We start from the raw sequence: 54438 nt of genomic DNA, 5'->3' as shown, positions 1-54438 counted from the left end.
TGGCGCCGGCTTGCGGCGGCCAACCCGGCCGCCCACGAGCCCGGCCTCGCCAACTCGCTGACCCACCTCGGCAACCACCTGTCGGAGGTGGGGCGGCGGAGCGAGGCCCTGACCGTTACCGAGCAGGCGGTGGAGATCCGGCGCCGGCTTGCGGCGGCCAACCCGGCCGCCCACGAGCCCGACCTCGCCAACTCGCTGACCAACCTCGGCTACTGGCTGTCGGAGGTGGGGCGGCGGAGCGAGGCCCTGACCGTTACCGAGCAGGCGGTGGAGATCCGGCGCCGGCTCGCGGCCGACAACCCGGCCGCCCACGAGCCCGACCTCGCCCGCTCGCTATCCGTTTGGGCATGGTTGCGTTTCGTGGCGGAACAGGACCCAGCCGAGGCGCTGCGGGCGACGGGGGAAGCGGTGGAGATCTACCGCAGGTTCATGGCAGATGCACCCGCGCGGTTCCTTTCACCGCTCTGTGGGGTGCTGAACCTACAGGCGGACATGCTTGCCAGCCTCGGACGTTTGCGCGAAGCGAGAACTATCCGGACCTGGCTCGCAGCCCTCTCTGACGGCCTTGACTGAGAGGATCGGGGTCCCGCCGGTATCCTCCAAGATTGAACGCTAAGGAATCGAGGCTGGTCGGGCACCTTCAGCCATTGAAGCCCTCTGTTCGTCGTGTTCGCGGAGCATGCGCATGACGGTGGCGGGTGAGGGATGCTGTCCTTTCTTCTTGCCGGTGGTGATGACGAGGCGGTTGGCGATGTCGCGCAGGCTCATCTCCTGCTCCCGCAGATGGAGGGCCATGGACAGCATGTCGCCGTCGGTGACGCCCGCCCCGCCGATGGTCTTGCCGCGCTTGCGGGCGGATTCGTGGCCCTCCAGGGTGCGGTCGCGGATGTACTCGCGTTCCATGCCGGACAGGGCTGCCAGCACGGTGAACACGACGCTGGATGGGTCGTGCGAGCCCTGGAGTTCCCCCGTCAGGAGCTCCAGGCCGACGTCGCTCGCCTTCAGTTTCTGTCGCTGGGCGGCACCCTCTACGACCCAGCCGACCCGATGGGCAAGATGTTTTTCAACATCCTGGCCACCTTCGCCGAGTTCGAGGTCGACCTGCTGCGGATGCGCACTCGCGAGGGCATGGCCGTCGCCAGGGCAAAGGGCAAGCAGCCCAAGCTGACGGCCCGCCAGCAGGACCATCTCGTCAAGGAGCACGCCTCCGGCGAGCACATGATCGCCGACCTCGCCGAGCTGTTCAGCGTCAGCCGCGCGACGGTGTACCGAGTCCTCGAACGCGCCCGCGACAACGCTTGAGATCAGCGCAGAGCGTGCTCACCAGGCAGAACACCACCATTTGGGGCTGGTGACACGCTCGTTAATGGCACCCCGGGTTGTCTCCCATCGTCGCCATAGGCCCATTCCAGCGCCTGTCCGCAAGCCTGTTCACCGGACGGACACACGGCAGACGCAGGGGCCGCCGTAGTCATCTAGCGCAGGGTGGCTACGCCGGCGAGGAAGATGTCCACTCCGACGAGGAACTGCTCGCGGTCGTCGTGCTCGCTCAAGTGGGTCGCGGCCGCGTGGACGAACGGGTACCGGCCCGGATCGATCTGCGCCCACTGCTGGGCAGCGTTCTCCAGGAAGGTCTCCCGGTCTGCGGCGCCGCCTGCGAGGAGCCGTGCGTTCGCGGCGTTCTGCGCGGCGACCCCGAGAACGTAGTTCACGAGCGCGCCGGCCGCGTCGAAGCGCGCCTCATGCTGGACGCCGAGGTCGCCCACCAGGCGGCCAACGCTCTCGTAGAAGTCCAGCAGTGCGGGCCGCCACGGTTGGCGGGAGAAGTCCGCACCGACCCAGGGGTGGGCGTCGATCGCGTCGAACAGGCTGAGAGCGAGGGCGCGCAGAGCTGTGCGCGGATCGCTGCTGCCGTCGGCCGTGCTGGCCGTGACGCCGGTGATGACCTGGTCGGCGGCTGCGGCGAGCAGGTCGTCCTTGTCCGCGACATGGTGGTAGATCGCTCCATAACCGGTCCTGAGGCGCACGGTCAGAGCCCGCAGCGTCAGCGCCTTCTCGCCGCCGCTGTCCAGCATGTCGATCGCGGTCCGGATGATCAGCTCCCGCGACAGGCCGTCCGCCCGCCGCGGCGCTCGTGCCGGTCCTTGCCCGGTCCTGTTCGCCATGCCTCCAGCATCCCACGAATGGAGCGACGATCCAACACGTGTTAGCGTGATTGGAGTGACGATCCAATCAGCGTCACGGACCCCGAGGAGGACACATGAAGACACCCGTCACGATCATCGGAGCAGGTCTGGGCGGCCTCACCCTGGCCCGCGTGCTGCACATCCACGGCATCGCATCCACCGTCTACGAAGGGGAGCCAGCCCCGGACGCCCGCCGCCAGGGCGGCCTGCTCGACCTGCACCCCGAGAGCGGACAGGCCGCCCTGGAGACGGCTGGACTGATCGAGCAGTTCCGCAAGCTGATCCTGCCCGGCCGCGAGGCGTACCGGATCATGGACCGGACGGGCAACATGCTCCTCGATCTGCCCGACAACGGGACCGGTGAACGCCCCGAGGCGCCGCGCGGCGCACTGCGGCAGATGCTCCTGGACTCCCTGCCCGCCGGGACCGTCCGCTGGAACCACAAGGTCACCGCCGTCCGCACCCTGGACGACGGCCGCCACCAGGTCGACTTCGCCGACGGCACCACAGCTGTGGCGGACCTGCTCATCGGCGCCGACGGAGCCTGGTCACGCGTACGGCCCCTGCTCTCGACCGCCACTCCGCAGTACTTCGGCGTCAGCGCCGTGGAGACATTCCTCTTCGATGCCCCGACCCGCCATCCCGCCTCCGCCCGGGCCGTGGGCGCCGGATCACTGTTCGCGCTCGCCCCCGCCACCGGACTGCTTGCCCACCGCGAGGGCGACGGGACCCTGCACACCTACGCCCAGCTGAAGAGGCCCCTGGACTGGTTCGACGGCCTGGACTCCACCAACCCCGCCGCCCTCGCCGCCCGGGTTGCACAGGAGTTCTCCGGCTGGGCTCCCGAACTCACCGCACTGATCACCGACAGCGACACCCCGCCGGTCCTGCGCCCCATCTTCACCCTGCCGACCGGACACCGCTGGGACCGCATGGCCGGGGTGACGCTACTCGGCGACGCTGCCCACCTGCGGGCGCCGAACGGCGAAGGCGCCAACCTGGCCATGCTGGACGGAGCCGAACTCGGGCGCACCCTGGCCGCGCACCCCGACGACAGCGAAACCGCGCTCACCGCGCACGAACAGACCATGTTCCGGCGCGCCGCCGCGATCGACGCCATCGATGACGGCTTCTACACCACCATGATCGACGACAACGCCCCCCACAGCCTGCTCACCCTCATGACCGGAGCCGGACCAGACGCGTGACCCGCAGCGCAGCCGCCGGGCCCCACACCGTCACCAACGGGACCTCAACTGTGCACGAGTAGCGTCCCGTCCCACCGCTGTCCTCCCTCTGCACGGCCCCCGCCACCGGACAACGAGCAGGCAGCAGTAGCGCGCTCTCGCCCGGACAGCCGGACGCACGGCCGTCCGGTCAACGGCGCGCGTCGCCGGGCGCGAGAAGGCTGGTCAGCTCCGAGATGGCCTCGTGGGAGGGCTTGAAGTAGCGGCGGACGTTCTCCGGCTTCTTATGCCGGGACTTCGCCATCAGCATCAGCAGCGAGGCGCCTTGCACGCCGAGTTCGGTCAGCCCGGAATGGCGGTACTCGTGCAGGTCCCAGCCGGTCCCCGACCCGCGCACGGCGGTGTGCTCATCGAGGAGGGCGCGGGCCTGGCCGTAGGAGAGGCGGGCCAGGCCGGTGTCCGGGCACACGTCGCGCGGACTGACGACCTTCCCCGGGCCGGGGCGGCGGTGGGTGACGAACACCGGTCCGCGTGTGCGGCCGCTCAGCAGGCGGGGCAGGAGCCGGGCGGTGCCGGCGTCCCAGTAGACCGTCTCCAGCACGAAGTCCTCGCGGGCTTGCCCGCGGCGGCGGACCTTGCTGCGGGCGCCCTTGGCCTTGACCGGACAGCGGCGGGCGGCGAGGTCCAGGTCCTCGATGTTCACGCCGAGGATCTCCTCCGCGCGTGCGGCTGTCTCGTAGAGCATCCGCCACAGCGTCTTCTCCCGCAGATGGACCTCGCGCCGGGCGATCAGCCGGTCCACGGCCATCTTCGAGCGGGCCGGGGTCTCGGAGTCCGGCACCGACAGCCGCTTCGTCCAGGCCGGGACCGCCGGGCCGCCGTAGCCGTACGACTCGCACCAGCCCAGCCACGCCAGCACCGCCGCCCGGCGGGCGTTCCAGGTGTTGACCGCCGCGGTGCCCCACAGCAGTTCCAGGGCCTCGCCGATCTCGTCGTCCGTGACCGATTCCAGCGGGCGAGCCTCCCCGATCCGCTCGGCGGTCTTGCCGACCCCCACCCCGTAGCTGCGGGCCGTGTTCGGGTTGCGCAGCGAGTCGAGGAAGGCGTCCGCAGCCGCGCGGACGGTCAGTGCCTTCCCGCTCGGCAGTTGCACGACGGTGGGCACCGCTTCCCCCTTGCCACGGATAACAGGGCCGCTTCACGTACGGCCCGGAGAACGTCACCGCAGGTGACGAACCAAGATCCCCCAGATAATAGGGCGTTATCTGTGGAAGAACTTCAGACCGGCCCCGCGATCGGTGCACCGTCAGCCGCCCACCAGGGCCGACGAACGCTTAGCGCACGATCTGACACGGATGTTCCTCGACCCCGGAAGCGGGCGAAGCCGTGGTTGACCGGCCCCGGGCAGAGGATGAGTGCGTCCAGGACGTCCCTGCGGTCCTTCTGCAGGAGGTCCCAGCGCTCGGGGTCCTCTGTCCACCAGGCGAGTCCGAGGGTGTCGTCCTTGGGTGTGTAGGCAGCCGTTGCGTCAGGAATGGCGATTTCCCTGATGGCGGGGTGTGCGGGCCTGCGTCTGAGACAAAGCGATGCGGCGCCGGGCGAGATCGACATCGATGATCTTCACGGTAAGTGCGTCGCCAACCTCGACGACGCCTCCGGTCGATTCATCCAACTCGCTGGTGTGTACGAGTCCTTCGAAGCCGTCCTCTCGGCCTTCGATCCGTACGAAGACGCCGAATGGCACGATCTTGGTGACCGGTCCGGTGACCACTTGCCCGATCTGCTGCGCTACCTGCGGCCATGGGTCTTCCTGCACTGCTCGGAGCGACAGCGGCACCCGTTCCCGGACCATGTCGACGTCGAGGACCTGGGCTGTAATCTCCTGGCCGACGCCGACGACGTCGGACGGGTGGTTGATCGGCCGCCAGGACAGCTCCGGAATGTTGATCATCGCGGTGAAGCCGCCGATGTCCACGAAGGTGACGCCGAAGCTGGCGATGGTCGTCACCGTGCCGGTGACGACTTGGCCACGCCGCAGGGTCTTCAGGAACGCCCAGTCCCGGTCACTGGGCGTCGGCTCGGTCTGCCAGCGTGCACGGAGGACACCGTCGCTGTCGGGCAGCACGGCGGTGAACAGCGGCTGCCGCTCATCAGTGGCCAGGGATACGACGCCCACGGCACGCGCACCGCTGATCTGGGTCCTCACTGCCTCGAACTGGGTCTCGTCCGCGACCGTGCTGTTGATCCGCCCGTCCCCGTCCTCCCAGACGACTTCCACCAGTCCCTCCTCGGACAGGGAGGCCATGGCCGCGTCGACGTCGGTGAGCAGCTCCGGCCAGACCGCCAGCTGTGCGCGAGGGGTCAGATGAGAGCGCACCGCCTCGATGTTGTCGCGGGTGAGGCGGTGCCAGCGGGAGGCGTTCGCGGCGTAGGTCTCCTCCAGGAACGTGGCGCGGTAGGCGCTCACCGTCCAGTGCAGGCGGGCCCAGAAATCGGCGTCGGCCGGGCGCTGTATGCGCAGTGGGTCTTCGGGGGCGAACTCGTACGGAGAAGCGTCCAGACGTTCCGGGAACAGTCCGAGCGAGCGGGTGCGGGCGAGCGCCGCTTCGCAGGGCAGGTTGCTGCCGATGTAGAGGTACTGGTCCCAGCCGACGTGCACGCTGAATGCTTCCTCCACCTCCAGGCGGCACCAGGCGCCGTTGTCGCGGAGCATGGCCCGGACGAGTTCCAGGCCGGCGGCGACCGGCACCAGCGCACCGTCGTGGAACCCGGTTAGGCCGGCTGGGAAGAGGTCCGCCAGGCCGTGGTCGGCGACCGGTGGTTCCAGGCCGAAGTGGGCGAAGCCGCCGATCTGCGGCTCGCGGATGGCCAGCTGGTCGACACCGGTCTCTTCGGCGAAGGCTGCGAAGGCCTGTAGGTAGGCGGCTTCGATGGGTTCCTCTAACGGACACGACCAAGCCACCTACACCCTGGGCGGGCGTCAGCCCTTTACCGATCGTGCCCGGAACGCGCTTGTTCAGGCCCTGGCCGACGCCCCGGGAGTAACCGGTCCTGCCGCCGGGGTTGGGCTTGCGGTGGGTGACGAACGCCGGGCCGCAGGTGCGGCCCTCGATCGGGCGGGACAGGAGCCGGTCAGTGCCGACGTCCCCGTGGACCGTCTCCCTTACGAAGTCCTCGCGCGCCCGGCCGCAGCGGCGGGCCTCGGTTCAGGCGCCCGTGGCTTTGACCGGGCAGCGGCGCACGGCGAAGTCCAGGTCCTCGATGTCGACACCAAGGACCTCTTCGGCCCGCCCGGCGGTCTCGTAGAGCATCCGCCACAGGGTCTTCCGGGCGCCGAGTCGTCAGGCGGGCTGGACGGTGACGGTGCAGAGGCGCTTGGTGGCCCGGGTCAGGGCTACGTACACGTCCCTTTCCCCACCGGGGCGGACCGTGGCGATCTCCTCGGGGTTCACGACGACGACCCCGTCGAACTCCAGGCCGCGTGCCTCGGACGCCGGCACGAGGCGTGCGTGACGAGCGATGCCCTGGGCCATCAGCTCGCTCACCCTGGTGTCCGCGCAGATCACTCCCAGAAGCTCACCCGGGTGCGCGGTGCTCTGGGCGCGGAGTTCCCGAACGACGGCGGTGACCAACCCGTTGGGAGACGTGGTCACGGTGCGAGGGCTCTCACCGCTTCGCAGTGACCGTGTGGGCTTCTGGTCCGGAGCGATCCGCGTGAGCAGGTCCCGGACGCTCTCCAGGATCTCCCGCGTGGTGCGGTAGCTGACGGTCAGGTGGTGCAGGGTGAACCGCGGTCCGACGTGAGGGCTCAGTGCTTCCTTCCAGTCGCGTGCCGTCGCGACCGGGCCTGCCTGGGCGAAGTCGCCCACCAGCGTCATCGCCCTTGCCGGGCAGCGTCGGACGATCATCCGCCACTGCATGGCGGTCAGTTCCTGCGCCTCGTCGACGACGACGTGCCCGTACGTCCGCTCGGGGGGTCCGTCGACCAGGCTCGCCGCCTCGTCCAGCAACGGCGCGTCGGCATCGGTCCACGGGGCGTCCGGACCGCGCAGCAGGAGGGACCGCTCCTGCGCGGTCAGACGGGGCAGGTGCGCGGCGAGAGCGCCGGCGTTCGTCAGGAGCGCCTTCACGAGGTCACCGGGTAGCAGCCGCGGCCACAGCGCCTCGACCGCCCGGTCGACGCCGGCGTCATCGAGGAGATCGGCCCGGACGGCGTCCAGGTCCAGCTCGTGGGCCGGAGCCGAGTCGGGCGCGCCTTCGGCACGGCGCCGGGCGGCTCCCGTGAACCGGTCGAGGTCCATGCCCGTCATCCTGACGGCGTCGGCGTCGATCTGCTCCAGGAGGTCGCTCATGTCCCGTTGCATCGCGCCGGTGACGGCGTCGACCAGGAGTTCCTTGAACACCTGGCGCGCGGGGTTGTGCCCCGGTACGGCCGCCACGGCGGCGTCGCGTGCCGTGGCGACCTCCTCGCCGGACAGGTGAACCCGTTCCTGTCCGACCCACACGGTGAAGTCACCGGCGGGGGCTTGGTGGACGCGCAGCAGGCCGGCCAAGGCGTCGGCGAGGTCGGAGCCGCCCTTGAGACGCGCCGTGTCGAACGGGTCCGCCGTGTCCGTGGACACTCCGGCCAGTTCCCGGCAGGTCGCCAGAACGACGTCGTTCTCCCCGAGCGAGGGAAGAACCTGGGAGATGTAGTCGAGGAACCGGGCGTTCGGGCCCACCACCAGGACGCCCTCCTCCGCGGCGCGCGGGAACGCGTACAGGACGTAGGCCGCCCGGTGCAGGGCGACCACCGTCTTGCCGGTGCCGGGTCCGCCCTGCACCACGGTCACCCCGCGGTGGGCGGAGCGGACGATCTCGTCCTGCTCGGCCTGCAGCGTCGCGACGGCCGCGTGCATCCTGCCCGTGCGCCGTGCCGACAGGGCCTCGGTCAACGGGCCGTCCCCCACGACGTCCTTCTCGGTCGGGGCGGTTCCGTCCAGCAGTTCGTCGCTCACCGAGACGACCGTGCGCTCCTCGAGGCGCAGGTGCCGGCGCCGCCGCAGGTCCATCGGGTGGACCGGTGTCGCCTCGTAGAAGGGCCGCGCCGCGTTCGCGCGCCAGTCCACGAGCAGAGGCAGGTCGTCCTCCTCCGTGTGCAGTCCGATCCGCCCGATGCGCAGGGTCGTGCCGTCCGTCCAGTCGACACGCCCGAAGACGAGCCCTTTTTCGGCGCCCTCCAGTCGGCCGATTTCCTTGGCCAGACGCTCGGCGGCGTTTTCCCTCTCGTATGCCTCACCGGCGCTTTCCGCCGGGGCTTTCAGCACACTCGCTCGGCGTACTCGCGCCTCGGAAATCCGCTCGGCGAGCAACTCGTATAAGGAGGACACATATTCCTGCTCCGATGCAACCGCACGCACAGCGGGATCATTCATTTTCGACAACAGGGGGCTCCTTCGATTCGAGCCACACCATACGGTCAAATTTCCCCAAAGGTAAGTCTTGACTTACCTGATGAATCCATGTCCTTACGACTGAATCCATGACGGTCGACCGCATGACGTACCACGCATTCCGCCGTTCGATGTATCGCTCCTTGCGCTTCCTGCGCCTACCCACCCGCTTGCCTGCTTGCCTGCCTTATGGGCGAGACCGCCCTTGGAGCCGGCGTTTTTTGCCGCGTTCGCGAAAAGAGGGGGAAAGACCCGCCGCGACGCTCGGCGGGGGGCCCGTTCAGGCATGGACCGTCCGCCCCGACCCCGCCCCCACCTGGATCCGTCGGTCTTCGGGCTACGCGTCTTCGTTGTCGCCAAAGAAACGTTTGGCGACAGGCCGTCGGCGCGCCCAATGGACCCAGATATTTCGGGACCTCGAAGCGCCGTCTTTCTCATCGGATCCGATGGTGAGGGACAACAGGGTTTGACGACGGATAAGGTCCGACCCTCCATACGGAATGCGAGCGCGGTGATCACCTGGTCCACGGGGTGGGCGACGGGCAGGGCGCGGTCGGCGAGGTGGCCGGGGACGTCCGGGTGCTCCTCGTCGATCCGTATCGGACGGGTGGAGGACCGGTGGTGGGTGACACGCTCTCGGGGAAGCGGATGACGCCGGGAGTGTGGGGCCCGGAGCCGATCTCCGTCATCCGCAGGCGGGCGTCGGCGGGCAGGACGTGCAGCCGGTGCGTCAGGCGGCGTCCCGGCAGCGAGGTGCCGACGGGCACACCGACCGGCTGCCGCGGCAGCGCCTCCCCCAGGGAGCGGACCTCCTCCCCACGTCCGGCCGGTCCGACCCGGATGCCATCGCCCACGAGCTCAATCACCGTCCGCGCAAGGCCCACGGCTATCGCGGCGAACCGGCCGGCACGTCCTCGTTGTCGCCGCCCTCGGGGCCCTCCGGGCTCCGAGGGCGGCCCGCAGCCCCCGGCCGGGGTCGCCGGGGTGTCCTGGTTGCCGTCGAGCGGCCGGCAGCGGACCAGGAGCCCGTGGTGCACGGCGGGGGCGGCGCCGACGCGCAGGGGACAGCCCTGGCCGCGCCGCAGGCGGGCGGCCTCCGGGATCCCGCCCGAAGCAATTACTTGGCTAGCCACACAATCGGTGTTACTTTTATGTGGCTGGCCACGTAAAGTGGTCGGCGCGGCATCCCGCTTGAGGAGACCCAGTCATGAAGGCCATTGTTTTCGACGCGTTCGGCGGCACCGAGGTCCTGCACGAGACGGAGATCGACCTCCCTCGGCCGGGCCCCGGCCAGGTCCGTGTGCGGGTACGGGCCGTCGGCGTCAACCCGGTGGACGGCAAGATCCGCTCCGGTGTCATGGAGGCCGTCTTCCCCACCACGCTGCCCGCCGTGCCCGGAGGGGAGATCGCCGGTGTGGTCGACGCCGTCGGCGAGGACGTCGACCACCTGAAGGCGGGGGACGAGGTCCTGGGCTGGTCCGACACCGGCTCCTACGCCCAGTACGCCCTGGCCTCCGCGGCCGTCCTCGCGCCCAAGCCGGCCGGCCTGGACTGGACGCACGCCGCCGCCCTGCCCGTGGCGAGCGACGGCGCCGAACGCGTGCTGGACCTGCTCGGCGTCACCTCGGGTGAGACCCTGCTGATCCACGGAGCGTCCGGCGCGCTCGGCACCATCGCCGTCCAGCTCGCCGTCGCCCGCGGCGCCCGCGTCATCGGCACCGCCGGACCGGCCAACCAGGAGTACGTCACCTCGCTCGGCGCGACCGCGCTGGTCTACGGGGACGACCTGGTCCAGCGGGTCCGCGAGCTCGCCCCCGACGGGGTGGACGCCGTCTTCGACGCCGCGGGCAAGGGCGCACTGGAGGACTCCATCGTCCTGCGCGGCGGCACCGACCGGATCGTCACCACCGCCGACTTCCGCGCCCGTGAACTCGGCGTCGTCTTCGCCGAGGGCCCGCAGCGCCGCTCCGCCGCCCGGCTGGCCGAACTGGCCCAGCAGGCCGCCGACGGCACACTGGTGACCACCATCAGCGCCGCCTACCCGCTGGTGGAGGCCGCCAAGGCGCAGCAGGCCAGCGACGCCGGCCACAACCGAGGCAAGATCGTCCTCACCGTCGACTGACCGATCACCCCACTCTTGTGACGAGGGAGCAGCAATGTCCGACACCACCTCACCGGAGCCACCGGACGCGGCGCGCGACGGGCGACTGAGCTACGCCATCTTCCAGCTCGCCCGCGCCCACCGCGCTCACGCCGCCGCCATGCTGCGTGCCCTGAACCTGCACCCGGGACAGGAGCTGCTGCTGATGCAGCTCTTCGACCGCGACGGTCAGACGCAGGCGGAACTGCTGGAGCGGGTCGGCCTCGACCACTCCACCGTCTCCAAGTCACTGCGCCGCATGCAGGAGGCCGGACTGCTCACCCGGGAGCCCGCCGCCCACGACCGGCGGGTCATGGTGGTCAGCCTCACCGATGCCGGCCGCGCCCTGCGGGAGCCCATCGCCGACATGTGGCGCACCCTGGAGCAGATCTCCGTACGTGATCTGACCCCTGACCAGGTCGAGATGTTCACCGCGTGTGCGCGCACCATCGAGAAGTCGGTCAGGGACCACAGCCGGCAGGCGCCTGCCGAGTGATCGGGCCCGGGCAGGCGGCCCACTCGCCAGGAAAGCCGCCCCCACCACCACCCCGCGCGGAGCGAGGGCGCCCCTCGCCGCCCGGGGCGACAAGAACCCTCCGCACTTCCGTCCCGACACGCCCGGCGGGGCCGAGGACGTGGTGCGGTTGCGGGCGGGCACCGCCGTGATCGTCCCCCGCGGTCGCCGGCACCGCCTGGAACTGGACGCCCCCAGTGACCTGATGTCGATCACCCTTCGCCACGGCACCCGCCTCGAGAAGCGCACCGACACCCACTGACCGACAGGCGGCCCGACACGAGGACTGCCCGCCCCAGTCGTCGCGGACGCCCTTGGCCACCACGACAAGACCACCAGTCGTCCCCTCAGAGAGACCGGTGGGACCTGGAGCCGACACGCCGCTGGCGATCACACTCGGTCCCGTGCCGGCCGGTGCGGAGCGTCGTGGTCGGCGCCGTCCGGCCGCTTCACCCGTCCGTCCACGCGACCACCGCGGTGATCCGCATGAGCGTCGGCAGCGGCCTGTCCGTGCGGGCGCCGGCCGGGCTCGTGTCCGCCGTGGGAGCTGCTGCGGGCAGTGCCGCCCCGCGTCGTCCCGTCTCCTCGAGCTGAGAGGTGCCGCCCCTCCGCTCCCGCGGACGGGCGCCTACTGGTCGGGGTGGACGGCCTGGACGCCGGTCCCCGCGTATGCCTTGGGCGTCAGGGTGAGCAGGAAGCGCCCGGTGGGGTGGGCGGGGGAGGGCCGGGCGGCGTGGATGGCGTGGACGGCGGCCCAGGAGTGCCCGAAGCGCAGCAGCTCGGTGGCGGTGACCGCGGCGTCGGTGTCGAAGGCCTCGATGCGGATGAACCGCAGTCCCTTGACGTAGCCGAGGAGCCCGGGCCGCTCGGCGTCGCCGGCCGTCAGCGACAGCACCGGCGCGTACAGCGTTCCCAGCCCGCCCGAGGCCTGTACGTAGAACGCGGCGACCGCCTCGTTGAACGGGTCCTTCGGGTCGTACAGCGCCGTGGCGGTCGTGTGGTCCAGGACGACCGGGATCGCCCCCACTACGCGGCTGCCTGCGGGGCGTGCCGCGTCCCGCCCAGGCGCTCCAGCAGCACCCGTGCCTTCGCCTCGGCCTCGGGACTCGGCGCGGCGCCGAGAGCGGAGGCGAGCTCGGCACGGGCCAGCTCGGCACGCTCGGCGTACTCGGCCTGGGTCGGGGTGCCCTGCGCGAGATCCTCGACCAGGGCGCGGATGGTCGTGCCGCGCTCGGCCGCCAGCCGGGCCAGCCGGTCACGCGCCGCCACACTCACCTTGATGCTCGTCTCGTCCGCTGCCATACCCATGACTGTACCGCGACCCTCTACTACGAGTAGAGGCGCGAGCCGGCCGCGGGGCGACGCTCGTGCAATGAGCCCGCGGCTTGACGCCGGGAGAGTCCTCGCCCCGGGCAGGAGGGCGAGTTGTCCGTTGACTGCGAGCTCACCGGTGGCCGCACCACACGGGACGGAGCCGTTCGTGGAGACCTCGTCGGCCAACGGCTCCCTTCGGGTAGTGGCGGCGCAGGTTGGCGGCGAGGACGCGGTCGAGCGTGCGGTCGGACAGCATCGGGCCCAGGCGCATGATCAGGGCGGCATCCCGGCCGGCGGTGTAGCGGGTGCGTGGTCTGCGCGTCGTCACGGCCCTCGCGATGACCCGGGCGGCGGCGTCGGCGGTCAGGCCCGAAGCAGTGCCCGAGGTCATCAACTTGTTGTTCGCCTGGACCAGGCTGCCGTAACGCTCGCCCTGCTCCGGCGTCATCCGGGCAGCCAGGTGGTTCGCCGTCTCGACCCCGCGGGCAGCCATCTCCGTGCGGACGCCGCCGGGCTCGACCACGACCACCTGTACGCCCAGCGGAGCGACCTCCCGGCGGAGCGAGTCGCTGACCGCCTCCAGGGCGAACTTCGCGCCGGCGTACGCGCCGTATGTGGCCATGGCGAACTTGCCGCCGACCGAGCTGATGTTGATCACACGACCCTTGCTGCGCAGCAGCGCGGGCAGGAGCGCTTGAGTGACGGCGATGTGGCCGAAGAGGTTGACTTCGAACACCCGCCGCCACTCCGTCATCGGCAGGGCTTCGACCGGGGCGTTCACCTGGACGCCGGCGTTGTTGACGAGCGCGTGCAGCGCGCGCGGGTCGTCGGCGACCCGCGCGGCGAGTGCCTCCACCTGCTCGGACTTGGTGATGTCGAGGATGACCGGCTCGATGCCGGTCGATCGGATGGCGTCGGCGTCACGGTCGCGTCGCACGCCGGCCAGGACGTGAAATCCCCGGCGAGCCAGTTCGCGGGCGGCTGACGCGCCCATGCCCGTGGAGGCTCCGGTTACGACGATCAACTTCTGGGTTTCAGATGACGTTGTCACCTTGACTACGGTACCGGTTCAGATGACGCTGTCAACTGTATGATGGAGGTCATGACCACCCGTGCCGAGTCCGCCGCCGCCACCCGCCGCGCTCTGCTCGACGCGGCCGCCGAGCTCCTCGACCTCGGCGGCCCCGAAGCGGTCACCTTGCGCGAGGTGGGCGCGCGGGCAGGCGTGACCCGGGGAGCGCCGTACCGGCACTTCACGGGCAAGGACAGCCTGCTGACCGCCGTCGCGGCCGAAAGCTGGGAACGGATCGGCGACCAGGTGCACGCCCTTCGAACCGACCCGTCCCTGTCTGCCTCCGAGAAGCTGCGCGGCGCTCTCCGCGCCCTCATCGATGTCGGCCGGAACCAGCCACACCTGTACCAGGTGTTGTTCAGGCGGCGTGCGAACCTTCCTGGGCAACTCGGTGACGGGATGGATCGCATCCGGCGTCAGCTATGCGGGCCGGAAGGCGACCCGGCCGTGGCCGACCGCGCGGCCGAACGCTTTCAGGACGAGTTCCTGGACATCGTCGCCGCCCTCGCGGGAGAGCGGAACGCACGGCATTACGGCGCCCTGCTGCTGACCAGCGCCCACGGCATCGCGGGCATGGAGCTCAGCGGCCACCTCGACACGGACAAGTGGCACACCACCGCCGACGAACTCGTCGACACCCTCGTCCGCATGGTCACGGACGTCGGCGAAACGACATAGCAACGCCCACGTCCCCTCGTCGGCAGACGCCCCTGCGAGGACGGCGGTCCTGTCAGAGCCGCCGTCTATCGTCTGCCCATGACAGCAACGAACGTCATCCTGTTCGATCAGGCATGGACCCGGTTCGAGTCGTGGCTGGCCGCCCATTCGCCGGCGGATCACGCCGCACTTCGACCACCGGCAACCGCTGCCGAGATCTCCGAGCTGGAGATGCAACTGGGCTTCGCCCTTCACCCCGAGCTCAGGAGGCTGCTGGAGCGGCGCAACGGTGTCGTCGAGCCGGAGTCGAGCAGCGGACCCGGGCCGGGAGTCTTCCCGGCCGGCAGCATCCTGCCGCTGGGCCATCGGCTCAGCACGACCTCTGAGATCGCGTCGATGCACGAAATCCTTGTGGAAGTCGGTGAGGACAACACCGAGGCCGAGCTGTGGGACGAGGAGGACCTCGCCGGTCATCTGCATCTCTGTGTGCCGTTCGCGCTGCCCAACGACGGAGGTGTCGCGTTCGTCGATCACCGGCCCGGCCCCACGTACGGGCACGTGTACGAGATGGGCATCGGCTCCGGCGATCTGGACGGCACCCTGTGGGGCTCGAGCCTGACCGAGTTCGTCCGCGCCGTGACGGACGCTCTGGAATCGGGCAACCCGTTCATGTACTACTGGCCGGCCACCTTCGAGCATGCTTCGGGCAGGACGTGCGTCGCATGGGAGATCCATTCGTAGATCACACCGCCGACGCGGTCGAGCAGGTCCGGTGGCGACGGGCACGAGGACCGCGTTGCGCAGGCGATGCCCCGCCGGACACCGGGCACGTCACCATGATCCTTCCTCGACCGATCGTCATGTGATGCTCAGAATGATGGCTGGTCAAGTAGCTTTCTGTACGCGTGACTTGACCCGGACGGCATGCAGCGGGTTGTCCGTCTTGCCCCGGGCCGGCTCGATGTAGTGCTTGCGGACCGTGGGGGAACCGGGCTTCCACCGGCCCTGTGCGGTCGGGTCCCCTCCCGCTTCGGAGATCTCCTGCGCCGGGCCCCGGCGCAGGCCGTGCGCGGTCACCGCGCGACCGCCGGGAGCCTTGACCCCGGCGAGCCGGGCGCGGGTCTTGACTATGTTCCCGACCGCGTCGGGGCTGAGGAAGTCGCCGCGCGGCCCGGAGCGAGGGCGGATGGTGCCGCCGCGGGTGATGTGCCGGAACAGGGGGCCGGAGGTGATGCCGTGGCGGCGCAGCTCCTCCAGCCACGCGCGCACGCGGACGACGGGGCAGAGGGACGGGTCGTCCGGGTCGGCCGGTACGAACGTGTCCTCGCCGTGGGCGGCCTGGTCGGTCTTGGAGAACGCCACGCGCACGGTCACGCCGTCGTCCTCCACGACCAGGTGCTCGATCAGGAGGTTCGCCAGCTCGCTGCGGCGGGACAGCATCCCCCACCCGAGGGTGAGCAGCGCGGCGTCCCGCAGGGCCTTCGGCCGTGCGCGGTCGTCGGTCGCGGTGCAGGTGGCCACCATGGCGGACAGGGCCGCGGTACGGATCGGCGGCGCCTTCCTGGGCGCGCGGCGCCGGGCCCAGTCCCGGGCGTGCTTGCGGAGGATCTGCCGGGCCTCCTTCGTGCCGGGCTGCTGTCCGTCGGGGTGGGCGGAGCGGATCGCCGACATGTGGACCTGGACGGACGGGGGTGCCAGGTCGCGTTGCACCAGGTGCCCGACGTACTCCACGAAGGTCGCCGTGGTGCACGGCATCGGCACCCGTCCGTTCTGCGCGCACCAGGTCGTGAACTGTCCGAGGGCCGAGCCGTACGTGCGGGAGGTGTTGGCGGGCGGCGCCCCGTCGATCAGGCCGGCCGTCTCCTGCGAGATCCGGAAGTCGGCTTCGGTGTAGACCGGTTGGTCGGCCGTCGTCGGGATCGGGGCGTTCGGCCGGAGCAGGGTGTGCCGGTCGACGAGCGGCCGGGGCGCCGGCGCCTCCGCCGGGACGGGGAGCGCCCGCGCCTCGTCCCGGTCGACCAGTTCGGCGTCGACCACTTCCACGGCGCTGGAGTCGGCCACGTGCCCCTCCGTCAGGATAGCCTTGTATAACGGAAATTATACGGGGCTACTTGAGGTAACCATCCGAGGCGCTCCTGGAGGCCTGACGACGCCCCAGACGCACGGCGGCCCCACCGCGCGCGGTCGCCACCCGCACGAAACTGCTACCGTCCTCGTCACATCCACGTCTATTGGTACGGAGAGATCTTGCGCATCACCGTCACGATCGACGATCCCACCGACGACTTCCGGGACCAGCTCCTCGCACTCCTCGAGAAGCACGCCGCCCACGTCGACGTCGACGCCACGTGGACCGTCGAACGCGCCCTGCAGTACTACCGGACCCTGCCCGCACGAGCACGCCACATCGTCCGCATGGCCGCCGACCACGACGGTTTCGTCGACGACGACGACCTCCGCACCGACGGCGGCAGCCTCCGCGGCCACAGCGGCGCCCTCAAGCGCGTCCTGGAACGCGGAGTCCGCGAGGGCTGGTGGCCGGCCGGGATGCAGCCCCCGATCCAGGCACAGGGCCCCGGCTTCGGAAAGGTCAAGGGGTACTCCATGCCCGACGAACTGGTGGATGTCTTCCTCACCGCCGTCAAGCGGTACGACGAGCGGAAGTGACTCCGTGCGGGAGAACGGACAGCACTTCGACACCAACCTGATGCCCATGGCGATATGCAAGAAGTGCGGTGCGGACAAGCGCCGTTGACCCCGTTCCTGTTCCCGGTCCCGTTCCCGGTCGGACCGGGGAGAGGCGGCCGCGGACGCTGCCGAGCTGGCCGTGGAGACAGGATTACTGGGAGGGACTCATGACATGACGACACTGCCGCACCGCTTCCTGCACGCCCTCGACCGGTTCAACGCCGCCCACCCCTGGGACCACAACGCCCACTACCACCGGTGGATCATGCGGCAGCTCCCCGGAGGCTTCCGCACGGCCCTGGACGTCGGCTCCGGAACCGGCGACCTGGCCAGGCTCCTGGCCACGCGCGCCACGGCGGTGGACGCGGTCGACTCCGATCCGGCGATCGTCGCCCGGGCGCGGGAACTGACCTCTCCGGACGCTCCGGTGACCTTCATCGCCGCGGACGCGCTCACCGGGGTCCCCGCTGCTTCCTACGACGTCATCACCTGCGTCGCCGTCCTTCACCACCTGCCGTTCACCGACGCCCTCGCCCACTTCCGCCGGCGCCTGACGCCCGGCGGGACGTTGGTGGTCGTCGGTCTCTGGCGTGCGCGGACCCCCGGCGACCACCTGCTCGGTGCCGCCGCCCTTCCGCTGAACGCCGCCACGGGCTGGATCAGGAACAAGGGCCGCACGGCGCCCCCACCGGCCTCGACGACGGCGCCGGTCCGTCCGGCGACCATGAGCTTTTCCGAGATCGTCCGGGAGACCCGACGCGTCCTGCCCGGTGCACGACTGCGCCGCCGACTGTTCTGGCGCTACACGCTGGTGTGGCGCCGGGACTGAGCCCCGGGGCCACGCGAGCGGCCCGTCGAGCCTGTTCCGGGCTGCTGGAACCCGTGCGTGTGTGGATCACCGGCCAGTCGTCGCACGCCCTCCGAAGCGCTGCTCACTTCCGCGGACAGAGCCGTCCTCCCGGACGGACGCCGTGGCTCTCACACAGCCGTGTCCGGGGTGCCGTCCGCTTCCTCGGGCGCAAGGCGCAGCGTTCGTCGGCCTGACTGCCGTCCCCCCTCCGGCGCCTGTTGCCCACTCTCGGATGCCGCCCTGGCTCCCTGCGAGCCGAGCAACCGCTCCACGGGCAGCAGCCTCTCCCCCGTCGTCCCCGCGGCCGACTCGTTCGTGGTCGGCCCCATGCCCAGCGCTCTACGTGTCATGGGACGATCTTGCCTCCTCCCCCGCAGCGGCGGACCGGCGGCCCGGGATCGTATGAGGACATCCCCGTACGTCCCTCTGCCCGACACCGACGACTCTGCGGTCCACCCGGGAACCGGGCGTACTCGGCCGCGAGGAGGCGGAGACCGGTGGTGAGCCGTCCGGCGGGCAAGCCGCGCACCACCTCGCGCCCTTCGGTTCGTGTGGCGGGGGGCCGGTCGCGGTTCGGAATCCGGGCGAGGCGGTGGCGGTTCCACTCGAACCCGGGGGGGATTCCCGTTCGCGCCGTCGGCGGGCGGCGCGAACGGGACGCGGCTCAGCTCAGCGGGCCGAAGATCTCGGTGCGGTCGAAGTCGGCGTCCAGGCCGTCCAGCACCGCTCCCAGTTGCTTCTCCTCGTACGTGAAGTGCGTCTCCATGACCGCCTCGATCCCGTCCAGGTGACGGTGTGCCACCTCCGGGTCGGTCGAGTCGGCCACCGCCTTCCGCAATCCGCCGATGAGGTGCTCGATCATGTTGTGGTCCTGAGTCAGCTTCGCGACCACCGGCGCCAGGTCAGGTCGTGCCCGTACCAGTTCGGGGAACAGCGAACCGTCCTCGGCGCGATGGTGGCCGGACAGGGCAGCGCAGAACCCGTGGCAGAACAACAGCAGGTCGGTGGCGGCGTCGGAGGGGTCGCCGCCGTCCAGTCCCGCCCGCGCCAGCGCCAGCGCATCGCGCAGCTTGCCGTGCACCCGCCGCAGTTCCACGCCCCAGGCGGTGACGCGGTCAGTCGGCAAGAACGCCCTCCCGTCGCAGCCAGGCCGCGCACGCGGTCGTCCAGGACGCGGTGTGCGGCTCGCGCGCGATGAACTTGTGCGACTCGCCGCCGTATTCCACGCCGTCGGCCAGGCCGATACCGTGGCTGCCGCCCGGGTAGACGTGCAGCTCCACCGGTACCGCGGCCGCCGCCAGCGCCCGGGTCCATTCCAGGGCGTTGGGCAGGCCCGGCGGGTCCTGAGCGGTGGCCCATACGAAGGTCGGGCACACCGACGCGTCCACGTGCCTGGCCGGGGACAGCTCGTCCTTGATGGGCAGCAGGTCACCGAGCAGGTTCTCGACCACCGGCGGCGGCAGCAGGTCGAGGTCGGCCAGCGCGTAGGCCAGGATCGCGAAGTCCGGTCGGGGCGGGTCGGTGACGCCCTCCTCGATGGACAGGACCCGGCCGGTCATGAGCAGGCCGGCGAGTTGGCCGCCCGCGCTTGATCCGATGACGCCGACCCGGCCGACGTCGAGGCCGTGGTCGCCGTTGCGGATGTGGTCCAACGCGGCCCGGGCGTCTTCGAGCGGGGCCGGGAACCGGTCCGGCAGCAGCCGGTAGGACAGGACGAAGGCGTGGATGCCGAGGCCGGACAGCCACCGCGCGTAGCCTTCGCCCTCGTGCGGTGGAAGTTCCCGGAAGCCGCCGCCGGGCAGGACGAGGGCGGCGGGTCGGGGGCCGGAGAACCGGTTCTCGGCGGGGTAAAGCGTGATCTTCTGTGAAATCGGGGTGGGAATGGCCGTAGCCACCTTTCGATACGACGCCTCCATGCCTGACGATTCGTCCGCCACCGGCACGCGACGCTGCCTGGAACTATAACCGCGAAGGCCGGAAGGGCAGTTGTGTCGCGCCGCCGCAACGGCGTCAGGGTGAGCACGCGGTCTCCGAGGACCACGAGCCGGCGTCATCGCCTCACACCGCGTTCCCGGCGACGTTCCGAGCGGCTCCGGGCCTCGATGCCCGACGCGCCGGGCCGCCCGTCTCAACACCCGCCGACCCCACTGACCGGCCATCGCCCGCCCCCCTTCCCTGATCACGACGAGTGACGGCTGGACGACCGGTTGTCAGTGGCCCCTGTCATCATGAGCGGTCGTACGGGGAGTCGTGCCGAGGGGGAGGTTCGCATGCCGTGGATTCGTTCGTACGCGCGCTCCGGCGGGACACCGGTGCGTGGGCGTACGCGGTGGGCTCCGGGGGCGCGACGGGAGGTGACGATCCTCGGTGGGGTGGCGTCGGCCGGCGTCGCGCCGGGCGACGGGGATGCCTCCGGGGCGGGCGAGGGGGTCCCGCGGCCGCGGCCCACGGTGTCGTGCCCGATCCGGTGGGAGCGGTGACCCGGCGGCGCCCGCCGGTACGGCGGCGTGGGCGGCGGCCCGGCGGGAAACAGGACGGGGACGCGCGGCTGATCGCCTTCGCCGTGACGGCGACCGCTGTCGTCGTCCTGGCGGTGACGGTGGTCAAGTGGCTGGCGGCGCACTGGTGGGTGCTCGTCGTGCTCCTGGTGGTCGCCGTGCTGGTGGGGGCCGGCCGGTTCCACCACCGGCGGCAGCAGGCGCGGTGGGAGGCCGTACGGGCGCGGGGTCTGCGGTACGGGCTGCCCCAGCTGGACGCGCTGCACCACACCCGGTTCGAGGACGCGGTGCGCGACCTGATGCGCCGGGACGGCTGTCAGGACGCCCGGCGGGTCGGCGGGCGAGGTGATCTGGGCGCGGACGTGAAGGCCACGGACCCGTTCGGACGGCGCTGGGTGATCCAGTGCAAGCACCGCCGTGCCGGGGCCGGAGGGGCGGCGGTGGGCACGCCGGATCTGCAGGTGCTCAACGGAACGGCCCGGCAGGTGCACGGGGCGGACGTCGCGGTGATCGTGACGAACGGCCGGGTGACCGGTCCGGCCGTGACCTTCGCCGAGGAGCAGCGGCTCCACGTCGTGGACCGGCGGACCCTGGCCGTGTGGGCGGCGGGCTCGCGTCCGCTGTGGGAGCTGCTGCGGGCGGTGCCGCCCCCGCGCCGCCCCACGTCCCTGAGCTGAGGAGCGCGGCCCGAGGGTGAGGGGGATCTGGCACATGTGCCGGGTCCCCTTGAGGATGGGGCGCCGAGGGGTCGTGCCGGGGCCCGCCTCGGTGGTGGCGGGGCCCGGCTTACCGGTGCGGCTTCACGAGTGTCGGACCAGGCGCGTGCACGCTTCCCGCACCGCGCACAGCAGACGGCCCGCGATGCCGCGCGAGGCTGCTCCCCTGCGTGCTTCGGCGAAGTGGTCCGCGCTGCTCAGTTGCCCGTTGACCCACCGGTTGGCGGTGTCCGCGTCCTTGTGGGTCACGGTGAGTGTGTGCTTGCTGTGACTCATGCCCCCGGCAGCCGGGTTCGGCCGACCGTCCGCGACCGGAACCGTGCGCGCCCGTGCCGGCGTCCCCGTAGCGGGAACCGGTGATCTTGCCGGGCACGACTCCGGAGTGGGGACGCATGACGGGCACGGTCACCGACACCCCGCACGACTCGGACCGGCGGCGGACACCCGGCCGACGCGGACGGGCGTGGGGGCTGCTGGGCTGTGGCGTCGTGCTCGCCGTACCCGCCGCTCTGCTCGTCGTCCGGCTGACGGGACTCGACGCGGGGACGCCGCTCGCGATGCCCATGGTGCTCTTTCCCTATGCGACCGTCCTCGGTGTGCTGGTGCTGGGCGTGACCGCCGCCGTCCCCGCCCTGCGGTCCCGGTGGGCCGTGGCCGTCGCCGCGGTCGTGGTGGTCGCCCACGTGACGCTGCTGGCCCCGCGGTTCGTCCCCGAGGGACGGCACGTGCCCGCGGAATCGGTCGAGTTGCGTGTCGCCACCGTCAATGTGAACGCCGGCGGCGCCGATCCCCGCGCGCTGGTGGAGCTGGTCCGCGCCGAGCGGATCGACGTGCTGGCCGTGGAGCAGATGCCCCCGTCAGGGGTCGACGCACTCGACGCGGCGGGCCTGGGCGAGCTGATGCCGTACCGGGAGCTCCACCCCGAGGACGACTCCTCGCTCTACTCACGGCATCCGCTGTCCCACGGCGGCACGACGCGCATCGACACCGCCTGGCCCCAGACCACCGCCGAGGTCGCGGTCGGCGGGCACCGGGTGCGGTTCGTGGCCGTTCACACCTACTACCCGCTCGGCGACCCGGAGCGTTGGACACGGGACATGACCGCCCTCGCCTCCCTGGCCCGGCGCAGCGGCCCGGACACCGTGTTCCTGGGCGACTTCAACGCTTCCCTCGACCACGCCCCGATGCGGGAGCTGCTCGCGGCCGGCCTCACGGACACCCATGCCGAACTCGGCCACGGATGGGCCCGCACCTGGCCCGTCGGCCACGCTCTCGTCCCGCCGCTGATCCCGCTGGACCACGTCCTGCACGGCTCCGGCCTGGTGGGGGTCTCCGTCGGCGAGCACACCGTGCCGGGCACGGACCACCGGGCGGTCGTCGCGGTACTGGCGCTGCCGCCGGAGACGGACTGACCTCCGCGAAGTGAGAGGTCCCCTCGTCCCCCGCCCCTCCCCCGCCCCTCAAGTCCCGCGAACACGTGTGCCATACTCGAGCGCCGATCATGGCAGGAAACGACCGGGGGGCCGTGTGTACGCCGTTTCTCTGGACGCCCCCTATCTGGACACGGACGCGGATCAGCTCTGCTTCTCGCTGGACCTGACGGAGCGTCCGGCGCTGGCAGAACGTGTGGTGTCGCTCGACGGGCTGGAGGTGCGGTTGCGGCTGCTCGGGGCCTCGCACCAGGTGTTCGCCGGCCCCGTGCGGGAGACGGTGGCCTGTCTGCAGGGTGCGGTGAGGGGGCTGCCCGAGACCTGCACCCGACACCTGCCGGGCTGGGTCTACGACTTCGGCGCCACCACCCGCCGGCTGCCCTCCGAGGAGTTCAGCGCCGAGGTGGCACAGGTCCTCGACCGGGCCACCGACGCCGAGCACAGCCTGTGCGGGGTCTTCCCCGGCTCGCCGGAGGCGGTCACCGCCGTGGTCGTCGAGCCGGTCGGGGGACCGTACGGCACCGGGCTCCTCTGGCGCACCTGGCACACGTATCCGCAGAACGGCCAGATCGTATCGACGCACAGCCGGCTGGAGGCCCGATGAACAGCGCCCGACTCGTCCGCGCAGCGGTGGCGGCCATGCTGGCCGCGCCCCTGCTCGCCGCCTGCTCCAGCGACGGGGACAGCAACGCGGCCCCACGCGAGTGGATCAAGAAGACGTACACCGCCACCGGGGCGGACTGGCTCGACCCGGACAGCACCCCGAGCGAGGTCGCCCAGGCGATCCGCACCGAGCGGCCGGAACTGGACCGTGCCTCCGGCGGCACCATGGAGTTCCTGCGCTACGGCGACGACATGGTCACCGTCTCGCCGTACCGGAGCGGCAGCCTGATCGAGATCGAGGACTACCGCAACGGCTACCACCGCCACCAGCAGCACCTCACCTACTGGCCGAACCCGAACAGCTCGAGCTTCCGCGGCGGCGGCCCCGGTGAGGGCAAGTAACGCCCGGTGACCGGCCGGCCCACCCGCCGACGCATCCCACGTTCCTCCCGCACACCACCGGATCACGCCCCGACCCCGCCCTCAAGAAAGGCAACGCAGTGACCGAGATCTTCGAGTCGACCGGCCAGGCCCTGCTCTACGGAGTCGTGGGCCTCGTCGTGATGGCCGTCGGCTTCATAGCGCTCGACCTCGTCACGCCGGGCAAGCTGTACCACGTGGTATGGACCGACCGGAACCGCGGCGCGGCCGTCCTGCTGGGCAGCCAGTCCGTCGCCGTGGGTCTGGTCATCATGAAGGCCATCGAGGCGAGCGAGTCCGAGCAGGGCCTCGGCCACGGCCTGCTCAGCACGCTGCTGTACGGCCTGGCCGGGGTGCTGGTGATGACCGTCGTCGGCATCGTGATCGGCGTGTTCACGCCGGGCCGGATGGGCGCGGTCGTCCTCGACGACCAGGACGGCCGTCCGCACCCCGCCGCCTGGGTCCAGGCCGGCATGTACCTGGGCACCGGGTTCATGGTCGGCGCGGCGATCTCGTAACGGCGCCCCCCCGATGAGCGCCACCGCCGTGCAGGGCGGCGACACCACCGCGACACCCTCCCGCCCCCCGGCCGTCCGGCCCGCCCGGGGGGCTCGTTTCCTGCTGCTGTTCGCCGTCTTCCTCTGCGCGGCCTGCGGCCTCGTGTACGAGCTGGCCCTGACCGCGCTGGGCAGCTACCTCATCGGCAACTCGGTGCTCCAGACCTCCGTGGTGATCTCCGTGATGGTGTTCGCCATGGGGCTCGGCTCCCTCGCCGCCAAACCCCTGCGCCGCCGCGCGGTGGGCGCGTTCGCGCTCGTGGAGGGCGTGCTGGCGCTGGTCGGCGGGCTGTCGGTGCTGGTGCTGTACTCGGCGTTCGCCTGGCTCCAGCTGTACACCCCAGCGATGATCGTGGTCGCGATGGCCGTCGGCCTGCTGATCGGCGCCGAGATCCCGCTGCTGATGACCATGCTCCAGCGGATCCGGCGGCAGGAGGCGGGCAGCGCGGTCGCCGACATGTTCGCCGTCGACTACATCGGGGCGCTGGTCGGCGGCCTGTGCTTCCCGCTGTGGCTCCTGCCGACGTTCGGCCAGCTCAAGGGCGCGCTGGTGGTCGGCGGGGTGAACGCGGTGGCCGGCGTCCTCGTGGTGGTGTTCATCTTCCGCCGGCAGATGCGGCGCTGGGTGCGAGGCGCCCTGCTGGCCGGGGTCACGGTGGTGCTGGCCGTGCTCGGCACGGCGTACGCGCTCGCGGACGACCTGGAGGTGACCGCGCGCCAGCAGATGTACCGGGACCCGATCGTCCACGCGGAGACGACGCCGTACCAGGAGATCGTCGTCACCCGCTCCACGGCCTTCACCGGCGAACCGGACATCCGGCTCTTCCTCAACGGCGATCTCCAGTTCAGCTCCGTCGACGAGTACCGCTACCACGAGTCCCTCGTCCACCCCGCGCTCGCGGGCTCCCGCGCCAACGTGCTGATCATGGGCGGCGGCGACGGGCTCGCCCTGCGCGAGGTGCTGCGCTACGACGACGTCCAGCACGTCACCCTCGTGGAACTGGACCCGGCGATGACCCGGCTCGCACGCGACTACGAGCCCCTGCGCGACCTCAACGACGAGGCGCTCGACGACCCGAGGGTCAAGGTCGTCAACGCCGACGCCTTCACCTGGCTGCGCGACGCCCGCCAACCGTACGACGCGGTCGTCATCGACTTCCCCGACCCGGACACGGCGGCGCTGGCCAAGCTGTACTCGGTGGAGTTCTACCACCTGCTCGAGCAGGTCCTGACGCCGCGGAGCAGGGTGATGGTGCAGAGCGGCTCGCCGTTCTTCGCACCGAAGACGTACTGGTCGATCGCGAAGACGATCGAGACGGCGGGCTACTCGACCACCCCGTTCCAGGTCGACGTGCCGAGCTTCGGCAACTGGGGCTTCGTCCTGGCCACCCCGGGCGACGGTACTCCCCCGCCGCTGCGGCTGGCATCGGACGCCCCGCCACTGCGCTACCTGGACGAGGCGGTCCTGAAGGCCGCCGCGGTGTTCCCCGTGGACCGCCGCCGCCAGGACGTACGGCCGAGCACGCTGATGGAACCGGCCGTACTGGATTACGTGCTGGACGAGTGGGAGAACTACTGACCGCCCGCGCTCGGGATCATCCGCGTGGTGGGCGGGGACGGGTTCGCGGCAGCGGCTCCTCCGTCCCCCGGGTCCGTCCGGTGCTCGCTCCTGGCGCGTCCGGCGAAGGGCTACCGGACTCACGCGGTCCGCATGGGCGGGAGTCCGGACGATCCGGATGCCGGACACGGGGGCCGGGCCGGTGGAGCCGCAGGCGGCAGGGCCACCACGACAAGCGGAGAGAGCGGCCGGTCAGGGCGTCGGGGCGGCACGAGGGACGGTCACCGGGCCGCCCGTACGGCCTTCGAGGACGACGGCGAGAGGACGGCCGGGTCAGCGTGGGAGCGGCAGTTCGGCCAGCATGACGGCGTACACCGGGGAGTCCGGGAAGGGCCGACGCTCCCCGACCTTCCTGAAGCCCCAGGACTCGTACAGTGCCTGGACCCGAGGGTGCGTGACGTCGACCAGGAGGACGGCGAGATCCTCCGGCCGGTCCTCCAGAAGCGCCCGGGAAAGCGCGTGGGCCACACCCCGCTTCCGCCACTTCGTACGAACGGCCAGCTCCGAGAAGGAGAACGTCCGGTCCTTCTCCGGGGCGGGCTCGAGGTGCTCACGCCACCACTCGCGGTTCGGGTTCGCGGGAGCCCCATAGGCGAAGGCCACCGGTTCCTCCCCGTCGAAGGCGATCACACAGGCGAACTCGGGATGACCTCCCCAGTGGTCCACGAACCAGGGGAAACGTTGGTTGAACTCGTCATCCATCGCATCGGCGTGGGCGTCGGCGTGCACGTCGATCAAAGCCTGGCGGATCCGTGGGAGATCCTTGTGCGCGAAGCGGCGAACGACCAGATCGGCAGCGCTCAAGCTCGACTCCATTCGGCTCGGCAGCGATCCCCCCACTCTCGTGCGACTGCCGCGTCCGGCGCAAGAGTGATCAAGTCGCGGTAGTAGTCCCCGAGGAGGGAGCGCATCCTTCCAGGCAGCGGCGAGCCCTCCATCAGCTCGAAGACACCAGAGGCCGTGGCACACGCCTCATCGACGTCCTGCTGGTGAAGCTGGGCCAGGGCGAGCCGTGCGGTGGCCAGGGCCCTGTTCCTGCGGAACTGCTCGGGGATCGACCTCAGAGCCATGTGGGAGGCGGCTTCGGCTCCGGAGTGGTCCCCGATCCGGTCCCGGACGATGGCCGTCATGGCAGTCAGTTCAGCCAGTCCGTAGAAGGCCGTCCAGCTCGGCCTGGGCCGGTCCTGCTCAGCCTTGCCCAGCGCCTCCTGGGCGTGCCCGAGGGAGCGGATGGCAGCCTGGCGGTCCCCGAGGTTCGAGTGGCCGATGGCCGTACGGGCATGGGCCAGGGAAGCGAAGAAGGGATCCCGCCTGGTGATCACCATCGTCTGCGCGGCCTGGGCGGAGTCGACGGCCTCCGTGTGTTCCCCTCGCTGGTGGGCCAGCATGGCGTACGAGTTCCAGACCCTCAGCTCCGCCACGGAGTCCTGGGCCATCCCGGCCAGGTACAGGGCCTTCCCCAGCAGGGCGTACGCACGGTCCGGCCGACGGGCGTCGATCGCGCTCCAGGCGGCCGTGGCGGTGTAGTCGGCGGCGACGGAGAAAAGCCGGAGGCGGATGCGCTGTGTGGCCCCGAGCTTCTGCTTCTCCAGAGCCTCGGCGGCCCCGGCCAACGCGGCCCGCTCCAGTTCCTCATGGCCTCCTCTGGTGTCGTCCAGGGCCGTCAGGGCGTCCAGCCCGCTGCGGAGCCGGAGGACGTCGGAGGTCCCCACCTTGGGCGGGGCCCCGACGAAGGGGAACGCCACTGCGGCTGTCGTGCCGCCGGCGACTGTGAGGAAGTTCCGGCGCCTCACGGGGTCCTCCACAGAGTTCGAGGTGTGCCGTCTTCGCGCCGGCGGACTGAAGCCCAGCTCTCCGGCGGTACAGCCGAATACTGCCTCTAACGCCTCGCGTTGCCGAGAGTGAGGCCACCTTGTCTTTCCGGTCAGCCAGTTGCGGACGGTGCGGTCGCTGACCGTCCCCTCGTGCCCGGCACAGACCAGGTGAGTGTTCACCTTGTCGGCCAGCTCGGTCTGGGTGAGGCCGCTCTCCTGCATGGCGTTGTTGAGGCTCTCGTTCCCCTCCACGTAACCACGGTAGTGACTGATCCCCCATCAGAAGGGGAGTGAACAGGAAATTTCCGGTCGGGGTCGATGCACGCGGTGCGGGCTTTTCCTGCCCCTGGGAGGCCGTGAGCCGTTCACTCGGTAAGGCCATACCGCAACCGCACCCCAGAGGTCCTGATGACTGTATTGGCAACGCCGCACCCCACAGGGCACCCCGGATACTCCGAGACCCTCCCCAGAGAGCCGGAGAGCGCGGCCGTCGCACGCCGGCTCGTCCGGACCGCTCTGGCTGCCTGGGGCCTGGAGGAGCACATCGACGACGCCATGGTGGTCATCACGGAGCTGGTCTCGAATGCCGTGGAGTACGGCCGTCTCGCCTCGATCCGGGTGGTCGTCACGCGGCCCGCCAAGCACCGGGTCCGCCTCGGGGTGGTCGACCGCTCCAGGACCGTCCCCATGATGCGGACCGACTCCAACGGAGACCGGATCCGTGGCCGTGGCCTCGTCCTGGTCGACTCCTTGACCGAGCGCTGGGGCACGGACCTCCACCAGTGGGGCAAGCAGGTGTGGGGCGAGCTGAAGTGCGAGCCGCCCCGGTGACCGAGACACAGGTGGGAGACCAAGTGCGGGACGAGAAAGCGGATGAGGAGGGCATCGCCTCCCCCATGAGAGGAGACGGGTCATACCTCCTGCGAAAGATCTACGCATGGGCCCTCGCCTGGACGGCCACGAACGCCGGCGAGTCAACCGTCACTGTGCCGCGCGAAGAGCGGATCAAGAGGGAACGAAAGGCGTAATCCCGTGCACGGCAGCGCATTCCTGCGGCTGAGCGACCTCACGGACGAGCAGACGTACGGGTTCTTGAACCAGGTGATCCGGGCGGCACGGGACACCGACACCGGCACGCTCCTCCCCGAGGGCCCTGTGGTCGCTTCGCACCAGCCCTTCAGCACGGAGAGGACGGCCGCGTGAGGCGGTCCACCGCTGCGCCGCGAGTCGTTCCGTACATCACCTCACGAGAGGGTGAGTACGGCGCGCTGGAGGCGGAACTCACTTTGAGGAGAGACACCTTCGGCGCCGTGCGCCTGGCCTACCACGACGAGACCCCTGACGACCGTGGTCCGCGCGGCGAGCTGTGGGCGCGGTGCTCCCAGCCACTCAACGTGTCCGGATGGCCGACAGGCAGGCCGCAGTGGCGTCTGGTCAACCCTGCCCGGCAGCGAGAGGCGATGGAGCAGCTTCGGTGTCAGGTCGGCTTCTGCTCGGCCGAGACAGCCAAGGGCCACTCTTCTTGGCCGGGGCTACGGAGGACCTCTCTCGGCGCTCGAACGAGCCGGTGAGGACGGCTCAGCCGCCGGTGTGCCTGAAGCACGTGCGCCCCGCACTCGAGCTCTGTCCGCACCTGCGGAAAGGACACGTCGCCTTCCTCGCTGGTACGACCTCGATCTGGGGCGTCATCGGTTCCCGGTACCGACTCACCGCCACCGGCCTTGAACCACTTCCCGTCGAGGAGGGCGACGTACCGGTCCCGTACGGGCATCCCCAATTGGGCTGGTTCCTCGCGAGTCAACTCGTGCGCGAACTGCGCGACTATGAAGTCGTCAATGTGGACGATCTTGAGCCCATCGCCCGGACGGTCGACTGACGATCCTGGGCGATGTAGCCCGGGCCATCGGTCGGCTTCCCAGCGGCGCCAGAACCCCTACGTGCCGCCCACCGCAGAACCGCCCATTGGCGATAACGAGAGCGGAGAGAGTTCACCGACAGCCTCCCGAACCACCGACACGCCGCGCCAACCTGCACCCGAACACGTACGACCGAAGGAATTTCATGGCCCCAACGAGCCGAGCACGGTCGCGACGGCTCGGGGACCATCCCCGCGGGTGCGGGGAGCAGGCCCGCAGCCGGTCCGCCGACGCCTCGGTGGCGGGACCATCCCCGCGGGTGCGGGGAGCAGGTTGACCCCCACAACCGGCTCTGACCTGCGAAGGGACCATCCCCGCGGGTGCGGGGAGCAGTGGTGGTGATCCTGGCACCGATCGCGGTGCCTGGGACCATCCCAGGCTGGAGGAGGTGAGCGGCCAGACCTGCTCCCCGCACCCGCGGGGATTGGCTTTGTTCACAAGAAAGAACCGGCAGCACCTGTACACGGGTTCGGGCAGCACTCGAAGCTCTGCGGAAACCGAACAGTTCATGGCCTCGGGCGGCAGGGGCCCCTGCCGGGAGTCCAGCAGGAGCCCACGGGGCGGAGAGGTGCGGAGGACCGGGGCCTGTCCTCGAGGAGCGGCATGCCGGTCGGCACCCGCTACCGACTGCTGCCGGTCCGACGGCCCGGCCTCACTTCAGATGTCGAGTGAAGAACCGGGCCGCGGCCTCTCCCGCGAACTGCGGGACGCCGGTGTGCCCGCCCATGTGGGCGTGCAGGGACTTCTCCTTGGAGCCGAAGGCGTCGAACAGGTCCAGGGCCGCCTGCCGGTCGTTGCCTTCGTCGTCCCACTGCAGCAGGACGTGCAGCGGAACAGTGACCTGCCGGGCCTCCTCGAACATGGCGCGAGGCACGAAGCTCCCGGCGAAGAGACCGGCGGCCATGATGCGCGGCTCGACCACCGCCAGCCGGATGCCGATGGAGATCACTCCCCCCGAGTACCCGACCGGGCCGCCGATCTCGGGCAGCGAGAGGAGGACGTCCAGGGCGGCCTGCCACTCCGGGACCGCCTTGTCGACCAGCGGGAGGACGAGGGCGTCGACGATCTCGCCGCTGACCGGCTCGCCGGCCTCCATCGCCCGGCGCAGGTCGGCGCGGGCCTGCTCGACGACGGGCCAACGGGGCCGGTCGCCGCTTCCGGGGAGTTCGATGGTGGCCGTGGCGAAGCCCTCCGCCGCGGAATGCCGGGCCCGGGCCACCAGCCGGGGGTACATCTTGCACAGCCCGAGGGGAGGGTGGCCGAGCAGGATCAGCGGCACCGGTGCGGATGCGGATGCGGGTGTCCACAGGATGCCGGGGATCCCACCGAGGGTGAATTCGCGTTCGAGGAGGCCGTCGCCGAGGCGCTGCTCGGAAGTGAAACGCATGGTCGTGCCTTTCAGGAGTGCACTGGAACGGCACTCCCGGACGACCTGTCTACCGCCCGACCGTGACCCCGGAGGGGAGCACCCATGTCGATACTGCGTTCACGGGTACCACCTCCTCGATCCTTCGCACGGCCTCCGGAAATGTAGCAGGTCGGCCTCGTCCGCGAGACCGGGAGCAGCTGGGCCCGGTTCGATGTGGTGGGGCAGTGACCTCGCGCGAGCCCGTCGCCTTCGGACCGGTGACGGACGGAGTCGAGCACCGGGTGATCGTCGCGGAGTGCTTCGGTGTCGAAGCGCCGGCCTTCCAGGGCGAGGGCCCCGACTGCGGGCACCCTGCCCTGTTCATCGTTCATCCGCCTGTCGCGGTGCAACCCGACCTGCGCGAAGTGCGACACGAGGTACACCTGGGACTGGTCCCGGTTCGACCCGCGCGAGGAATCGACGAAGCGGTCCGTGGCGGACCTGGTGGCCCGGGCCGCATCCTCACCGGTCGAGCCGGTCGTGATCACCGGCGGTGAACCGCTGATCCAGCAGTCGCGCCTGGTGCCCCTCGTCCGAGAGTCGCCGGCCGACGGAGTGCGGTTCAACGCCTCGCCCGAGCTCGCTGATTTCGGTGTGGACGAGGCCAAGAGCATCATGCTCGCCGTGCCGGAGGCGTTCGCGGCATCGGGGCGAGCCGCGTTCAAGTGCGTCGCTTCCACGGTGGCCGACCTCGACCGGGTCGCCGAGTTGGCCGGCGCCCCCGCGTCACCGTGACGCTCCGCTGCCCGCGACGGTCGTGCCGGTGTCGTGGGATGCGCCGGTGGCGGGGAGGGCGGGTCCGGGAGAGGCCTTGCGGAGTCGGGTGTGCAGCAGGGCCAGCAGCAAGGCCGCCGCGGTCGACGCCGCGCCGGCCGCGGCCACGGTCGGCAGCGTGTTCCCGCGGGCCAGCAGGAGGCCGCCGAGCCAGCTGCCGAGCGCGATGCCCACGCAGAACGCCGAGTTGTTGATGGTCAACGCCATGGTGGAGGACGACGGGCCCGCCGCGGACACGATGGCGTTGTTGAGGGCGGGGATCGTCGCGAAGTAGGCGGTTCCCAGCAGGCAGAAGACGCCTGCCACGGCCCACCGGTTGCCCGGGGGCAGCGCGAGCAGGAGCAGACCCGCCGCGGCCGCGCCCAGGGTCGCGGGGACGGCCGCGGACGGGAACCGGTCGGCAGCCCGGCCGCCGGCCGTGTTGCCGACGATGCCTCCGAGCCCGTACAGCAGCAGGAGCACGGTGACGCTCCCGGAGCTGAAGCCGGCGGATTCCGTGAGGTAGGGCGAGGCGTAGGTGTAGAGGGCGAAGACTCCCGCGGTGCCCAGCGTGATGACCGCGGCGACCAGCAGCATCGGGCCCGGCAGGACGAACCGGCGCCGGCCGGGTCCGGTGTCCGAAGCGGCCGTTCGGCGGAGACCGGCCGGCCTCGCCGCGCCCCTCGGGGATTCCGGTGCGGGGAACCGGGTGAGCAGCGCGGTGGCGGCGAGACTCACCGCGGCCAGTGCCCAGAAGGTGGCGCGCCAGCCGAACGCGGTCCCGATCAGGGTGCCGGCGGGCACCCCGGCCACACTGGACAGGCCGATGCCGAGGGTGACCTTCGCTCCGTACACGGCACGCCGGTCCGGTGGCGCCGTGTCCCGGGCGGCGGCCACGAAGGCGGCGATCAGGGTGGAGTGGACGACCGCGCTCACCACGCGGCCCACGAGCAGCCAGCCGAAGCCGGGAGCCGACGCGGCCAGCGTGTTGCCGAGGACGAACACGCCCATCATGGCGGGCAGAAGCGTGGTGCGGCGCAGCGTGGCGGTGGTCGCGGTGACCAGGGGGCCGACCAGGACGACCGCGACGGCGTACACGGTGATCAGCAGGCCGACGGCGGTCAGTGAGACGCCGACGTCCTGCGCGATGTCCGGCAGGATGCCTGCGATGACGCTCTCGGCTGTGCCGATGCAGAAGGTGCACAGCATCATCGCGAGGACGGGCAGCGGCATGAGGGCTCCTCTGAGGTCGGTCCCGTCGGCCGCCGGGCTCTCCGGGCGCGAGCCGGGAGAGGCGGGAGAGCCCGGCGGCCGGGGTCCGGTCGGGTCAGGGCGTGCCGACGGTGACCGGCCGTCCGCTCTCCTCGCTCCCGGGCACGGGGCCGTCGGCGGCGGGCTGGGCGTGGGCGACGCGGAGGGTACGGGCACGGGCACGGCTCCGGCGCGCCCAGGCCCGTACGGCGGGCCGCTCGACACCGACGTACAGCAGCCAGGCCAGCAGCAGGCTCACCGCGGCGATCAGCACGGCCACGCCGGCCGCCTCGGCGAGCGAGCCGGCCTCGCGGTACCCGAACCGTTCCTGCAGTACGGACAGCAGGATCTGGTGGACCAGGTAGAAGGCGAACGACACCTCGCCGAGCCATACCCACACGCGTCCGCCGACCGCGGTGCCGCGGCCCTGCGCGTCCCGGGCCGCCGCGGCGGAGATCAGCAGCGCGAACGGCACGACGACGACGGCGTTCAGGGAGAACAGGAAGGGCGCCTGGAGGCTCAGCGCGTAGGCCGCCAGCGTGACGGCCAGCGCGGGCAGCACCCCGAGGCCCATCCACCGGCCGGTCAGCACGATCCGGGCCATCAGGATGCCGAGCAGGAAGTCGAGCACCCGCGCGGGCGGAAAGATGTAGACGAGCCACATCTGGGTGATGGAATGGCCGTACAGCGGGGAGTTGGCGTGGTTCGGTCCGAACGACTCGCCCGCGGGCAGCAGCTGCACCAGCAGCGGCAGCGAGATGATCACCATCGCCGTGCCGCCGGCCCACCACCACAGCCGCTCGGCGCGGATCCGGCGGACCCTGCGGTACAGCGCGGGGAACAGCAGGTAGAAGACCAGCTCGCAGGAGAGCGACCAGCTGGGATTGTTGATGCTGAAGAACACGTCGTCGCGCGGTATCCACGCCTGGAGGAGCAGGAAGTTGGGGATGCCCGCTCCCCAGGTCGCCGACGCGTAGGCGTAGGAGGCCAGGGCGACGAGGAAGGTGACGACGTGATTGGGCGCGATCTTCACGATCCGGCGTCCCCAGAACGCGGTCGTGGTGTCGTCGTCGCGCGCGGACCAGGCCAGTACGAAGCCGCTGAGGATGAAGAAGAAGGTGACACCGGCCCAGCCGCCGTTCTTCACCGCGGAGGCGAAGGGGCCGTGCTGTTCACCGGGGGTGGAGTAGGCGTCGAGCAGCGACAGATGGAAGAGGAACACCAGGAAGGCGGCGAAGAAGCGCATTCCGGTGAGCGAGGAGAGCCGGGGAGAACGCCCGGGCGCAGTCGTGGCAGTGGACACGAGGACTTCCCGTCGATGTGGGTCTGCGGACAAAGAGGGGAACCGGCCGGCACGTCCGGGCCGTGGGCGCGGCGACGTGCCGGCCTGCCGGGTGTGCCGGGTCAGGCGGGGCGCACCGACTGGGCGTGGCGGAAGAAGCCGGTGGGGTCCCAGGCGGCCTTGACCCTCTGCAGTCGTCGGTAGCCGCCCTTGTAGTACAGCTCGTGCCAGGGGACGCCCGAGCTGTTCCAGCGCGGGTCCCCGAGGTCGACGTCGGCGTAGTTGACGAAGCAGCCGTCGGTGGTGTCGTTCGGCACCGGCACACCGCCGGTCGCCGCGAACATGTCGCGGTAGCACTCCCGTACCCAGGCGATGTTGGCCGCGTCGTCCGCCGCGTCCTGCCACAGCGAGACGACCTGGTACTTCAGTACCGAGTCCCGCTGCGGCACCGCGGTGGCGTCCGGTGCGACACGGTTCACCGCACCGCCGTACGAGGCGATCATCAGCAGTGCGCCGGGGTTGTGGAAGTCGTCGCGGGTCAGGTGCCGGTAGGCGGCGGAGATCTGGGCGTCGGTGTACGTGCGGCGCGCGTACACCGACTTGCCCTTGAACCGGACCGTCGGGTCCGGGCCGGTGAACCCCGGCCACTGGGTGGCGTGCAGCCACGGCATCCGCCGGTACTGGCGGACCTGCGGCTGGACCCCGACCCCTGCCCCGACCTCGGCGATGTAGCTGCGCAGCAGGCGCTCGGCGCCGGGCGCGTCGGCGTCGACCAGCGAGTCGAGCACCACCGCGCCGCCCGACTTGTGGAACGGCTTGAGCTGGCTGAACAGCGCCGTGTACGGGGAGTCGGGCGCGCTGTTCCGGGTGTGCCAGTCGCCGTGGTTCCACATCAGCCGGGTGAAGCGGGACTCGGTCAGTTCCTCCCACGGCCAGGCGACCTCGCTCAGCCACACCTCGCGTGGCGGTGCGGGCAGCTGGGCCGCGGGGTCGTCGCCGCGGGCGTCCGGGGAGCGCAGCCAGTAGCGGGTGACCACACCGAAGTTGCCGCCGCCGCCTCCCGTGTGCGCCCACCACAGTTCCCGGTTCGGATCGTCGGGCTCGCGGGTCGCGGTGACCGCGCGGGCGCGGCCGTCCGCTCCGACGACCACGATCTCGATGCCGTACAGATGGTCCACGGCAAGACCGTCGCGGCGGCTCATGGAGCCGTAACCGCCCCCCTGTATGTGGCCGCCGGCGGCCACCGTGGGGCAGTTTCCGGCCGGGAGGTAGACGCCCCATCCCTTGTAGAGCCGGTCGTAGACCCGGCCGAGGGCGGCGCCGGGCTGCACGGAGAAGGCCCGGCGGCGCTCGTCGTAGGCGATGTCGTCCATCCGCGACAGGTCGAGGAGGACCGCTATGTCGTCGCTGGTGGTGAAGTTCTCGTAGCAGTGGCCGCCACTGCGTACCGCCAGTCGCCGGCCGGAGTCGACGGCCTGCTGTACGGCCCGCACGACGTCGGCGGTGGACGTGGCCAGAACGATGTGCTCGGGGCTGCCCACCCAGCGCTGGTTGGTGCCGCGCCGCAGATCGGCGTAGCGCCGGTCGGCCGGACGCACCGTGACGGGGGCCGCTCCCGCGTCGGCGGGCGAACCCGCTGCGGGGGCGCCGCGCCCCGTTTCCGCCGCGGCCGCGGAGCTCAGCCCGGCGGCGGTCACCGCGAGCGCGCCGCCCGCCGCGGCCGTGCCGGACAGGAACCTTCGGCGGCGTACCCGGGGGCGGATCGCGGTCTGCGCCGCCGGGCGCCCGGCCGCGTCGGCGGTCGTCGGTCCGGCGGACGGGTCCGCGTCCGAGGGGAGGGAGGCAGGGGAAAGCATGAGTGGGAGTCCTTGGGATGAGAGGCCGACAGGAAGCTGGGGCCGGATCACGGCCGTGCGCCGGGAGGTGTCCGCGCGGTGGCGTCCGCCGCCCGGCGGTGTGGTGCGGCGGGTGCTCGACGGTCACCCGGCAGGGGAGTCCAGGTCGTCCAGGCGGAGGCCGAACCAGTCGAGGACGCCGACGATGCGGTGGGCCTCCGCGAGGTCGGGAACGGTCGGTCCGGTGACGACACCGTGTCGCGCGAAGGATTCCAGGGCCCGGGGCGACAGCGCCACGGCGGTCCCGGGAAGCAGCAGCCGCCGGGCGAGGTCGGCGCCCCGGTCCGGGCCGGCGCCGGGCTGCGTCGACCACAACAGACGCGGGGCCGCCGCGCCGTGGGCGACGGCCTCGGTCCATTCCGGGGAGGCGAGCTCGCGGCGGTGCATGTCGTACAGCAGGTGGGCTCCGGCGATTCCCGCACGGGACCGCATCGCCTTCGCCTCCCAGCCGCCGACCTGGTCCAGGCGGGCGTCGACGAGCGCGTCCACGGCCGGGACGCGGTACTCGATGGCGGTGGGCCTGGCGGCGGGGGAGGCGGAGGACGCCTCGGACAGCAGTCTCCGCATCAGCCGCCGGTAGCCGACCGGCCCGTGGACCGGGCCGACGACGCGGGTGCCGTGGGCGGTGAGCTGTCCCGAAGGGCGGTTCTCGGGGGCGGGCGGCAGCAGGTCCTGGACGGCGTCGGCCGCCCCGGCGAGGTCGAGGACCGGGCCTGCGGTCGGGCCGTCGGATTCCGGGGCGCGCCGGCGGTCCAGCCAGAGCGCCACCCGTGCGGCGGCCGCTCGGCGCAGTGGCCCGACCGGCCGGACCGGTAACGGGGTGAGCGTGTCCATGGGAAGTCCCCTGAGGAGTCTGGGTGGGGCGTAGGGCGCGGTGGTGAGCGACACGGGCGGTGGTGCGCGACGCGGCCGGTGGTGCGCGACGCGGCCGGAGCCGCCGGGGCGCGGGGCACCGCGTGCGGCGGGTGCTCGGCGGGCGTGTACGGGGCCGGGGCGCGGCCCGCCACGCCCGCAGGGGCGCGGGCGCCGTCGCGGGGGAGCCGCCGCCCCGGTCGTCAGGGGCGGTCGTGCCAGCGCAGGCCGCCCGGCGTGGCACGGCGGGCCGTGGTCTGCCGCTCGTAGGGCAGTGATCCGTCCGGCATGCTGATGATCTCCATCTGGATGCCGATGGGAGTGCTGAAGTAGAGCCACCGGTCGCCGGCGATCGGCCCCTGGGTGATCGTCTCCGGCTCGCCCATCAGCACCACACCCCGCTGCTCGCGCAGGTACGCGGCGGCCGCGTCCACGTCGTCGACGTAGAAGGCCAGGTGGTGGCCGCCGATGTCGCTGTTGCGCGGTGGCCGGGAACGCAGGGCGCCGGTTCCGCTCTGGACGAGCTCGCAGTTGGCGGTCGGCCCGGTGCGCAGCAGGACCCGTCGCGACTGCTCGGCGCCGGGAGGCCGGTGTCCGTCCGGACCGGTGTCGGGCGCCGCCCCGCTCTCCACCACTTCCGCGCCGAGCACGTCGGTGAAGAAGGCGACGCCGGCATCGAGGTCGGCCACGGTGTAACTGACGTGCTCGACGCCCAGCAGGCCCAGAGCGCTCTGTACGGCCGTGGGGTGCGGGTCGGGGGCGGGGACGAAACGCCGTCCGTCGGGCCTGAGCGGCCCGCGCACCGACAGGAGCATGCCCCAGGGCGTCAGGAACCAGCGGCGGGCCCTGCCGGAAGGGTCCGCCGGCCCGAGACGGACGGTGCCCGCCCGGCGCAGGTGGTCCTCGGCCGCGTCCGGATCGGCGACCGTCAGAGCGAGGTGGTGGCCGCCGACGTCGTTCGGGCCGGGCGGGGCGACGAGTTGATCGGGGGCGGTGTACTCGAAGAGCTCGAGGTTGGTGCAGGGACCGAGCCGGACCAGGGCGACCTGGGCGCGGGCCCGTGGGTGGACACCGAGTTTGCGGGTCATCCAGTCCCCGGAGGGGTCCTCGACGGGCCCCTCCCGGTAGCACAGCCGGCCCCCCAGGACGTCGACGGCGTAGGCGACGGCCTCGTCGAGGCATGGCACCGTGAAGGCGTAGTGGTCCACCGCGCGGGCGGTGGGCAGGCCGGTGTGCACCGGCGGCGACGCCGTGACGGCGTTGAGCATGCTCCCCCCTCGAAACGGCACACCGGGTACGGGTCGGTACACGGCGTACGAATGCTCGGATGTCGGCCCCGCCGCCTCGCGGCCGGGAACCGAACGGCAGCGACAGTAAGGCAATGTCATTGCGTGCGCAAGGAAGTCTTGCGGTGTCCCACTCCCCTGCGACCCCGCCGAAGCGGCAGTGAACTGCGGTTTCGGTGCCGGAGAGGAGAGATTCGAACCCTGCTCGATTCAAGTAGCGACCGATCTTCATGTGTAGGCATGGAAAAGGTGTGTCTCCGAAGGTTCTCCTGGCTGCCCGGCCCTCCTACCCTGGAGGTATTCCGGCCGTCCCCGCAGTCGCGGGACCGAGCCCCACCCCCCCACCGTGGCCGGAAGGCCCCTTCGGCGGGCGGTGGAAACCTCGGGCACCTTGGAGAGGTCGACATCATGCGAGCGCGCAAGGAAGACAGCATCGAGCTGTGGAGTCAGCTGTCGGTCCTGGTCGCGGAGGTCGGGACCGCGCTGGACCGGCGACTCTCGGAGGACTACGAACTGGGCCTCACGGATTTCCTCGCCCTGAGAGCGCTCGCCAACGGTGACCCGTCGGGCACGCGCATGAACGAGCTCGCCCAGCTCCTGGGCCTCAACCAGTCGTCCGCCACCCGGGCCGTGCAGCGTCTGGAGTCGCGGAGCCTGGCCGAGAAAGGGGCCCACGCGACCGACCGCAGGGGCGTGGTGGTGCGCATCACCGACGCCGGCCGCGACCTGGCCGCGGAGATAGGAGGCCTCTTCCGGCGCGAGGTCGGCATGGCGTTCGAGGTGGCGTCCATGGACAACAGGACCAGTTCGGTCGTCGCGCGGTTGCGGTACGCCCCGAGACTCGACCGTTGAGCCGCGCCGGCCGAGCGGCCCCGCGCCCCGCTCCGCCCGCCCGTGGCCCTCGCCGGGGGGACGGCGAGGGCCACGGGCGTTTCCCGCCGGGAGGAGGGCCCGCCGGCCCGTGAGGCGTGCCGGTCGGCCGGGCAGCGCCGGGCCGCGGGAGGGACCCCGTTCCCTGCGGAAGCACGCACCGGGCGAGCACTTCCGGCCATCCCGGAACGCGCCGTCGAGAGCAGGACCCAGGTCGCGGAGGCCTCCGCGTCGCCGTGTCGCCGCTTTCCGGCCGAGTCGCCGCCGCGGACCCGGACATGTCCTTGCGCACGCAAGGAAACCTGTGTCAGGGTCGTCCCGGCGACGGGGGGCAGGCCACGATGCCGTGGCCACGTCCCGCGCAGGCGGCCCAGGAGGCCTCGCCGCGCGGAGACCCGAGAGCACTGCCCCGACCGGATTCGCAACGAACCCGAACCGAGACTCTTCGTCGGAGGCGGAAGCCCGATGCAGCAAGACACCCAGACCATGCGGAACAACGACGGTCTCTTCGCGGTGGGCAGCCCGGTCACCCACTGGTCCGTACAGACCAGCAACCCGGTCCAGTACGAGATAAGGGCCTGCGAGAACCTCCTCGACCCCGAGAACTCCACCATCCTGGAGGACGCCTCGGGCAGCAGCGGTCAGCGCCGCTTCATCGTCACCGACGGGGTGGTCGACTCGCTCTACGGCGACCGTGTCCGCGCCTACTTCGACCACCACGGCGTCGAGCACCGGGTGCTGGTCCTGAACGACGGCGAGACCCACAAGTCCATGAACGCGGTGCTGCAGGTCACCGAGGCCCTCGACGCCTTCGGCATCGACCGCCGGCGCGAGCCCGTCATCGCCATCGGCGGCGGGGTGCTGATGGACATCGTCGGGTTCGCGGCCAGCCTGTACCGCCGTTCCACCCCGTTCATCCGGATCCCCACCACGCTGATCGGCCTGGTGGACGCGGGTGTCGGCGCCAAGACCGGGGTCAACCACAACGGCCACAAGAACCGGCTCGGCACCTACTTCCCCGCGGACCGCACCCTGCTCGACCGCTCCTTCCTGGCCACGCTCGACGCGCGGCACATCAGCAACGGCCTGGCGGAAATCCTCAAGATCGCCCTGATCAAGGACGCGCGCCTGTTCGACCTGCTGGAACAGCACGGAGCCGACCTCCTGCGGAACAAGCTCCAGAGCCCGGCGGACGTCGGCCCCACCCCCGCCGACGTGCCGGTGGACCAGCGCCTCGCCGCCCGCGGACTGCACCTCGACCCGGCGACCGAGGTCGTCGAACGGGCCATCCAGGGCATGCTGGAGGAGCTCCAGCCCAATCTGTGGGAGAAGGTGCTGGAGCGAGTCGTGGACTACGGCCACACCTTCAGCCCGACCATCGAGATGCACGCGCTTCCCGCGCTGCTGCACGGCGAGGCGGTGGCCGTCGACATGGCGCTCACCACCGTGATGGCCGAGCGGCGCGGCCTGGTCAGCTCCTACCAGCGTGACCGTGTCCTCGAGGTGATGGCGCGCCTGGGCCTGCCGGTCTGGCACCCGCTGTGCACGCCGGAGGTGCTCGGCGACGCCCTGCGCGACACCGTGCGGCACCGGGACGGCAAGCAGCGACTGCCGCTGCCCGTCGGCATCGGCAGCGCGCTCTTCGTCAACGACGTCACCGACGGTGAACTGGCCGCCGCGGCCGAGTCGCTGGCGGCCCTCGGCTCCGGAGTCTCCCGGTGACCACCGAAGCCGTCGCCCGCCCCGGCCCGGTCCCGTCCGCGGACCCGGCGCCCGGCCGTACCGAGTGCCACGAGCCGCGGACCTCCCCGGCGCCCTGGCGTTCGTTCGGGACCGTGGCCGGCGCCGCGACCGTGTACGGCGTACACGGCGCCGCCGGACGTACCCGCTGGAAGTGCTTCGCGGGACGCCGCCAGCTCGACTCCCCCGCCGAGGCCGTCGAGTGGGCGTCCGTTCCCCCGGGCGGACTCAGCGGGGAGCACCGCCACACCCGTACCGAGGAGATCTACCTCGTCCTGCGGGGAAGGGGCGAGTTCCTGTTCAACGGCCGACCGCACCCGGTCGGCCCCGGAACGCTCGCCCTGACGGCCCCCGGCAACGTGCACGGGCTGCGCAACACCGGGAAGGACGATCTCGACTGGTGGGTCATCGAGACCCTCGCACCCGGCACCGACGCCGTTCTGTCCGGAGCCGCACACCACCACCCGGGAGTACCCCCCATGGGCGAAGCAGTCATCCACGACCTCTTCAAAGAGCGCACGGTCTCCACCGGCGGGGTCTTCACCGGCCCGCTACGGCAGGTGGAGGTCGTCGAACTCGACGCCGGCGAGCGGACCCGGCTGGGAGCCCCGGACGCGGAACTCGCCGTCTTCGTGCACGAGGGGACGGGCCGGGCCACCGCCGACGGCAGCACGGCCGCCCTGGCTCCCGACACCTGCCTCACCCTCGGTGCGTCGACCGTCACGGGCATCGAGGCCGTCACCCCGCTGCGGCTGTTGGTCGTGACCCTGTCCGTCCCGCGTTCCGCGCCGGAGGCGTCGTGATCATCTCGACCACCGACGACGCCGTTCGAGTCGCCGTCCCCACGGACACGGGCGAGGGTGCGGAGAGGGGAGCCGGCACGTCCACGGGCCCACGCACCGGTGGCGGGGAGGCGGCGGCCCTGTGGACCTGCCTGGTGCGCCGGGGAATGCTGCACAGCGAATGCGAAGCGGTGGAGCACTGGCGACTCCCGCACGGCGGCGTGCTGACCTCCACCCCGCAGCACGGAGTGGAGGAGGCGGTGCTCGTCCTCAACGGCGAGCTACGACTCACCACGGAGTCCGCGGAGCGCGTCCTGCGGGCCGGGCAACTGGCGCTCCTCCCGCACGGCGCGCGTGCCCGTCTGACGGCCGACGGAGCCCGGACCCGGCTGCTCGTCCTGCGGACGCTCACCGCCTCCGTCACCGACCGGCTGCCGTCCCGCATCCCCGAACTGGTCTGATGCCCGCAGGGCGGTGCGGCGCGGCGGGTCCGCGGCGCACCGCCCCGGTCAGGAATCAGGAAAGCGAACACACCCATGCGTGCTGTAGTTCTGACATCGTTCGGCGGCCCGGAAGGGCTGTCGGTCTCCGAGATCACCGAACCGGCCGGCCCGGACCCGGACGGCGTCCTCATCCGGACGGCCGCCGCCGCGGTCAACCCGGTCGACCTCCAGACCCGTGGCGGCCTGCACGCCGGGCACAGCGCCTTCCGCCCGCCGATGGTCCTCGGCTGGGACGTGGCGGGCACCGTCACCGCGGTGGGCGAACAGGTCACCCGCTTCCGGCCCGGCGACCGGGTCGTGGCGATGTCGGCGCAGATGGCGACCGGGCGCGGTACGTACGCGGAGACCGTCGCCCTGCCGGCGGACATCGTCGCCCCGGCCCCGAGGACGGTGGAGCTGACCACCGCGGCGGGCCTGCCGCTGGCATCGCTCGCCGGCGTCCAGGCGCTCGACGCCTTCGACCTGCCCGCCGGGGCGACGCTGCTGGTCACCGGCGCGGTGGGGGCGGTCGGCGGGATGGCGGTCCAGCTCGCCAAGCTGCGCGGCTGGAAGGTGGTGGCACAGGTGCGGTCCGCCCGGGACGAGGACGCGGCCCGCGCCCTGGGCGCCGACCGGGTGGTGGATGAGGCGGGCCTTTCGCCGAGGGCCGTCGACGGCCTGCTGGAGACAGCCGGCCTGCCGGGTGCGATCAGCGCCGTACGGGACGGCGGGCGCGTGGTCTCCATCGTGCCGACCCGTGTCCCCGCCGTCGAACGCGGCATCCGCGTGACCGTCTCCCACGTGGAACAGGACGGCCCTCGCCTGGCCGAGATGGCGGCCCTGGTGGACGCCTCGAAGCTGCGGCTGCGCACCTCGAAGCAACTCGGGTTCGAGGACGCGGCCGAGGCCCATCGGCTTCTGGAGGCGGGCGGCGTACGAGGAAAGCTCCTGCTCCTGCCCTGACCGACCACCCCTCGAAGCTCGGCCGCCGGAGCACGGGACAGCGGGTTCCGGCGCCCGAGCCCCGCACCGACACCGACCACCCCAGGGCGACCGGGCCGCCGCACCCGCATCCCGAGCCCCGCACCCCGGCTGACCGAGGACGGACCGCACCTACGTGGCAGAGCCGTACACGAACGAGGACCGTGACGCCGAAGCGGAGAACGTCTCCCGGCTGTGGGAGCGTGTCGTCCCCATGTTCTCCCTGCTGGAGGGCCGGCTGGACCGAGTGCTGACGCTCCGCCACAACGTCGGGCTGGGCCAGCTGATGGCGCTCGGGGTGCTGGCCGGCGAGCAGTCGGCGCCCGCGACCGTCAGCGGCGTCGCCCGACGACTGGGCCTGAGCGTCTCGGCGGCCAGCCGCATGCTCGCGCACCTCGAACGGTCCGGCTGGACGGACAAAGTGGCCTGGCCGTGCGACCGGCGCGCCAGCCGTGTCGCCATCACGGAGGCCGGCCGCGCCGTGTGGAGAAGCGCCAGTGAGACGCTCGAGCACGAACTAGACCACGCCTTCACCGCCCTGAAGTTCGACGAGCGGTACGCGCACGTGGCGTCCCGGCTGTGCCGCGCGGACGGGGAACCGCCCGCCCTCTGAAAGCCGGCCGGTCGCCGCGACCCACCCGTGCGGCGCCGGCGGCCGGCCCGCCTTCCCGGTCCGGCGCTTCAGGAAGCGTCGGAAGGCGGCCAGATGGTCATGGCGAGCTCGGCCACGCGGCGCAGTTCCCGCGCGGTGGCGCCGTCACGGGCCTGCTGCGACATGCCCTGGACCACCACGGCGAAATAGACGGCCAGGGCACGGGTGTCGGTGTCCCGGCCGAGTGATCCCCGGCTGCGGGCGTCCTCCAGTCGGGTCTCGAAGGACCGTACGTTCGCTCTGCGGCGTTCGCGCAGGTCCCGCTCGATGTCGGCGGTCTGTGCGGAGTAGTTGGTCGCGGCCGTGATGACCAGGCAGCCCGCGGGATGACTGGGATCGGTGTAGGCCAGGGCAGCCTCGTCCAGCATCCGCGCGAAGCCCGTGCGCGGGTCGCTCTCCTCGGCGAGCGCCTTGTTCATGAAGGCGCCGAACGTGCCGCCGTACCGCTCGACGACTTCGAGGAAGAGCGTGCGCTTGTCGCCGAAGGCCGCGTAGAGGCTCGGCGGCGAGATTCCCATCGCGGAGGTCAGGTCGGCGATGGACGTGCCCTCGAAGCCGTGCTGCCAGAACAGCGAAGTGGCCTGCGCGAGTGCCGTGTCACGGTCGAAACCTCGTGGCCGGCCGCGCTTCGTCGTAGTCATGACCGAATTTTACAGCGATCGCTAGGAAAATGATGTAGTGTTTCTGTAGCCAGCGCTACAGAAAGTCTGTACGCGCAGCACACACACGACCGGAAGGGGAGACCATGGGTGCGCTCACGGGCAGGACGGCACTGGTGACGGGGGGCAGCCGCGGTATCGGCCGGGCGATCGCCGAGCGGCTCGCCGCCGACGGCGCCACGGTGGCCGTGCACTACGGACGCAACGCCGCGGCCGCCGACGAGGTCGTCGAGGGCATCCGCGCCAAGGGCGGTACCGCCTTCGCGGTCCACGCCGAGCTGGGAGTCGAGGGGGACGTGGCGACCCTCTGGGAGAGCTTCGACCGGCAGGTGCTGGAACACACCACGAGCACCGGCCTCGACATCCTCGTGAACAACGCCGGCGTCACCCCGCGCGGCGAGATCGACGAGACCACGGCCGAGGCCTTCGAGGAGGCCGTCGCCGTCAACATGCGCGCACCGTTCTTCCTCACTCAGCAGGGACTGAAGCGGCTGCGCGACGGCGGGCGGATCGTCAACGTCTCCTCCGGCGCGACGCGGATCGCCCTGACCGACATCATCGCGTACGCCATGACCAAGGGGGCGATCGACGCCTTCACCCTCACCCTCGCCAAGGCGCTCGGCGGTCGCGGCATCACCGTGAACTCCGTCGCGCCCGGCATCATCGACACCGACATCAACGCCTCCTGGCTGCGCGGCAACGAGGCCGCCGAACGATCCGCGGCCGAACTCTCCGCCCTCGGCCGGGTGGGCCGCCCCGAGGACGTGGCCGACGTGGTGGCCTTCCTCGCCTCGGACGACGCCCGCTGGGTGACCGGGCAGGTCGTCGACGCCACCGGAGGCTCGCAGCTCTGACCGGCGGGCCCGCCGGGCGGGCCCGGAGCCGAGCACGGATGTCGAGGGAAAACCGTGGCAGCACCACAACCGACACTCAGGGGGGAACTCATGCACGTCGTCATCGCCTGGTGGGAACAGCACCGCAACGGCACCGGAAGCCACGCCGGCACCGCCCGCCAGGTCATGCCCTCGACGTCCTTCGCCCGCCGGGAGGGCGCGACCGCACTCACCGCCGACGTCCCCGGCCTGCGGTCCGGCCAGTGGATCACCGACCCGGCGGCGAACCTCCAGGGGCTGGCCCTGATCTGGGACTCGGCGGCCAGCGCCGACCTCAACCTGCCGAACGTGTGCGACCGCGCATTCGGTTGCGCGCCCTCTCACCGCTGGACCTTCGAGCTCTCCGGCACTCCGCCCCAGGGCAGCCTGCAGAGCCTCCCCGACGAGCTCAACGTCCTCCTGCACGCCTGACCACCCGACGCGGATACCGCGTCGGAGCCGGGCGGCCGCCCGGCCGCCCGGCCGGAGCAGCCCACTGCGGCGTCCACGGCAGCGCGCTCTCACCACCGCCCCGACATCGGCCTGCGACCTCCGACGGGGACGGCCAGGGCCGCGGCTCAGCCCCGGCGGCGCCCGCGGGGGAGGTCTGCCTACTCCCCCGTCTTTCCGGCGCACGCGGACCTGATCTCCTCCAGCAGCTCCGGGTAGTGCTCGCCGTACGTGTGCACCGCGTGCGACACCGCGTCCAGTGCCGCCTTGAGCGGGGCGGGTCCGGCTGCGGCGAGTACGGCGGGAAGGGCGAAGTGCGGCTGCGAGATGCGGTGAGGGCTGCGCGGGGCGACGGCGGGACGCACCACCACGGTGGCGCCGTGCTCCACGCCCGCGGCCGGTGTCGCGCTCCGGCCGGCGGACTCCGTCGGTACGAGCGTGCCGAGCAGCCGGCCGAGACCCGGCCGCCTCGGTACGTCATCGTCCGACTCCTCGGCCGGGACCCACTCCCACCCGGCCGTCGCCTCCGCCTGACGGGTCGGCGGCCGGTACGGCGGTCGCTCCGGAGGTATCGCCTCGAGCACCGTCCGCTCCGGTACGCGCGGGTCGAAGCGCAGGGCCTCCCACAGCCGGTCCCGGTCGTCGAACGGCGGCGGCAGCGGACGTTCCCGTGTCAGCGCGGTGAGCGCCTCGGCGACCCACGGCACGTCGGTCAGACCCGCCACCTCGCAGGCCCGCCGGGCGGCCAGCAACGCCACCGCACGCTGGACGTCGGGACCGGCGGCGTCGAGGGCGTGCACCAGGTCGCTGTCGAAGCGGAGCAGATCACGGACGTTGCTCTCGCGGGCACCGCGCAGCCCCTCGCTCGGCAGCCGTCCGCCCCATGCCCACCTCTCGCGGTGCAGTCGCCGCTCCTCCGCGGCCCGTTCCTCCGCCTGGCGGGCCAGTCGTTCGGTCTCGGCGCGCTGCTCGGGTGTGGGCGGCGGCGGAAGGCGGCGCGCATGGCCGTGCCAGTAGGCGGCCTGCTGTGAGGTCTGGCGGATCACGCGGTCCGGGTGGGGCGGCGCGGGCCAGAACTGCAGAAGGTAACTGTCCGTCTGCGGCTCCCCGTCCACCCTGGTGTCGAGTTCCCGTCCCTCGTCCATTCCCCGGGCGCAGTACCGCACCCGGTAGTCGGTCCGGGCGAGGTCCAGGTCCCACGCGGCCTCACCCGCCCACTGCACCAGACGGGTGCGTTCCGACAGCGGGCGGAAGGACACCTCCACCACGTCCTCCCAGACGGGGTCCAGCGCGGGGGCTTCGTCGTGGACCTCCACGACGAAGCCGACGTCGCCCGTGTGCAGTCCGGTGCGCAGCCAGAGCGCGCCCGGGACGGCGGCCCCGCACAGTCCCCCGCTCTGGCCTGCGAACGCCTCGGAGAGGCCCGAGGTGGCGTTGTCCGGATCGCTCTCGACGTAGATCTGATGGTAATGAACGTGCACCTCGCCCGTGACCGGCCTGCGCACGGTGCTCCCCCTTCGTCGCCGACGGCCTCGGAACCCTCTGTCGGACGGACCGTCACTTCTCCCGCATCATGCGGCAGGCCACTGACAACAAGCCCGGCGACGACGGCGTCCAACTCCCCCGCACGTGCAGGCCGCCGTCATGGAGGGCGGTTGGCTTTGCCCACAAGAACGAACAACAGATGTTCATCACTTCGGGAGGTGCTGAAGTGTGCCTGTCGATTCGAACGGCATGCGGGCTCCGCGGCGTCTCCCTCGCTGCCGCGACCAGTGACGGGACGGCAGCCGGGACACGGGCAGGGAAGAATATGATCATGGACTACGGCGTGTGCGAACCGGCGAGGCTCGGACAGACCCAGCTGCTGGACGGTCGTCTCCTGGGCTGGGCGGAATGGGGGCCGACCGACGGCACCCCGGTGCTGTTCTGCCCAGGGGCGGCCACCAGCAGGTGGCTCGGTTTCGGCGGCGGTGTCATCGACGCGGCAGGCATCCGGCTCATCAGCGTGGACCGGCCCGGCCTCGGCGCCTCCGACCCAGCCCCCGGCCGGACCCTGACCAGCTGGGCCACCGACATGCGGCACCTCATCCAAGAACAGGCCCTGCGAGCCCCGTCGGCGGTGGGGTTCTCGCAAGGGGCGCCGTTTGCCCTCGCCCTGGCCGCAGACGGTCTGGTGAACGCGGTGGCCGTGGTGTCCGGCAGCGACGAACTCGCCCACCCTCGCTTCACACACGCCCTGGCCCCGCAGGTGAGGGGCATGGTGAACGCCGTCGCAGCCGACCCCGACGCCGCTGAGGCCTCCTTCGCCGGCTTCGGCAGCGCCGACGCACTGTGGGATCTGATCATCGCGACGAGCCCCGAGGCGGATCGCACGGTCTACACCGACCCGGTCTTTCAGCGCGCCTTCCGGCGCGCGATGGACGAGGCGTTCAGCCAGGGCCCAGCCGGCTACGCACGCGACACCGTCCTGGCGATGGGCCTCTGGCCCTTCGACCCGGCCGACATCGCCGTCCCGGTCGAGCTCTGGTACGGAGAGCAGGACACCAGCCCGGTCCACTCCCCTGATCTGGGCGAATCACTCACCCGGATGATCCCGAAGGCGACCCGGCACCTGCTTCCCGCCGCAGCGGGATCCTTGCTCTGGACGCACGCCGAGGCCGTCCTGCGCACCTTGCTGGCCCACGCCCGATGACGACGGTGGAATCGAGCAGCCCACCTGCGACCAACCGGCTGGACTGAGAGAGGACGTCCACGGGACGACGTGGTTCAAGGCGTGCGCCGGTGACACCGAGGGCGACTGGTCAGGTGCTGTCGGGGCCAGGGGAACCCGAGTTCCTCGGCGCGTTCGCGGCTGCCGCCGCTCACCCGTGCAGAGGACTTCGGGTCCTCGCCCTGCACGCCGCACCCGCCAGGGGCGGGACACCTCCCCCTCTCGTGTCTCGTGGACATCACTCAGTCGCCTGCGCCAGGCGGAAAACCTGGTGGTCGTCGTCCGGGCCCGCAGGGGATGCTGCACGCGTGGTGGAGCGAGACGCCGCTGTCCGGATCGTCGAAGAAGAACTGGAACGCGGCTATCAGAGGGAGTTGTCGGCAGGGCTGGACCCCATGCGCATGGCCGTGGCGCAGGTGGAGCAGCACGAGCTGGTGTGGATCGTCTCCTGGACGTCCGAGGAGTACCTACGCACCCGAAATCCCAGCTCCCTGCTGATCGGGAACGGGCCGTACCTGGTGGACCGTCTCGACGGGAGTCTGCACCGGGTCGGTGTCGTCTCCGCGGCGACGGGCGCGTGGGAGGCGGACTACCGAGTCCGTGTCCGAGGGCAGGCCGTACGGACTGCCGTGGACGACCTGCACGATGAGGTCCGGGCGGTCGCAGACGCTCGCGGGAGGATCCATGCCCTGCACGCTCTGCGTCAAAGGGTTCCCTCGCTCTCCCACGCCCAGGTCATCGAGTACGTGACCGTCCTGGAGGCCGGGGACGTCGTTCCCGCGCACCTGGTGGAGGTCTCCACCGCAGAGCTGGTGACGCCCGTCGATCCGGTTCTGTCGGTGCGAACCGTCCACGCAGCCGGGCACCGCCGAACACCCTGACCCTGCTGACGGCCTCGACGGCCGCTGCCGGGCAGCAGCGGTTCCAGGACGTCACAGCAACCGGAACGGCCCCGCTCCCTGCCGCAGAGGAAGGCGAGCGGGGCCGACGGGCGGCTTCGCTAGCGGGCTCCCAGCTCGGCCAGCAGCGCCTGGTACTCGTCCGGGTGCTGCTCCCGCAGGATGTCCATCCACACCCGGGCCCCTTGGACGAACGTCCCGGACTCCATCTTCTGGTGGAGATGGTGCACGCAGTAGAAGGCGTCGTCGTACGGGAGCCGCTTCGGCTGCTTGGGCTGTTCCGGTTCCGCGTGCGCCGCCTTGGGTTCCCCGGTGCCGGTGCGCGGTTCCGGAATGGACTCCGGGACGGGCTCGGGGACCTGCTCGGGGACCTGCTCACGCCGGTCGGGCGGCGTGGCCGCAGCGGGCCGGAGCGGAGGGGACGGCGGAGCGGCCGGCTCGGCGGGCGCCTCCGGGATTATCACGCCGTGATAATCGGCGGGGCCCGATGAGCGCTCGACGACTTCCTGCGGCCGGACCTCCGCCTTCCTGCGGGCCGACTCCGCCCGTTCGTCCGCCTTGGCCCTCTGCTCCTCGGGGGACAGCTTGCCGAGGTTGCGGACGTGCTCCACCTTCCGCGCCCCGGTCACCAGGTCCTTCTGGAGCTCGGGAGCGAGCTTCAGCAGGGACAGCTTGCTGGAGATGGTGTTCTGCGGGATGCCCAGCCGTTTGGCGGCCTTGGTCTGGGAGCCGTAGTAGTCGACCAGGCCCTTGAGGGCGTGGGCCTCCTCGAGGTCCGTCATGTCGTCGCGGTGGTAGTTCGCGACGAACGCGGCCTCCAGGAGGGCCTCGTCGGTGGCCACCCGTCCGTTGTCGACGCGGACCGGGATGGTGGCCATGCCGACGCGGCGAGCGGCCTCGAGGCGGCGGTGGCCGTCGACGACGATGTACTGCGCCCCGGCGTCGAGCTCGGCGGCGCGCTCCGGCCGGTTGCGCAGGTAGGCCTCGACCGTGGCCACGGCGATGGGGATGATGATGCCGACCTCGCGGACGCTCTGCACCGTCTCGTCGAGGTTGCGCAGGTGGTTGCGCGGGTTGTCGGGGTTGTCGCTGATGAGGGTGACCGGCAGCTCGGTGAGGGCCGCCGCGGTCGACTCCTCGCCGGCGATGGTCTTGTCGATGAGGCTGCGCCGGGAGGACCGGGCGCCGCGGGCCGCGCCGAACGCGGGTGCCGATCCCAGGGTGTCCGCCTTGCTCAACGGGTCGCTCCCCTCGCTACCTGTCGCATGGCTTCCGCCTGGTCGCTGTGGGGCGCGTAGGACAGCAGCGGCATCCGCTTGCGGACCGCTTCGCGCTGTTCCTTCAGGTCGCCGATGACGGCGAGGACCTTCGGGTCGCCGAGCGACTTCCAGTTCTCCAGGGACGAGGTGGCGACGTAGCCGCGGCGGGAGTCGTACAGGTTGACGACCAGGCCGAGGTAGTCGATCTCGAGGGAGAGGTCCTCGCAGAGGTCCTCGATCTGCTGGGCGAGCATGCCGTAGGCGGTGGCGGAGGAGTCCTCGGCGAGTACGGGGATGACGACCCCGGAGACGCCGACGGCTTCGCCGCGACGCCGGCGCCCGTAGTAGAGGGCGGCGTCCATGGCGATGCCGAGGCTGGGCGGGCAGTCGACGATGATGACGTCGTAGTCGGCTTCCAGGGGACGCAGGGCCAGCTCGAGGGCCGCTTCCTTCTGGAAGCCGCGCTTCTGCGTCGCCACGACGGCGATCTTCGCGTCGAGGAGGAACCCGTCGAAGCAGGCGGGCAGGACGTGCAGGCGCTTCTCGAACCGCGGATCCTCTATCTCCACGACGAGGTCGCGCAGGTCTCCGGCGCCTTCGCCGCACATGTGGGAGACCAGGCTGTCGTGGTTGGGTTCGATCTGGGGGACCCCGAGCTGCTCGCTGAGGTGTCCCTGCGGGTCGAAGTCGATGACGAGGACGCGTTTGCCCGCCTCGGCGTAGGCCTCGCCGATGCCGGCGGAGATGGCGGTCTTGCCCACCCCGCCCTTCTGGTTGCCGACGATCTTCCGTTCGGGATCGGTGCCGCGGGCGCCGTGCTGGGGAGAGGGGTTCGCGTCGAGCCAGTCGCGGATCGACTGGGCGAGGCCCTGGGTGTAGGAGACGCCGCGGTCGGCGCAGGTCTCCTTGAACTGCTCGTACAACCCTGGCGGAAGCCACGTGGAGAACGACTTCGCACCGGCGGTGTCCACTTCGGCGCCGCCGCTCGTGCTGCCGCGCCAGTCGGTGATGGCCGCCTCGACGGCGTCCTGGATGTCCAGGCTGAGCTCGGCGGCGCGGACCTTGAGTGCTTGCTGGAGCGCCGAGGGCAGCTTGGACGCTACCTTTTCCCGGTCTCCGTCGGGGTAAGGGGAAGCCATGACGTCAGCATACTGACCTTCGAAGGGGTAATGACACCCGCTTTGCAAGTTCTGACGCTGTTTCACCCGATGGGCTCCCCCGCTGGATTATCACGCCGTGATAATCGCCGTCCGGCGTGACCGCGCTCCCGGCACGCCACCGGACCGTGGCCACGAGACAGGACAAGCCGGCGGTCCGCCATGAAGCAACCGTGCTGGCCGCGGCCATCGATGAGTGGCTGTGACCCCACGCCCGCACCGGTCCTTCGTCATCCCTTTGCCGGGGAGCCGTCCCCGACGGTCTCGCCCAGACGTTCGCCGCCTCACGGCGCGCCATGGACGACATGCCCGTGGACGACACCGACTACGGCTCCGTGTGGCGGCTCCGCGGCGGCGGGGTGCACCGGTGCTTTCGTTCCTCATGGACATCGAACACGACGCACCACCGCCGCCTCCCCAACTCGTGGACAGATGCTGTCGGTTCTCGTGGACGAAGCCAGGTGCTGGAAGATCGCGGAGCACCTGGACGTTGCCTCCAGGTATGAAGATCAGCGATGCATCCAGGATCAGTGGCGTGAGCGCGCGTTCGTTACGGCACTACGAGGACGAGGGCTTGATCGTCCCTGGTCGTTTCAGCAATGGGTTCCGCGACTACTGCCAGTCCACCATCGACCGGGTGCTCGTCATCCGCTCGCTGCTGGAGTCCGGCCTGCCCGTGAGGTTGATCAGGGACGTTCTGCCCCGCCTTGCTGACGGACCCGATGTCGGCACGGATGCGGTGTGCGCGGAGTTCCTGCACGAGGTGCAGAGCTACCGCGATCGGCTCGCTGCCCGTATCGCCGTTCTCAGCGATCAGCAGGCGGCACTCGACGCCTATCTGCGAGAGGCCCGCCGCACTGCTCTCCGATAGTCGCTTGACCTTGACGCAAGTGTCAGACTCCTACGTTCGGCGCATGGAGATCAACGAGCAGCAGCACGCCGCTGAACAGACGGTACGAGCACTGATCCAGCGGTCGCACCGGGGACCGAAGGATCTGATCCTCGCGACCGATCATCGCCGCCCCTTCCCGGGACCCGGCGAGTACCTGATCCGCGTCGGCGCGGCCGGGGTCAATTTCGCGGATGTCATGCAGACCCATGGAATCTACGGTGGAGGCCCGCGGGCGCCCTATGTGGCGGGCTTCGAGGCCGCCGGCGAGATCGTGGGCGTCGGCGCGGGGGTCGAGCGCCCACTGCCGGTCGGTACCCACGTCGTCGGGGCCGGCCCCGGTGCCTTCGCGCAGTACATGACGATGCCGACCGCGGGTGTACTTCCGGTGCCGTCCGGCTGGAGCGACGCCGAAGCTCTCGGCTTGGTGCTGAACTGGGCAACCGCGCTGGCGGCACTGAAGCCGTTGGGCGAGATCACGTCGGATGAGGTGGTGCTCGTTCATGCCGCGGCCGGAGGCGTGGGGCAGGCCGCCGTCCGTCTCGCCCGCCACTACGGCGCGCGCGTGATCGCCACGGCGTCACCGGCCAAGCACGACATCGTCAAAGCGCTCGGCGCCGACGAGGTCCTGGACAGCCGACGCCCCGATCTGGCCGTCGAGATCACGCGCCTGACCGGCGGCGTCGACCTGGTCCTGGAATCGGTGGGACAAGCCACGTTCGAGGTCAGCCTGGCGGTCACCAAACCCTTCACCGGACGCGTCGTCGTGTTCGGCGCTGCCTCTGGCGACGCCACATTCAACACGCACGACCTGATCTTCACCCACCAGGTCCAGGTCAAGGGCCTGCACATCGGTGCGCTGGCCACCGCAGCCCCGTCCCTCTACGAGTCGCTGCTCGTCGAGATCGAGACACTCATTGCCCACGGCGTCTACCCACCCGGCACCCCCCAGGTCCATCCCCTTGCCGAGGGACCAGCGGTGCTGCAGCAACTCGAAGCAGGCCAGACCTGCGGTAAGCACGCCCTCGACCCCTGGCGCTAGAACTGGGGTCCGCCGTGGCGGAGATGGGAGGGGATCGATCCGGACGAGGCTGCGGCCCGCGGCATGGACGCACCGGTCCACGCACTGTCCGACGGCGCGCCCGGCGCGATCGTCATCGCCCCCCGGAGACACCCGTGGCACCCGGCTGATTCCGGAGAAAGCCGGGGCTACTGCTGCGGCCTCGACGCAGCCGACGACCCCCACACGGCCCGCCCGCGCCTCACCCCTGCCACCTGTTCCGGGCCGACCCGGGAGTGTTCCGGCACGCTCTGGTCCGGCTGCCCGCCGTCCGCAGCCCGTGGCAGCGCGAGACCCTCGAGAACCTCATGTCGCACCTGCGAGCGGGCCTCTTCTGAGCAGCCTGGGTGGACACCGGCCTCTCCGGGGCCGTGGTGCGTCGGGCGGACAGCGCCGAACAGCGGGCGCTCCGGCAGGGGGTGGATCTCTGCCGCCGCTCTCATGGAGAGGATCACCGAGGCGATGCCGCGGGCCGGCGATTATCACGGCGTGATAATCGCCGGCCCCCCTTCGTCCAGAGGTGCCCTCTCATGGCATTGGTTCCTCGCTGTCAGGCTTGGCGGGCGTGGGACGCGAGGCGATCGGCGAGCGCGGTGACGAGGTCGCGCAGTTCGTCGGGGCGCTCGATGACGAACGG

General features: G+C 71.3%; 56 protein-coding genes and 4 pseudogenes. 34 read left to right on the top strand and 26 right to left on the bottom strand.

What is annotated here, in order from left to right; translation table 11 throughout:
- A partial coding sequence (locus ADK41_RS26655; RefSeq protein ID WP_159043991.1) for a tetratricopeptide repeat protein occupies positions 1-573 on the top strand: 573 nt, incomplete at its 5' end.
- A 39-nt stretch (positions 574-612) separates the two neighbouring features.
- Here ADK41_RS26655 and ADK41_RS42565 read toward each other — a convergent pair.
- Entirely contained in the window at positions 613-975 is a 363-nt protein-coding gene (locus ADK41_RS42565) for a recombinase family protein (RefSeq protein ID WP_234318928.1), read from the bottom strand.
- Here ADK41_RS42565 and ADK41_RS39835 point away from each other — a divergent pair.
- A complete protein-coding gene (locus ADK41_RS39835; protein WP_199822403.1) occupies positions 949-1302 on the top strand; it encodes a recombinase family protein in 354 nt (117 codons plus the stop codon). The two genes, ADK41_RS42565 and ADK41_RS39835, sit on opposite strands and share 27 nt — an antisense overlap.
- Positions 1303-1475: 173 nt before the next feature.
- Here ADK41_RS39835 and ADK41_RS26640 read toward each other — a convergent pair whose 3' ends face one another.
- A complete protein-coding gene (locus tag ADK41_RS26640; RefSeq protein WP_030830884.1) occupies positions 1476-2165 on the bottom strand; it encodes a TetR/AcrR family transcriptional regulator in 690 nt (229 codons plus the stop codon).
- 95 nt (positions 2166-2260) lie between these two features.
- Here ADK41_RS26640 and ADK41_RS26635 point away from each other — a divergent pair, with 95 nt between their 5' ends.
- Positions 2261-3394, top strand: coding sequence for an FAD-dependent oxidoreductase (locus tag ADK41_RS26635; protein ID WP_030830881.1), 1134 nt, complete (start codon positions 2261-2263; stop codon positions 3392-3394).
- Between the two features lie 169 nt (positions 3395-3563).
- Here the strand turns inward: ADK41_RS26635 and ADK41_RS26630 are convergent, their stop codons facing one another.
- The 5 genes and pseudogenes from ADK41_RS26630 to ADK41_RS41155 all read right to left on the bottom strand — a co-directional run bounded on the left by ADK41_RS26630 (position 3564) and on the right by ADK41_RS41155 (position 9938).
- Complete coding sequence (locus tag ADK41_RS26630) at positions 3564-4538, bottom strand: site-specific integrase (RefSeq protein ID WP_030830878.1); 975 nt, start codon at positions 4536-4538, stop codon at positions 3564-3566.
- Positions 4539-4901: 363 nt separating this feature from the next.
- On the bottom strand, positions 4902-6335 hold the full coding sequence (locus ADK41_RS26625) for a S1 RNA-binding domain-containing protein (protein WP_078662058.1): 1434 nt from the start codon (positions 6333-6335) through the stop codon (positions 4902-4904).
- A gap of 94 nt (positions 6336-6429) precedes the next feature.
- Positions 6430-6699: pseudogene (locus ADK41_RS39830) on the bottom strand (site-specific integrase); the annotation flags it as partial.
- Positions 6700-6714: 15 nt separating this feature from the next.
- The gene (locus ADK41_RS26620) at positions 6715-8742 is read right to left on the bottom strand and encodes a HelD family protein (protein WP_030830872.1); all 2028 of its coding nucleotides are present in this window, start codon (positions 8740-8742) and stop codon (positions 6715-6717) included.
- Positions 8743-9320: 578 nt separating this feature from the next.
- Positions 9321-9938 carry a hypothetical protein gene (locus ADK41_RS41155; protein ID WP_106979521.1) on the bottom strand — a complete coding sequence of 206 codons (618 nt, stop codon included), beginning with the start codon at positions 9936-9938 and terminating at the stop codon, positions 9321-9323.
- 74 nt (positions 9939-10012) lie between these two features.
- On the opposite strand from ADK41_RS41155, the gene ADK41_RS26610 reads away from it, so the two are divergent.
- From ADK41_RS26610 to ADK41_RS26600, 3 genes and pseudogenes are all read left to right on the top strand, one after another.
- The gene (locus ADK41_RS26610; RefSeq protein WP_030830866.1) at positions 10013-10927 is read left to right on the top strand and encodes an NADP-dependent oxidoreductase; all 915 of its coding nucleotides are present in this window, start codon (positions 10013-10015) and stop codon (positions 10925-10927) included.
- Between the two features lie 34 nt (positions 10928-10961).
- On the top strand, positions 10962-11441 hold the full coding sequence (locus ADK41_RS26605) for a MarR family winged helix-turn-helix transcriptional regulator (protein WP_030830864.1): 480 nt from the start codon (positions 10962-10964) through the stop codon (positions 11439-11441).
- A gap of 103 nt (positions 11442-11544) precedes the next feature.
- Positions 11545-11721, top strand: a pseudogene (locus tag ADK41_RS26600) (cupin); the annotation flags it as partial.
- A 366-nt stretch (positions 11722-12087) separates the two neighbouring features.
- On the opposite strand, the gene ADK41_RS26595 reads toward ADK41_RS26600, so the two are convergent.
- The 3 genes from ADK41_RS26595 to ADK41_RS26585 all read right to left on the bottom strand — a co-directional run bounded on the left by ADK41_RS26595 (position 12088) and on the right by ADK41_RS26585 (position 13824).
- Entirely contained in the window at positions 12088-12486 is a 399-nt protein-coding gene (locus ADK41_RS26595; protein ID WP_030830854.1) for a hypothetical protein, read from the bottom strand.
- The gene (locus ADK41_RS26590) at positions 12486-12761 is read right to left on the bottom strand and encodes a hypothetical protein (RefSeq protein WP_030830852.1); all 276 of its coding nucleotides are present in this window, start codon (positions 12759-12761) and stop codon (positions 12486-12488) included. Before ADK41_RS26590 ends, ADK41_RS26595 begins: the two co-directional genes overlap by 1 nt.
- A gap of 142 nt (positions 12762-12903) precedes the next feature.
- Positions 12904-13824, bottom strand: a complete 921-nt coding sequence (locus ADK41_RS26585; protein WP_063756561.1) for an SDR family NAD(P)-dependent oxidoreductase — start codon at positions 13822-13824, stop codon at positions 12904-12906.
- 51 nt (positions 13825-13875) lie between these two features.
- Here ADK41_RS26585 and ADK41_RS26580 point away from each other — a divergent pair, with 51 nt between their 5' ends.
- On the top strand, positions 13876-14523 hold the full coding sequence (locus tag ADK41_RS26580; protein ID WP_037804715.1) for a TetR/AcrR family transcriptional regulator: 648 nt from the start codon (positions 13876-13878) through the stop codon (positions 14521-14523).
- A gap of 78 nt (positions 14524-14601) precedes the next feature.
- Positions 14602-15243, top strand: a complete 642-nt coding sequence (locus ADK41_RS26575) for an SMI1/KNR4 family protein (RefSeq protein WP_030830844.1) — start codon at positions 14602-14604, stop codon at positions 15241-15243.
- 144 nt (positions 15244-15387) lie between these two features.
- On the opposite strand, the gene ADK41_RS26570 is transcribed toward ADK41_RS26575, so the two are convergent.
- A complete protein-coding gene (locus ADK41_RS26570) occupies positions 15388-16563 on the bottom strand; it encodes a site-specific integrase (RefSeq protein WP_030830841.1) in 1176 nt (391 codons plus the stop codon).
- A gap of 186 nt (positions 16564-16749) precedes the next feature.
- Between ADK41_RS26570 and ADK41_RS26565 the strand changes: the two genes are divergently transcribed.
- Together ADK41_RS26565 and ADK41_RS26560 are read left to right on the top strand one after the other, a co-directional pair.
- The gene (locus ADK41_RS26565; protein WP_030830838.1) at positions 16750-17169 is read left to right on the top strand and encodes a hypothetical protein; all 420 of its coding nucleotides are present in this window, start codon (positions 16750-16752) and stop codon (positions 17167-17169) included.
- A 193-nt stretch (positions 17170-17362) separates the two neighbouring features.
- Positions 17363-18019, top strand: a complete 657-nt coding sequence (locus ADK41_RS26560; RefSeq protein WP_030830835.1) for a class I SAM-dependent methyltransferase — start codon at positions 17363-17365, stop codon at positions 18017-18019.
- A gap of 685 nt (positions 18020-18704) precedes the next feature.
- Here ADK41_RS26560 and ADK41_RS26550 read toward each other — a convergent pair.
- Together ADK41_RS26550 and ADK41_RS26545 are read right to left on the bottom strand one after the other, a co-directional pair.
- Positions 18705-19166, bottom strand: a complete 462-nt coding sequence (locus tag ADK41_RS26550) for a hemerythrin domain-containing protein (protein ID WP_030830829.1) — start codon at positions 19164-19166, stop codon at positions 18705-18707.
- Complete coding sequence (locus ADK41_RS26545; protein WP_199822402.1) at positions 19156-19935, bottom strand: alpha/beta hydrolase; 780 nt, start codon at positions 19933-19935, stop codon at positions 19156-19158. Before ADK41_RS26545 ends, ADK41_RS26550 begins: the two co-directional genes overlap by 11 nt.
- 581 nt (positions 19936-20516) lie before the next feature.
- Between ADK41_RS26545 and ADK41_RS26540 the strand changes: the two genes are divergently transcribed.
- Positions 20517-21215 (top strand): restriction endonuclease, encoded by a 699-nt coding sequence (locus tag ADK41_RS26540; RefSeq protein WP_030830824.1) that lies wholly within the window; start codon positions 20517-20519, stop codon positions 21213-21215.
- Between the two features lie 123 nt (positions 21216-21338).
- Here the strand turns inward: ADK41_RS26540 and ADK41_RS26535 are convergent, their stop codons facing one another.
- Positions 21339-21503 carry a hypothetical protein gene (locus ADK41_RS26535; RefSeq protein ID WP_158717689.1) on the bottom strand — a complete coding sequence of 55 codons (165 nt, stop codon included), beginning with the start codon at positions 21501-21503 and terminating at the stop codon, positions 21339-21341.
- 143 nt (positions 21504-21646) lie between these two features.
- Between ADK41_RS26535 and ADK41_RS26530 the strand changes: the two genes are divergently transcribed.
- The 5 genes from ADK41_RS26530 (at position 21647) to ADK41_RS26510 (ending at position 25843) form a co-directional block, all read left to right on the top strand.
- Entirely contained in the window at positions 21647-22666 is a 1020-nt protein-coding gene (locus ADK41_RS26530) for an endonuclease/exonuclease/phosphatase family protein (protein WP_030830818.1), read from the top strand.
- A gap of 115 nt (positions 22667-22781) precedes the next feature.
- Positions 22782-23288, top strand: coding sequence for a DUF2617 family protein (locus ADK41_RS26525; RefSeq protein ID WP_030830816.1), 507 nt, complete (start codon positions 22782-22784; stop codon positions 23286-23288).
- Positions 23285-23689 (top strand): DUF4247 domain-containing protein, encoded by a 405-nt coding sequence (locus ADK41_RS26520; protein WP_030830814.1) that lies wholly within the window; start codon positions 23285-23287, stop codon positions 23687-23689. Before ADK41_RS26525 ends, ADK41_RS26520 begins: the two co-directional genes overlap by 4 nt.
- A gap of 98 nt (positions 23690-23787) precedes the next feature.
- Positions 23788-24225 (top strand): DUF350 domain-containing protein, encoded by a 438-nt coding sequence (locus ADK41_RS26515; protein WP_030830812.1) that lies wholly within the window; start codon positions 23788-23790, stop codon positions 24223-24225.
- Between the two features lie 13 nt (positions 24226-24238).
- Positions 24239-25843, top strand: coding sequence for a polyamine aminopropyltransferase (locus tag ADK41_RS26510; protein WP_051843322.1), 1605 nt, complete (start codon positions 24239-24241; stop codon positions 25841-25843).
- 312 nt (positions 25844-26155) lie between these two features.
- Here the strand turns inward: ADK41_RS26510 and ADK41_RS26505 are convergent, their stop codons facing one another.
- Complete coding sequence (locus ADK41_RS26505; protein WP_030830807.1) at positions 26156-26698, bottom strand: GNAT family N-acetyltransferase; 543 nt, start codon at positions 26696-26698, stop codon at positions 26156-26158.
- Positions 26683-27675, bottom strand: a complete 993-nt coding sequence (locus tag ADK41_RS26500; protein WP_348538637.1) for a hypothetical protein — start codon at positions 27673-27675, stop codon at positions 26683-26685. The genes ADK41_RS26505 and ADK41_RS26500 overlap by 16 nt, the downstream gene beginning before the upstream one ends.
- 429 nt (positions 27676-28104) lie before the next feature.
- Here ADK41_RS26500 and ADK41_RS26495 point away from each other — a divergent pair, with 429 nt between their 5' ends.
- The 3 genes from ADK41_RS26495 (at position 28105) to ADK41_RS43475 (ending at position 29572) form a co-directional block, all read left to right on the top strand.
- The gene (locus ADK41_RS26495) at positions 28105-28527 is read left to right on the top strand and encodes an ATP-binding protein (RefSeq protein ID WP_030830801.1); all 423 of its coding nucleotides are present in this window, start codon (positions 28105-28107) and stop codon (positions 28525-28527) included.
- Between the two features lie 201 nt (positions 28528-28728).
- A complete protein-coding gene (locus ADK41_RS41815) occupies positions 28729-28899 on the top strand; it encodes a hypothetical protein (protein WP_158717688.1) in 171 nt (56 codons plus the stop codon).
- Between the two features lie 400 nt (positions 28900-29299).
- Positions 29300-29572 carry a hypothetical protein gene (locus tag ADK41_RS43475; RefSeq protein WP_234318917.1) on the top strand — a complete coding sequence of 91 codons (273 nt, stop codon included), beginning with the start codon at positions 29300-29302 and terminating at the stop codon, positions 29570-29572.
- Between the two features lie 692 nt (positions 29573-30264).
- Here the strand turns inward: ADK41_RS43475 and ADK41_RS26480 are convergent.
- Positions 30265-30999, bottom strand: a complete 735-nt coding sequence (locus ADK41_RS26480; RefSeq protein WP_030830795.1) for a hypothetical protein — start codon at positions 30997-30999, stop codon at positions 30265-30267.
- Positions 31000-31284: 285 nt separating this feature from the next.
- Between ADK41_RS26480 and ADK41_RS39820 the strand changes: the two genes are divergently transcribed.
- Positions 31285-31755: a 4Fe-4S cluster-binding domain-containing protein gene (locus tag ADK41_RS39820; protein WP_234318913.1), complete on the top strand. Its 471-nt coding sequence runs from the start codon at positions 31285-31287 to the stop codon at positions 31753-31755.
- Here the strand turns inward: ADK41_RS39820 and ADK41_RS26470 are convergent.
- From ADK41_RS26470 to ADK41_RS42560, 5 genes are all read right to left on the bottom strand, one after another.
- The gene (locus tag ADK41_RS26470) at positions 31747-33006 is read right to left on the bottom strand and encodes an MFS transporter (protein WP_051843316.1); all 1260 of its coding nucleotides are present in this window, start codon (positions 33004-33006) and stop codon (positions 31747-31749) included. The genes ADK41_RS39820 and ADK41_RS26470 overlap by 9 nt on opposite strands.
- A 94-nt stretch (positions 33007-33100) precedes the next feature.
- Entirely contained in the window at positions 33101-34327 is a 1227-nt protein-coding gene (locus tag ADK41_RS26465; RefSeq protein WP_037804688.1) for an acyltransferase family protein, read from the bottom strand.
- Between the two features lie 101 nt (positions 34328-34428).
- On the bottom strand, positions 34429-36162 hold the full coding sequence (locus ADK41_RS26460) for an FAD-binding oxidoreductase (protein WP_078662056.1): 1734 nt from the start codon (positions 36160-36162) through the stop codon (positions 34429-34431).
- A 123-nt stretch (positions 36163-36285) separates the two neighbouring features.
- A complete protein-coding gene (locus tag ADK41_RS26455; RefSeq protein WP_030830782.1) occupies positions 36286-37035 on the bottom strand; it encodes a hypothetical protein in 750 nt (249 codons plus the stop codon).
- 221 nt (positions 37036-37256) lie between these two features.
- Positions 37257-38321, bottom strand: coding sequence for a VOC family protein (locus ADK41_RS42560; protein ID WP_063756560.1), 1065 nt, complete (start codon positions 38319-38321; stop codon positions 37257-37259).
- 426 nt (positions 38322-38747) lie between these two features.
- Between ADK41_RS42560 and ADK41_RS41810 the strand changes: the two genes are divergently transcribed.
- The 6 genes from ADK41_RS41810 to ADK41_RS26420 all read left to right on the top strand — a co-directional run bounded on the left by ADK41_RS41810 (position 38748) and on the right by ADK41_RS26420 (position 43807).
- Positions 38748-39191, top strand: coding sequence for a MarR family winged helix-turn-helix transcriptional regulator (locus ADK41_RS41810; RefSeq protein ID WP_030830777.1), 444 nt, complete (start codon positions 38748-38750; stop codon positions 39189-39191).
- 483 nt (positions 39192-39674) lie between these two features.
- Positions 39675-40931 carry a sedoheptulose 7-phosphate cyclase gene (locus tag ADK41_RS26440; protein ID WP_234318910.1) on the top strand — a complete coding sequence of 419 codons (1257 nt, stop codon included), beginning with the start codon at positions 39675-39677 and terminating at the stop codon, positions 40929-40931.
- Positions 40928-41752, top strand: coding sequence for a cupin domain-containing protein (locus tag ADK41_RS26435; RefSeq protein ID WP_051843312.1), 825 nt, complete (start codon positions 40928-40930; stop codon positions 41750-41752). The genes ADK41_RS26440 and ADK41_RS26435 overlap by 4 nt, the downstream gene beginning before the upstream one ends.
- Positions 41749-42192: a cupin domain-containing protein gene (locus ADK41_RS26430; RefSeq protein ID WP_051843310.1), complete on the top strand. Its 444-nt coding sequence runs from the start codon at positions 41749-41751 to the stop codon at positions 42190-42192. The genes ADK41_RS26435 and ADK41_RS26430 overlap by 4 nt, the downstream gene beginning before the upstream one ends.
- A gap of 75 nt (positions 42193-42267) precedes the next feature.
- Complete coding sequence (locus ADK41_RS26425) at positions 42268-43176, top strand: NADP-dependent oxidoreductase (RefSeq protein WP_030830768.1); 909 nt, start codon at positions 42268-42270, stop codon at positions 43174-43176.
- Positions 43177-43330: 154 nt separating this feature from the next.
- Positions 43331-43807, top strand: coding sequence for a MarR family winged helix-turn-helix transcriptional regulator (locus tag ADK41_RS26420; RefSeq protein ID WP_030830766.1), 477 nt, complete (start codon positions 43331-43333; stop codon positions 43805-43807).
- 68 nt (positions 43808-43875) lie between these two features.
- Here ADK41_RS26420 and ADK41_RS26415 read toward each other — a convergent pair whose 3' ends face one another.
- On the bottom strand, positions 43876-44487 hold the full coding sequence (locus tag ADK41_RS26415; RefSeq protein ID WP_030830763.1) for a TetR/AcrR family transcriptional regulator: 612 nt from the start codon (positions 44485-44487) through the stop codon (positions 43876-43878).
- Between the two features lie 104 nt (positions 44488-44591).
- Here ADK41_RS26415 and ADK41_RS26410 point away from each other — a divergent pair, with 104 nt between their 5' ends.
- Together ADK41_RS26410 and ADK41_RS26405 are read left to right on the top strand one after the other, a co-directional pair.
- A complete protein-coding gene (locus tag ADK41_RS26410) occupies positions 44592-45359 on the top strand; it encodes an SDR family oxidoreductase (RefSeq protein ID WP_030830760.1) in 768 nt (255 codons plus the stop codon).
- 90 nt (positions 45360-45449) lie between these two features.
- A complete protein-coding gene (locus ADK41_RS26405; RefSeq protein ID WP_030830757.1) occupies positions 45450-45809 on the top strand; it encodes a hypothetical protein in 360 nt (119 codons plus the stop codon).
- A 179-nt stretch (positions 45810-45988) separates the two neighbouring features.
- Here ADK41_RS26405 and ADK41_RS26400 read toward each other — a convergent pair whose 3' ends face one another.
- Positions 45989-47332 (bottom strand): hypothetical protein, encoded by a 1344-nt coding sequence (locus ADK41_RS26400; protein ID WP_030830754.1) that lies wholly within the window; start codon positions 47330-47332, stop codon positions 45989-45991.
- A 311-nt stretch (positions 47333-47643) separates the two neighbouring features.
- Here ADK41_RS26400 and ADK41_RS26395 point away from each other — a divergent pair, with 311 nt between their 5' ends.
- Positions 47644-48519, top strand: a complete 876-nt coding sequence (locus ADK41_RS26395) for an alpha/beta fold hydrolase (protein WP_030830752.1) — start codon at positions 47644-47646, stop codon at positions 48517-48519.
- Positions 48520-48845: 326 nt separating this feature from the next.
- Positions 48846-49418: a YrhB domain-containing protein gene (locus tag ADK41_RS26390; RefSeq protein ID WP_030830749.1), complete on the top strand. Its 573-nt coding sequence runs from the start codon at positions 48846-48848 to the stop codon at positions 49416-49418.
- Between the two features lie 119 nt (positions 49419-49537).
- Here the strand turns inward: ADK41_RS26390 and ADK41_RS26385 are convergent, their stop codons facing one another.
- Positions 49538-50674, bottom strand: coding sequence for a ParB/RepB/Spo0J family partition protein (locus ADK41_RS26385; protein WP_030830747.1), 1137 nt, complete (start codon positions 50672-50674; stop codon positions 49538-49540).
- Positions 50671-51834, bottom strand: coding sequence for a ParA family protein (locus ADK41_RS26380; protein WP_030830744.1), 1164 nt, complete (start codon positions 51832-51834; stop codon positions 50671-50673). Before ADK41_RS26380 ends, ADK41_RS26385 begins: the two co-directional genes overlap by 4 nt.
- A gap of 260 nt (positions 51835-52094) precedes the next feature.
- On the opposite strand from ADK41_RS26380, the pseudogene ADK41_RS43470 reads away from it, so the two are divergent.
- From ADK41_RS43470 to ADK41_RS44340, 4 genes and pseudogenes are all read left to right on the top strand, one after another.
- Positions 52095-52190: pseudogene (locus ADK41_RS43470) on the top strand (GNAT family N-acetyltransferase); the annotation flags it as partial.
- A gap of 164 nt (positions 52191-52354) precedes the next feature.
- Positions 52355-52723 (top strand): MerR family transcriptional regulator, encoded by a 369-nt coding sequence (locus ADK41_RS26375; RefSeq protein ID WP_030830742.1) that lies wholly within the window; start codon positions 52355-52357, stop codon positions 52721-52723.
- 43 nt (positions 52724-52766) lie between these two features.
- Positions 52767-53783: a zinc-binding dehydrogenase gene (locus ADK41_RS26370; protein ID WP_030830739.1), complete on the top strand. Its 1017-nt coding sequence runs from the start codon at positions 52767-52769 to the stop codon at positions 53781-53783.
- Positions 53784-53786: 3 nt separating this feature from the next.
- Positions 53787-53993 (top strand): annotated as a pseudogene (locus tag ADK41_RS44340) (hypothetical protein); the annotation flags it as partial.
- Between the last annotated feature and the right edge of the window lie 445 nt (positions 53994-54438).

The sequence above is a fragment of the Streptomyces caelestis genome (assembly GCF_001279005.1).
In the GTDB taxonomy this organism is placed as follows: domain Bacteria; phylum Actinomycetota; class Actinomycetes; order Streptomycetales; family Streptomycetaceae; genus Streptomyces; species Streptomyces heliomycini.
The sequence above is the reverse complement of the archived record's forward strand: the minus strand, read 5'-3'. Positions and strand labels throughout refer to the sequence as shown.

Excerpts from the sequence above, each read along its gene's own strand:
- ADK41_RS26455 (WP_030830782.1), bottom strand. The coding sequence starts at position 37,035 with ATGGACACGCTCACCCCGTTACCGGTCCGGCCGGTCGGGCCACTGCGC.
- ADK41_RS26380 (WP_030830744.1), bottom strand. The coding sequence starts at position 51,834 with ATGGCTTCCCCTTACCCCGACGGAGACCGGGAAAAGGTAGCGTCCAAG.
- ADK41_RS26480 (WP_030830795.1), bottom strand. The coding sequence starts at position 30,999 with ATGCGTTTCACTTCCGAGCAGCGCCTCGGCGACGGCCTCCTCGAACGC.
- ADK41_RS26505 (WP_030830807.1), bottom strand. The coding sequence starts at position 26,698 with ATGGAGTCGAGCTTGAGCGCTGCCGATCTGGTCGTTCGCCGCTTCGCG.
- ADK41_RS26395 (WP_030830752.1), top strand. The coding sequence starts at position 47,644 with ATGGACTACGGCGTGTGCGAACCGGCGAGGCTCGGACAGACCCAGCTG.
- ADK41_RS26425 (WP_030830768.1), top strand. The coding sequence starts at position 42,268 with ATGCGTGCTGTAGTTCTGACATCGTTCGGCGGCCCGGAAGGGCTGTCG.
- ADK41_RS26610 (WP_030830866.1), top strand. The coding sequence starts at position 10,013 with ATGAAGGCCATTGTTTTCGACGCGTTCGGCGGCACCGAGGTCCTGCAC.
- ADK41_RS26405 (WP_030830757.1), top strand. The coding sequence starts at position 45,450 with ATGCACGTCGTCATCGCCTGGTGGGAACAGCACCGCAACGGCACCGGA.
- ADK41_RS42560 (WP_063756560.1), bottom strand. The coding sequence starts at position 38,321 with ATGCTCAACGCCGTCACGGCGTCGCCGCCGGTGCACACCGGCCTGCCC.
- ADK41_RS26370 (WP_030830739.1), top strand. The coding sequence starts at position 52,767 with ATGGAGATCAACGAGCAGCAGCACGCCGCTGAACAGACGGTACGAGCA.
- ADK41_RS26605 (WP_030830864.1), top strand. The coding sequence starts at position 10,962 with ATGTCCGACACCACCTCACCGGAGCCACCGGACGCGGCGCGCGACGGG.
- ADK41_RS26640 (WP_030830884.1), bottom strand. The coding sequence starts at position 2,165 with ATGGCGAACAGGACCGGGCAAGGACCGGCACGAGCGCCGCGGCGGGCG.
- ADK41_RS26495 (WP_030830801.1), top strand. The coding sequence starts at position 28,105 with ATGACTGTATTGGCAACGCCGCACCCCACAGGGCACCCCGGATACTCC.
- ADK41_RS26415 (WP_030830763.1), bottom strand. The coding sequence starts at position 44,487 with ATGACTACGACGAAGCGCGGCCGGCCACGAGGTTTCGACCGTGACACG.
- ADK41_RS26440 (WP_234318910.1), top strand. The coding sequence starts at position 39,675 with ATGCAGCAAGACACCCAGACCATGCGGAACAACGACGGTCTCTTCGCG.
- ADK41_RS26470 (WP_051843316.1), bottom strand. The coding sequence starts at position 33,006 with ATGCCGCTGCCCGTCCTCGCGATGATGCTGTGCACCTTCTGCATCGGC.
- ADK41_RS26510 (WP_051843322.1), top strand. The coding sequence starts at position 24,239 with ATGAGCGCCACCGCCGTGCAGGGCGGCGACACCACCGCGACACCCTCC.
- ADK41_RS26635 (WP_030830881.1), top strand. The coding sequence starts at position 2,261 with ATGAAGACACCCGTCACGATCATCGGAGCAGGTCTGGGCGGCCTCACC.
- ADK41_RS26575 (WP_030830844.1), top strand. The coding sequence starts at position 14,602 with ATGACAGCAACGAACGTCATCCTGTTCGATCAGGCATGGACCCGGTTC.
- ADK41_RS26375 (WP_030830742.1), top strand. The coding sequence starts at position 52,355 with ATGAAGATCAGCGATGCATCCAGGATCAGTGGCGTGAGCGCGCGTTCG.
- ADK41_RS26560 (WP_030830835.1), top strand. The coding sequence starts at position 17,363 with ATGACGACACTGCCGCACCGCTTCCTGCACGCCCTCGACCGGTTCAAC.
- ADK41_RS26580 (WP_037804715.1), top strand. The coding sequence starts at position 13,876 with ATGACCACCCGTGCCGAGTCCGCCGCCGCCACCCGCCGCGCTCTGCTC.
- ADK41_RS26530 (WP_030830818.1), top strand. The coding sequence starts at position 21,647 with ATGACGGGCACGGTCACCGACACCCCGCACGACTCGGACCGGCGGCGG.
- ADK41_RS26460 (WP_078662056.1), bottom strand. The coding sequence starts at position 36,162 with ATGCTTTCCCCTGCCTCCCTCCCCTCGGACGCGGACCCGTCCGCCGGA.
- ADK41_RS26410 (WP_030830760.1), top strand. The coding sequence starts at position 44,592 with ATGGGTGCGCTCACGGGCAGGACGGCACTGGTGACGGGGGGCAGCCGC.
- ADK41_RS26590 (WP_030830852.1), bottom strand. The coding sequence starts at position 12,761 with ATGGCAGCGGACGAGACGAGCATCAAGGTGAGTGTGGCGGCGCGTGAC.
- ADK41_RS26520 (WP_030830814.1), top strand. The coding sequence starts at position 23,285 with ATGAACAGCGCCCGACTCGTCCGCGCAGCGGTGGCGGCCATGCTGGCC.
- ADK41_RS41810 (WP_030830777.1), top strand. The coding sequence starts at position 38,748 with ATGCGAGCGCGCAAGGAAGACAGCATCGAGCTGTGGAGTCAGCTGTCG.